The sequence below is a fragment of the Bacillus sp. FSL W8-0848 genome (assembly GCF_038007805.1).
GTDB classification, from domain to species: domain Bacteria; phylum Bacillota; class Bacilli; order Bacillales; family Bacillaceae; genus Bacillus; species Bacillus glycinifermentans.
The window spans coordinates 514441-572111 of the sequence record NZ_JBBOYB010000001.1 but is presented as its reverse complement, the minus strand read 5'-3'; the positions used below and the strand labels follow the sequence as shown (position 1 = coordinate 572111).

At 48.8% G+C, this 57671-nt stretch carries 51 protein-coding genes, 5 pseudogenes and 1 riboswitch (2 of these 57 only partly in view); of the genes and pseudogenes, 17 read left to right on the top strand and 39 right to left on the bottom strand.

The genetic code is table 11. The features are described from left to right. Positions 1–218 carry the 5' end (the start) of a response regulator gene (locus NSQ39_RS02905; protein ID WP_046132215.1) on the bottom strand. 472 nt of this gene lie to the left of the window's left edge, so only the first 218 of its 690 coding nucleotides appear in the window; its start codon is at positions 216–218; its stop codon lies beyond the left edge, outside the window. Between the two features lie 15 nt (positions 219–233). Next, a complete protein-coding gene (locus NSQ39_RS02900) occupies positions 234–1814 on the bottom strand; it encodes an ATP-binding protein (RefSeq protein ID WP_175077599.1) in 1581 nt (526 codons plus the stop codon). A 92-nt stretch (positions 1815–1906) separates the two neighbouring features. Here NSQ39_RS02900 and NSQ39_RS02895 point away from each other — a divergent pair, with 92 nt between their 5' ends. After that, positions 1907–2977, top strand: a complete 1071-nt coding sequence (locus NSQ39_RS02895; protein ID WP_175077598.1) for a TRAP transporter substrate-binding protein — start codon at positions 1907–1909, stop codon at positions 2975–2977. Positions 2978–3005: 28 nt separating this feature from the next. Here NSQ39_RS02895 and NSQ39_RS02890 read toward each other — a convergent pair. The 3 pseudogenes from NSQ39_RS02890 to NSQ39_RS02880 all read right to left on the bottom strand — a co-directional run. Continuing rightward, a pseudogene (locus NSQ39_RS02890) lies at positions 3006–3269 on the bottom strand (KGG domain-containing protein); the annotation flags it as partial. A gap of 106 nt (positions 3270–3375) precedes the next feature. After that, positions 3376–3714, bottom strand: a pseudogene (locus NSQ39_RS02885) (DUF4937 domain-containing protein); the annotation flags it as partial. 21 nt (positions 3715–3735) lie between these two features. Beyond that, positions 3736–4062, bottom strand: a pseudogene (locus tag NSQ39_RS02880) (cupin domain-containing protein); the annotation flags it as partial. A 111-nt stretch (positions 4063–4173) separates the two neighbouring features. Between NSQ39_RS02880 and NSQ39_RS02875 the strand changes: the two are divergent. After that, positions 4174–5466 (top strand): Na+/H+ antiporter NhaC family protein, encoded by a 1293-nt coding sequence (locus NSQ39_RS02875; protein WP_175077604.1) that lies wholly within the window; start codon positions 4174–4176, stop codon positions 5464–5466. A 28-nt stretch (positions 5467–5494) separates the two neighbouring features. Here NSQ39_RS02875 and NSQ39_RS02870 read toward each other — a convergent pair whose 3' ends face one another. The 3 genes from NSQ39_RS02870 to NSQ39_RS02860 form a co-directional block, all read right to left on the bottom strand. Continuing rightward, complete coding sequence (locus tag NSQ39_RS02870; protein ID WP_175077596.1) at positions 5495–6058, bottom strand: hypothetical protein; 564 nt, start codon at positions 6056–6058, stop codon at positions 5495–5497. A gap of 186 nt (positions 6059–6244) precedes the next feature. After that, positions 6245–7749 (bottom strand): IS3 family transposase gene (locus tag NSQ39_RS02865; protein ID WP_341014135.1). Its coding sequence is split into 2 segments (ribosomal slippage): positions 6245–7092 and positions 7092–7749, totalling 1506 coding nucleotides; the frame shifts between segments, so codons are not numbered across the junction. A gap of 102 nt (positions 7750–7851) precedes the next feature. Beyond that, a complete protein-coding gene (locus NSQ39_RS02860) occupies positions 7852–8694 on the bottom strand; it encodes an EcsC family protein (RefSeq protein WP_175076955.1) in 843 nt (280 codons plus the stop codon). Positions 8695–8805: 111 nt separating this feature from the next. Here NSQ39_RS02860 and NSQ39_RS02855 point away from each other — a divergent pair, with 111 nt between their 5' ends. Then, positions 8806–9252 carry a DUF2188 domain-containing protein gene (locus NSQ39_RS02855; protein WP_175076954.1) on the top strand — a complete coding sequence of 149 codons (447 nt, stop codon included), beginning with the start codon at positions 8806–8808 and terminating at the stop codon, positions 9250–9252. Between the two features lie 28 nt (positions 9253–9280). On the opposite strand, the gene NSQ39_RS02850 is transcribed toward NSQ39_RS02855, so the two are convergent. Continuing rightward, positions 9281–10477 (bottom strand): macrolide family glycosyltransferase, encoded by a 1197-nt coding sequence (locus NSQ39_RS02850; RefSeq protein WP_341014132.1) that lies wholly within the window; start codon positions 10475–10477, stop codon positions 9281–9283. Positions 10478–10782: 305 nt separating this feature from the next. Here NSQ39_RS02850 and aspA point away from each other — a divergent pair, with 305 nt between their 5' ends. The 5 genes and pseudogenes from aspA (at position 10783) to NSQ39_RS02825 (ending at position 14948) form a co-directional block, all read left to right on the top strand. Further along, positions 10783–12204 carry an aspartate ammonia-lyase gene (gene aspA, locus NSQ39_RS02845; RefSeq protein WP_175076952.1) on the top strand — a complete coding sequence of 474 codons (1422 nt, stop codon included), beginning with the start codon at positions 10783–10785 and terminating at the stop codon, positions 12202–12204. Positions 12205–12289: 85 nt separating this feature from the next. Continuing rightward, positions 12290–12551: pseudogene (locus NSQ39_RS02840) on the top strand (GlsB/YeaQ/YmgE family stress response membrane protein). Between the two features lie 183 nt (positions 12552–12734). After that, positions 12735–14015, top strand: coding sequence for an Nramp family divalent metal transporter (locus NSQ39_RS02835; RefSeq protein ID WP_175076951.1), 1281 nt, complete (start codon positions 12735–12737; stop codon positions 14013–14015). 57 nt (positions 14016–14072) lie between these two features. Further along, positions 14073–14627, top strand: coding sequence for a GNAT family N-acetyltransferase (locus NSQ39_RS02830; RefSeq protein WP_046130248.1), 555 nt, complete (start codon positions 14073–14075; stop codon positions 14625–14627). A 69-nt stretch (positions 14628–14696) separates the two neighbouring features. Beyond that, positions 14697–14948, top strand: a complete 252-nt coding sequence (locus NSQ39_RS02825) for a hypothetical protein (RefSeq protein ID WP_175076950.1) — start codon at positions 14697–14699, stop codon at positions 14946–14948. Between the two features lie 61 nt (positions 14949–15009). Here the strand turns inward: NSQ39_RS02825 and NSQ39_RS02820 are convergent, their stop codons facing one another. After that, positions 15010–15843: an SDR family NAD(P)-dependent oxidoreductase gene (locus tag NSQ39_RS02820; RefSeq protein ID WP_175076949.1), complete on the bottom strand. Its 834-nt coding sequence runs from the start codon at positions 15841–15843 to the stop codon at positions 15010–15012. Between the two features lie 110 nt (positions 15844–15953). Here NSQ39_RS02820 and NSQ39_RS02815 point away from each other — a divergent pair, with 110 nt between their 5' ends. After that, the gene (locus NSQ39_RS02815) at positions 15954–16922 is read left to right on the top strand and encodes a helix-turn-helix transcriptional regulator (protein ID WP_175076948.1); all 969 of its coding nucleotides are present in this window, start codon (positions 15954–15956) and stop codon (positions 16920–16922) included. Between the two features lie 42 nt (positions 16923–16964). Here NSQ39_RS02815 and NSQ39_RS02810 read toward each other — a convergent pair. The 4 genes and pseudogenes from NSQ39_RS02810 to NSQ39_RS02795 form a co-directional block, all read right to left on the bottom strand. Continuing rightward, positions 16965–18684 (bottom strand): annotated as a pseudogene (locus NSQ39_RS02810) (pyruvate oxidase). A gap of 109 nt (positions 18685–18793) precedes the next feature. After that, a complete protein-coding gene (locus NSQ39_RS02805) occupies positions 18794–20614 on the bottom strand; it encodes an APC family permease (RefSeq protein ID WP_046130244.1) in 1821 nt (606 codons plus the stop codon). 102 nt (positions 20615–20716) lie between these two features. Further along, a riboswitch (cyclic di-AMP (ydaO/yuaA leader) is annotated at positions 20717–20863 on the bottom strand. A gap of 360 nt (positions 20864–21223) precedes the next feature. Then, complete coding sequence (locus NSQ39_RS02800) at positions 21224–23407, bottom strand: DNA topoisomerase III (RefSeq protein ID WP_175076961.1); 2184 nt, start codon at positions 23405–23407, stop codon at positions 21224–21226. Positions 23408–23470: 63 nt separating this feature from the next. Further along, positions 23471–23905: an Lrp/AsnC family transcriptional regulator gene (locus NSQ39_RS02795; protein WP_175076960.1), complete on the bottom strand. Its 435-nt coding sequence runs from the start codon at positions 23903–23905 to the stop codon at positions 23471–23473. 117 nt (positions 23906–24022) lie between these two features. Here NSQ39_RS02795 and NSQ39_RS02790 point away from each other — a divergent pair, with 117 nt between their 5' ends. Both NSQ39_RS02790 and NSQ39_RS02785 read left to right on the top strand, forming a co-directional pair. Further along, on the top strand, positions 24023–24433 hold the full coding sequence (locus tag NSQ39_RS02790; RefSeq protein ID WP_046130242.1) for a carboxymuconolactone decarboxylase family protein: 411 nt from the start codon (positions 24023–24025) through the stop codon (positions 24431–24433). A gap of 73 nt (positions 24434–24506) precedes the next feature. After that, on the top strand, positions 24507–24803 hold the full coding sequence (locus tag NSQ39_RS02785; RefSeq protein ID WP_175076947.1) for a DUF3817 domain-containing protein: 297 nt from the start codon (positions 24507–24509) through the stop codon (positions 24801–24803). A gap of 23 nt (positions 24804–24826) precedes the next feature. On the opposite strand, the gene NSQ39_RS02780 is transcribed toward NSQ39_RS02785, so the two are convergent. The 17 genes from NSQ39_RS02780 to NSQ39_RS02700 form a co-directional block, all read right to left on the bottom strand. Next, positions 24827–25768: an LCP family protein gene (locus tag NSQ39_RS02780; protein ID WP_046130257.1), complete on the bottom strand. Its 942-nt coding sequence runs from the start codon at positions 25766–25768 to the stop codon at positions 24827–24829. Positions 25769–25940: 172 nt separating this feature from the next. Next, positions 25941–26750 carry a lipid II flippase Amj family protein gene (locus NSQ39_RS02775; RefSeq protein ID WP_341014126.1) on the bottom strand — a complete coding sequence of 270 codons (810 nt, stop codon included), beginning with the start codon at positions 26748–26750 and terminating at the stop codon, positions 25941–25943. Positions 26751–27180: 430 nt separating this feature from the next. Beyond that, positions 27181–27603 (bottom strand): pyridoxamine 5'-phosphate oxidase family protein, encoded by a 423-nt coding sequence (locus NSQ39_RS02770; RefSeq protein ID WP_175076945.1) that lies wholly within the window; start codon positions 27601–27603, stop codon positions 27181–27183. A gap of 392 nt (positions 27604–27995) precedes the next feature. Then, a complete protein-coding gene (locus NSQ39_RS02765; protein ID WP_175076944.1) occupies positions 27996–28499 on the bottom strand; it encodes a D-lyxose/D-mannose family sugar isomerase in 504 nt (167 codons plus the stop codon). Between the two features lie 15 nt (positions 28500–28514). Next, positions 28515–29381, bottom strand: a complete 867-nt coding sequence (locus tag NSQ39_RS02760) for an SDR family oxidoreductase (protein ID WP_175076943.1) — start codon at positions 29379–29381, stop codon at positions 28515–28517. Between the two features lie 111 nt (positions 29382–29492). Continuing rightward, positions 29493–31571: a BglG family transcription antiterminator gene (locus tag NSQ39_RS02755; RefSeq protein ID WP_046130236.1), complete on the bottom strand. Its 2079-nt coding sequence runs from the start codon at positions 31569–31571 to the stop codon at positions 29493–29495. A 227-nt stretch (positions 31572–31798) separates the two neighbouring features. Next, entirely contained in the window at positions 31799–32938 is a 1140-nt protein-coding gene (locus NSQ39_RS02750; protein ID WP_175076942.1) for a mannitol-1-phosphate 5-dehydrogenase, read from the bottom strand. After that, positions 32935–33375, bottom strand: a complete 441-nt coding sequence (locus NSQ39_RS02745; protein WP_175076941.1) for a PTS sugar transporter subunit IIA — start codon at positions 33373–33375, stop codon at positions 32935–32937. Before NSQ39_RS02745 ends, NSQ39_RS02750 begins: the two co-directional genes overlap by 4 nt. A 60-nt stretch (positions 33376–33435) precedes the next feature. Then, positions 33436–34866, bottom strand: a complete 1431-nt coding sequence (locus NSQ39_RS02740; protein ID WP_175076940.1) for a PTS mannitol transporter subunit IICB — start codon at positions 34864–34866, stop codon at positions 33436–33438. A gap of 214 nt (positions 34867–35080) precedes the next feature. Then, on the bottom strand, positions 35081–35725 hold the full coding sequence (locus NSQ39_RS02735; protein WP_175076939.1) for a GDSL-type esterase/lipase family protein: 645 nt from the start codon (positions 35723–35725) through the stop codon (positions 35081–35083). An 89-nt stretch (positions 35726–35814) separates the two neighbouring features. Next, positions 35815–36564: an IclR family transcriptional regulator gene (locus NSQ39_RS02730; protein WP_175076938.1), complete on the bottom strand. Its 750-nt coding sequence runs from the start codon at positions 36562–36564 to the stop codon at positions 35815–35817. Between the two features lie 21 nt (positions 36565–36585). Further along, the gene (locus NSQ39_RS02725; protein WP_175076937.1) at positions 36586–37599 is read right to left on the bottom strand and encodes a 5-oxoprolinase subunit C family protein; all 1014 of its coding nucleotides are present in this window, start codon (positions 37597–37599) and stop codon (positions 36586–36588) included. Next, the gene (gene pxpB / locus NSQ39_RS02720; protein WP_175076959.1) at positions 37596–38306 is read right to left on the bottom strand and encodes a 5-oxoprolinase subunit PxpB; all 711 of its coding nucleotides are present in this window, start codon (positions 38304–38306) and stop codon (positions 37596–37598) included. The genes NSQ39_RS02725 and pxpB overlap by 4 nt, the downstream gene beginning before the upstream one ends. A 101-nt stretch (positions 38307–38407) precedes the next feature. Then, positions 38408–39181 carry a putative hydro-lyase gene (locus NSQ39_RS02715; RefSeq protein WP_175076958.1) on the bottom strand — a complete coding sequence of 258 codons (774 nt, stop codon included), beginning with the start codon at positions 39179–39181 and terminating at the stop codon, positions 38408–38410. A 20-nt stretch (positions 39182–39201) separates the two neighbouring features. Next, complete coding sequence (locus tag NSQ39_RS02710; RefSeq protein ID WP_175076936.1) at positions 39202–40413, bottom strand: NRAMP family divalent metal transporter; 1212 nt, start codon at positions 40411–40413, stop codon at positions 39202–39204. 24 nt (positions 40414–40437) lie between these two features. Further along, complete coding sequence (gene pxpA, locus NSQ39_RS02705; protein WP_175076935.1) at positions 40438–41199, bottom strand: 5-oxoprolinase subunit PxpA; 762 nt, start codon at positions 41197–41199, stop codon at positions 40438–40440. Positions 41200–41487: 288 nt separating this feature from the next. Then, a complete protein-coding gene (locus tag NSQ39_RS02700) occupies positions 41488–42243 on the bottom strand; it encodes a Cof-type HAD-IIB family hydrolase (protein WP_175076957.1) in 756 nt (251 codons plus the stop codon). A gap of 314 nt (positions 42244–42557) precedes the next feature. Here NSQ39_RS02700 and NSQ39_RS02695 point away from each other — a divergent pair, with 314 nt between their 5' ends. Continuing rightward, positions 42558–43274 carry a YrpD family protein gene (locus NSQ39_RS02695; RefSeq protein WP_175076934.1) on the top strand — a complete coding sequence of 239 codons (717 nt, stop codon included), beginning with the start codon at positions 42558–42560 and terminating at the stop codon, positions 43272–43274. Positions 43275–43310: 36 nt separating this feature from the next. Here NSQ39_RS02695 and NSQ39_RS02690 read toward each other — a convergent pair whose 3' ends face one another. After that, complete coding sequence (locus tag NSQ39_RS02690; protein ID WP_046131608.1) at positions 43311–43709, bottom strand: 3-hydroxyacyl-ACP dehydratase FabZ family protein; 399 nt, start codon at positions 43707–43709, stop codon at positions 43311–43313. An 88-nt stretch (positions 43710–43797) separates the two neighbouring features. On the opposite strand from NSQ39_RS02690, the gene NSQ39_RS02685 reads away from it, so the two are divergent. Continuing rightward, entirely contained in the window at positions 43798–44196 is a 399-nt protein-coding gene (locus NSQ39_RS02685; RefSeq protein ID WP_046131609.1) for a VOC family protein, read from the top strand. Between the two features lie 39 nt (positions 44197–44235). Here the strand turns inward: NSQ39_RS02685 and NSQ39_RS02680 are convergent, their stop codons facing one another. Further along, a complete protein-coding gene (locus NSQ39_RS02680) occupies positions 44236–44610 on the bottom strand; it encodes a carboxymuconolactone decarboxylase family protein (protein WP_046131610.1) in 375 nt (124 codons plus the stop codon). Between the two features lie 76 nt (positions 44611–44686). Here NSQ39_RS02680 and NSQ39_RS02675 point away from each other — a divergent pair, with 76 nt between their 5' ends. Next, a complete protein-coding gene (locus NSQ39_RS02675; RefSeq protein WP_175076933.1) occupies positions 44687–45085 on the top strand; it encodes a MerR family transcriptional regulator in 399 nt (132 codons plus the stop codon). Between the two features lie 33 nt (positions 45086–45118). Here the strand turns inward: NSQ39_RS02675 and cobA are convergent, their stop codons facing one another. From cobA to nirB (NSQ39_RS02650), 5 genes are all read right to left on the bottom strand, one after another. After that, positions 45119–46573 (bottom strand): uroporphyrinogen-III C-methyltransferase, encoded by a 1455-nt coding sequence (cobA, locus tag NSQ39_RS02670; RefSeq protein WP_175076932.1) that lies wholly within the window; start codon positions 46571–46573, stop codon positions 45119–45121. Positions 46574–46663: 90 nt separating this feature from the next. After that, entirely contained in the window at positions 46664–46984 is a 321-nt protein-coding gene (gene nirD / locus NSQ39_RS02665; RefSeq protein ID WP_046131613.1) for a nitrite reductase small subunit NirD, read from the bottom strand. A gap of 33 nt (positions 46985–47017) precedes the next feature. Then, positions 47018–49438 (bottom strand): nitrite reductase large subunit NirB, encoded by a 2421-nt coding sequence (nirB, locus tag NSQ39_RS02660; RefSeq protein WP_175076931.1) that lies wholly within the window; start codon positions 49436–49438, stop codon positions 47018–47020. A 113-nt stretch (positions 49439–49551) separates the two neighbouring features. Next, positions 49552–51711: an assimilatory nitrate reductase catalytic subunit NasC gene (nasC, locus tag NSQ39_RS02655; RefSeq protein ID WP_175076930.1), complete on the bottom strand. Its 2160-nt coding sequence runs from the start codon at positions 51709–51711 to the stop codon at positions 49552–49554. Position 51712: 1 nt separating this feature from the next. After that, positions 51713–54007: a nitrite reductase large subunit NirB gene (gene nirB / locus NSQ39_RS02650; protein ID WP_175076929.1), complete on the bottom strand. Its 2295-nt coding sequence runs from the start codon at positions 54005–54007 to the stop codon at positions 51713–51715. A gap of 234 nt (positions 54008–54241) precedes the next feature. Between nirB (NSQ39_RS02650) and NSQ39_RS02645 the strand changes: the two genes are divergently transcribed. Genes NSQ39_RS02645 through NSQ39_RS02635 form a run of 3 tightly spaced genes read left to right on the top strand, consistent with a single transcriptional unit; the run spans position 54242 to position 57110 of the window. Continuing rightward, positions 54242–54814 carry a DeoR family transcriptional regulator gene (locus NSQ39_RS02645; RefSeq protein WP_046131617.1) on the top strand — a complete coding sequence of 191 codons (573 nt, stop codon included), beginning with the start codon at positions 54242–54244 and terminating at the stop codon, positions 54812–54814. A 20-nt stretch (positions 54815–54834) separates the two neighbouring features. Continuing rightward, on the top strand, positions 54835–56472 hold the full coding sequence (locus NSQ39_RS02640; protein ID WP_272901870.1) for a copper resistance protein CopC: 1638 nt from the start codon (positions 54835–54837) through the stop codon (positions 56470–56472). Positions 56473–56477: 5 nt separating this feature from the next. Beyond that, on the top strand, positions 56478–57110 hold the full coding sequence (locus tag NSQ39_RS02635; RefSeq protein ID WP_175076927.1) for a YcnI family copper-binding membrane protein: 633 nt from the start codon (positions 56478–56480) through the stop codon (positions 57108–57110). A 332-nt stretch (positions 57111–57442) separates the two neighbouring features. On the opposite strand, the gene NSQ39_RS02630 is transcribed toward NSQ39_RS02635, so the two are convergent. Continuing rightward, positions 57443–57671, bottom strand: partial view of a MerR family transcriptional regulator gene (locus NSQ39_RS02630; RefSeq protein ID WP_175076926.1) — the 3' portion only. 128 nt of this gene lie beyond the right edge of the window; only the last 229 of its 357 coding nucleotides appear in the window; its start codon lies off the right edge, out of view; it ends in the stop codon at positions 57443–57445.

Below are 57671 nucleotides of genomic sequence, written 5' to 3'. Positions count from 1 at the left end.
TCCTGCAGCGTTTTGATTCCGTCCTTTTTCGGCATATATACATCCAAAATCACGAGATCCGGCCGCACCTCTTTGATCAGCCTGATCCCTTCTTCGCCGTTTCCCGCCAGAGCCGCAACTTCAAAACCGCTGACGCCTGAGATAAACTCTTTATTTACCTCCTGAACCATCGGATCATCCTCGATCAGCAAAACACGAATGACATCTTTAGCCGTCATATTGGTCCTCCCCCTTTATTCCATTGGAATCAAAATTGAAAACGATGTTCCCTGCCCCGGGTATGATGCTGCGTCGATCTGTCCCATCCCTTTGTCGACGATTTGCTTCACTAAGTAAAGTCCGTACCCCGTTCCGTCCTCTTTATTCATTGTAAATCCCTTTTCATAAATACGGGGAAGATATGCTTCTTCCATTCCGCAGCCGTTGTCTTCTATTAAAATTGCCAGCACGTCCTCAGACTGTTCAATGCTGATATCGATCCGTTTCTCTTCCCTTGAAACAGATTCAAAGGAAGCGAAGGCATTCTCGATTAAATTTCCGAGCAGTACGACGATATCATGCTGGTCGATTTTCTTTGGAAAGCGGCGGAGGCTGCTGTTGGCATCGATGTTGACGCTGATGCCGAGCTCTTTTCCCCTCGTGATTTTGCTTAACAGCAGGCCTGCCGCCGCGTCGTTTTGAATCGCTTTGTTTAAAAAACGCGATGCATGTTCCTGTTCCGTCGTCGCCTGAAAAGCCAAATCAAGCGCCTGATCCGCTTTTCCCAATTGAATCAGGCCGGCGATAGTGTGAAGCTTGTTCATATGCTCGTGATTTTGCACCCTCAGCGCATCGATAAAGTTTTTCACGCCTGTCAGCTCTTCGGCAAGTTTCGCAGCTTCTGTCCGGTCCTGAAAAATCGCGACGGCACCGATCACCTTTTTCTTCATGACGATCGGAATCCGGCTGCTCATGATCACTTTTCCGCTGACCTGAATTTCCTCATTGTAAACGGGCCGGTTTTGATCAACGATCTCAGGAAGCCGCGTATCTGCTAATACATCGAAGATCAGCCGTCCGACGACGTCTCCGCTCACATTGAAAATCCGTTTTGCCTTTTCGTTAAAAATCGTAATGATGTATTGATTGTCAATCGCGATGACGCCTTCATTGATCGAATGGAAGGTGGCCGTCCGTTCCTCAAGCATTCTGACGATCTCATGGGGCTCCATCTTGAACATTTGCTTTTTGATATGCCTGGCCAATAAAAACGAGCCGACAAGCCCAAAAATCAACGTCAAAAAGACGACGGCCAAAATATCTTTCTTTAAATCTGCTAAGATATCGGCAATGCCCGGCAATGTCCTGCCGACGAGCACGACGCCGATCTGGTTCAGGTTTTCATCCTTGACCGGATAAAACGCGCGAACGGCAGGACCAAGCTCGCCCTCCGCTTCTGAGAAATAAATATGCTCGGCAAACGCCGCTTCCTCATCTTCTCCCAATGATCGCTTCCCGATCGCCCCTGAGACGGGATGCGAATAGCGGATATGGTTCATGTCCATGACAACGATATAATCCGCTTCATTAATGATCCGTATATCTTCAACAACATCGTTGAGAGAACGGGGAACGGAATGCTCCAAAGCACTCTTGACGTCAGAGAGCTCTGCGACCGTTCTCGCCGTGTTCATCAGCCTTTTTTTCAATTCGCGTTCTTCCGTCTGCTGAATGTTTCCGATTAAGACGATGCCGCCGATAATCAAGGAGAAAATCACAACCAAATACGATAAAATCGTAATTTTCCAGCGGATCGATATCCGATTGATTTTCATTTTTCCTCCTTCATGGAAAACCTTCATCTTTACGAGCCGTCACCTGAAACAGTATGCTTATCATAGCGGACTTTAGAAAGAGGAGGTTTTAAATGAAAAGCTTGCTTGCATTTTTAAGTATGCTTGTGTTCGGTATTGCAACCGCTTTATATATAGGCTTTCATGACAATTTCCCCAGCCGCGACCGCATATACGACGATGAGCAGAAGGGGCTGAAAGAGCTGGTTGTGTTCAAGTTCAGCCATGTCGTTGCGGAAAATACGCCGAAAGGGCTCGCCGCAAAAAAGTTCGCCCAATTGGTTAATGAAAAATCAGATGGAAAAATAAAAATTGAGGTTTTTCCAAACGGAAGCCTCTATTCCGATATTGAAGAAATCAAAGCCTTAAAAGAAGGCGATGTTCAGTTTATCGCGCCTTCGACATCAAAGCTCGGCATGCTTTCACCCGATTGGTTCGTTTTGGATCTGCCTTACGCCTTTGCGGATTATGATGCAGTGAGAGAAGGCCTGCACGGGAAAATCGGAGAACAGCTGTTTGCATCGCTGGAAAAAGACCGGATCAAAGGCCTTGCCTATTGGACAAACGGCTTTAAGCAGATTACCTCCAACAAAGGCCCGGTCAAAAACCCGGATGACCTGAAAGGCCAAACTTTGCGCATCATGCAGAGCGATGTCATCGAGGATCAGTTTAAGCTGCTTCAGGCGAAAGGCCGGCAGGATTCCTTCAATTCCACCTTTCAGCTTCTCGAATCGAAAAAAGTCGACGGAGAAGAAAACACGATTTCAAACATCTATTCTAAAAAATTTTATAATGTCCAGAACTATATGACAATAAGCAATCACGGATACCTCGGCTATGCCGTCATGACGGATCAGACATGGTGGAACAGCCTGCCAAAGGAGACGAAGCGGATTTTATCAGAGGCGATGAAGGAGACGACCGAATGGAATGAAAAGCACGCCGCCGAGATGAACAAAGATCAGCTTCAACAAATCAGGAAGCATTCGCCCATCCTCATCCATGAGTTAACGGTTGAGGAGCGAAAAGCATGGATGAAGCGGCTCAATCCCGTCTACGATCAATACAAGCCGATCATCGGGGAACACCTGATTCAACAGGTAAGAGACTTACAGAAAAAACACTTCACGTCAAACGGGCAGTAAAAAAGAGAAGGACTCGAGTCCTTCTCTTTTTCTTGTCAACCGCTTCTTCTTTGGCGTCGCCTTTTTCACCGATCTCCCGGTAAAAATCTTTATCATGGTTTTTGCTTGTCGCTTCCCCGCCTTTTTCACCGATCTCCTGGTAGAATTCTTTATCGTGGTTTTTGCTTGTTGCTTCTCCGCCTTTTTCACCGATCTCCTGGTAGAATTCCTTATCGTGGTTTTTGCTTGTTGCTTCTCCGCCTTTTCGGCCTGCTTCCTCGCGGCTCATTTTGTGATCATTGTTGTTTGCCATTTTGAATTCCTCCTTTTGAAGTGTTTGGTTTATACATTCCACATCTGAAAAAGAGTAAACAAAAATAGCACATTCGGACGGAGAGCCGGAGAATATTCTGGCTCGTTCACGACCTGCCGTCGACCGTCCATCCAGGTTCAGGTACCGTGCAATTGCTTTTCAATGCCTGATTGATCTCTGCGGCGCCTTCGATGAGCGTAACTTCGATTGCATGAAACATGCCCGTCTGATTCGTTTTTGCAAAGATCGCATCATGGTCATGCTCCATAAAATTCAAATAATCGTGTTTCGACTCCCACAGCGCCATGATCACGGCCTCCCATCCGTCTTCAGACTGCCGAAAGCCGCCCCATTGCCTGATGAAGCCTTTTGCGTTTTGAAGCGGGCTCCATTTCGCCTGCGCTTCGCTGAACGGCTGTTTATGCAGTTCATCTGTTTTGCAGCAAATCAGCTTCAGCACATTTCCTTCGTTAAACATCACGGTTTCCGCGCTCGTTTGTTCCATACACAGATTGACGGTCCTTGCGTTTGCGCGGGTCCGATGAATCACGCCTTTCGGAATGAGCAGCGTATCCTTCGGCTGCAGCACCTCTGTGCCGCAGTCCTTAAAGTCGATGAGAAGCTCCCCCTCCAATACGATAAACAGCTCATCTGAATCGGGGTGGAAATGCCACATGTACTCGCCCTCCAAGACCGCAATCCGCAAGCAGTGGTCGTTCACCTCCGAAACGATGGAATTGGCATATTTTTCCTCAATCCCCTTCGTCAAAGAGGAAAAATTCATTTTGTTCATCTGTTTCACCTTTCGAATTTGACATTCTTTTCAACTTATTTTACCATTTGACTTTTGTGCATTCGCCTTTTAAAGTGTTGAATATTGATGAAAAAAGGAGTTTATCGAATGATGCAAACACAAAACGGAAAAGCCTACGGGCTTTTGCCGCTCTTCTTATTTGTCTGTTTATTCGTAGGATCAGGGCTTATCACCGGCGATTTCTACAGCCTGCCGATCGTTTGCGCCGCCCTGATCGCAGCGGTTTTTTCACTCGCGATGAACCGAAAAGAGACGCTGAACCAAAAGATGGAGCGGTTCGCAAAAGGGGCGGGGCACCCCGATATTATGATCATGATTATGATCTTCATTTTAGCCGGGGCTTTTTCTTCGGCGACGAAAGCGATGGGAGCGGTCGATTCGACCGTGCATCTGGCGCTGTCTTTCATTCCTGGGCAGTTCATGGTCGCGGGTCTGTTTGTCATCGCCGCTTTCATTTCGATTTCCCTGGGGACTTCGATGGGAACGATAGCGGCTCTTGCTCCGATCGGCGCAGGGATAAGCGGAGAAATCGGGATTTCCGCCTCGCTCACGGCGGCTGCTGTCGTCGGGGGAGCGATGTTCGGCGATAACTTGTCCTTTATATCTGACACGACAATCGCGGCAGTCCGCACGCAAAAAACGAAAATGACCGACAAGTTCAAAACGAATTTTCTGATCATCCTGCCCGCCGCCGTTATCACGATTATCCTATTTATGATCTTCACTTCGGGAGGCCATCCCGGGGTTCAGTCAGAATCATACAGCTTGGTGAAGGTGCTTCCGTATCTCTGTGTGCTGATTTTTGCGCTTCTCGGGTTTAACGTGATGGCCGTCATCCTCGCCGGAATCGTTTTGGCCGGAATCATCGGAATCGCCGACGGCAGCCTGACCGTACACACCTATTTGACAGCCGTCACCGAAGGAATCAGCGGCATGTCCGAGCTGATTATCTTATCCCTTTTGATCGGCGGAATGGCGGAAATGATGAAGCGAAACGGCGGAATCGCCTTCCTGCTTGGCTTCGTGTCCCGCCGGATTCGGTCGAAAAAAGGCGCGGAAGCCGGAATTGCCGGGATTGTCAGCGCCACAAACCTGGCCACGGCCAACAACACGATCGCAATTATCACATCCGGTCCTCTTGCCAAAGATTTGTCAGATCAATACGGTATTGATCGTCGTAAGTCGGCGAGCATCCTTGATATTTTCTCATGCGCGGTTCAAGGGCTGATTCCGTATGGCGCCCAGCTCTTGTCAGCGGCGCAGATTGCGAAAATATCGCCGATCAGCGTCCTTCCTTATTCCTATTATCCGATTTTGATCGGCGTTTGCGGGATCTGTGCGATAATATTCGGTTTACCAAGATTTACGGAACGGAAAAGCTGACGAGCATAAGCCCTCAAGTATGAGGGCTTCATTTTTTTTCTTTGTATGTACCATCTTGATAGACTTTGTATAATCCAACTGTCCCGCTGCCGCCGTTTTTCCGTAATGACTTTGATGTTAATGCAACTGTATAGAAAGAACCATTACCGTCCGTCTCCAAATCTCCCCCCATATCATCAAATACGATATCATCCTGGTTTTCCATTTTTAATTTACTTTTTAAGTGCTCAATTGCAGAACTTCCGGAAGTAATGTCAGTGCGATTGGATTGTGAGGAGCTCGATTTTTGATCATCTGAGTCCGTATCTCCGTTCTTTTTTGATGATGCCGGCGATTTCTGATCGCCGCTGCCGTTTGCTGATGATGTTGAGGAGCTTTGATCATCGCTGTTTGTTATTGTCTGATGATCCCCCGAATTTGAATCGCCTGTTGAAGCATTCTGTTTTTGATCGGTATTAGAAGAATTTGTTTCAGAAGAATTTGTTTTAGCACCTGTATGTTCTGATGATGTCGAAGTCGCCGAATGACTGCTGCATCCCGCTGCCATGACCAAAAACACAGCCGGCAAAGCGAAAGACACGATTTTTTTCACAAATTTCCCCTCCTTCCCCTTATCATTTTATAACCCGGCTGTCATATAGGGCAATCGGAATAAACATGAATATAAAAAACCCGCGAAGAATGATCTGCACCCTGTCAAGTAGACAGTGGAAATAACTAAAACACACTAGACGGCTTTAGCCCTGTATTCCACTGGGCTGAGGCCGTTTAGTTTTTCTTATAGACGATCGTGGTTGTAAAAGTGGATATATTCATCAATTGCGCTTTGAAGTGCCTCAAATGTCTCGTACGAATTCCGTCTGTATTTCTCGCATTTTAATTTCCCCCAAAACGACTCAATGGGGCCGTTATCAATACAGCGGCCGACGCGGGACATACTCTGTGTCATATTTGCGTTTTCAATCATCCTTCTAAACTGGTGGGACGTGTATTGAAAACCTCTGTCGCTGTGAAGGAGAGGACGTGCGTTTGGGGCTGCCTCAAGCGCTTGGTTCAAGGTTTTAAACACAAGGGCGTTATTATTGGATTTCCCCAGCACATAAGACACGACCATTCCCTCATGAAGATCTAAAATGGCACTGAGGTACGCTTTCCGATGGCCGTATTTTAGCTCTGTCACATCAGTCACCCATTTTTGATTTGGTTTGTCCGCTTTAAACTCTCGATTCAGGATATTTTCGGACACATGTTGAGGCGTCGCTTTGCCGTAACGTTTTTTCTTCCGCCGAATGACACACTCCAGCTTGGCAATTTTCATCAGCCGATAGATGCGCTTATGATTGAGGCGCTCTTTAAAGCGGCGGTTCATGTTTAAGGTCATTCTGCGGTATCCGTAGATACCGCCAATTTGTTCGTGAAGTAGCGCCATTTTGGCGATAATCTTTTCATTCTGTTTTTCTCTCGCTGAAGGTACTCGGCTCCTCCATTTGTAATACCCCTGGCGCGAAACTTCGGCAATCTCACATAACATTTGGACAGAAAAGCCTTCTTTTCGATTCAGCTCTAAAATGGCGAGATATCGATCTTCGTACCGAACCTGACTTAGAACCGCCTCCTTTTGATCTCTTCCAACTTTTTTAAGAACGCATTCTCTGCGCGCAAACGCTCATTTTCCTGTTCCAGCCGTTTGTTTTCCCGTTGAATTTTTTCTTCAGGTGTCAGTTCTTCTTCGGTTTTGCGTTTTCCCCGTGTATCTTTTAAGGCTTCTTCTCCACCTTCTTGATACTTTTTCACCCATTGATACACCTGTTGGTAGGAGACTTGATGAATCTCCATTGATCTGGCGTAGTCCTTTCCATGAGCTAGACAATCCTTCGCAATCTCAATCCGTTCTTCCAATGAAACGTTCTTCCGTTTGGTCATCAAACGATTCCTTCCTCTCCCGCTGTCTTTTAACGTTTTATGACCATTATAAAGCTCAACCCACTTCATGAGTACGGATTTACTGGAAATCTTATATTTTCTCGAGATTTCTCTTTGAGAGTAGCGTCCGGATAAGAAGTCTTTCACGGCATTGTATTTTAATTCTGCGGGATAGAACTTATGGCGCTTTGAACGTTCCAAACTCTCCACACCCGCCATATCATGCGATGTTCTCCATTCACGAATCGTTTCGGCATGAATGCCATATTTTTCTGCGATCTCCTTCACCGAATTATTGCCCTGATCACATTCTGATAGAATATTCAATTTTTCTTCTTTTGAAAACCATTTTCCAGCCATGAAAAAACTCCCCCAAGGCAAACAGATTTTTTTATTTCATCTGTCTACCTTTAGGGGAGCATATCAGAATCACAGGTCTTTTTGGTCAGAACGATGTTGCCGTTATCTCTCATCGGCGGGATCTGATGTCTCCGGATCATTCTTCATATCCTCAAGCCGCTCCAATATTCTCCGCTTCTTATACATCATCATTCCCGCTTCCGCTACTCCGCTTATCATCGAACGGTTTGTGACAGCGCCAAACAAAATGCCGGCCACGGGCACCATTTGAAACAGCTTTTTCCACCCGAAAGAATCGCGGTATGTATAAACGACTTCCCGCCATCCCTGAATCTGCGAAATCATGTTTTGGCGTGCGCCGGGCTGCTTGTGGTATTGGCTGAGCTCCCCGATGATCGCTTTTTTTCCGACGATGTCCGCTGCACTTAGCTGCAGGCATTTGATAATGAACATCCGCTCTGTTTTATCTTTCGGATCGTATCCGTATGATACCGCAATATCCTGCAATGTTTTCAGCGAAAGGCCGAGAATGGCCGGAATATCGATGGCAAGGGTAAACAAACCGCCGACGCCCGTCGTTGCTCCTTGAACGACCGCCGTGTTGGCCCTGTTCTTCCCCAGTTCTTCGCAAATATGGTCCATGACGGAGATCGGAGCTTTTTTAATATCGTCAATCGTTTGAATCGATTCGTCCGGCAGTTCTTTTTGAAACTTTCGAATCAGATGCTTTTCAGATGTTAAATATCGGCCTCCGTTTTGAATAAAGCCTCCGATTTCATCAAGCAAAAGGCCGATTTTATCCTGGATAAACGCCGGCGTAAGCTTGTCCAGCACTTTAAACGGAATCCGGCCGATCCTTTCCCAAAACCACACTTTTTGCTGCTCTTTTTCCCATTTTTCAATGTCTTTCAGCTGGGCCTCTAAATCCGACTGTTCATTATGCATAGGACGTCTGTCCTCCTTACCGTTTTTTATAGTATACAATGAAACGCCGTTTTTTTAACCGCATGAAACGGGTATGACAAAACCAATAGCGAAAAAGGGGGTGTGAAAAGGATGCCTTGGACAATGGAGGACTATCCTGCTTCACTGAAAAATCTGGACAAGCCGGTCAGAAAAAAAGCGATCGAAATAGCAAACGCGATGATTGACGAAGGCTATGACGAAGGCCGCGCGATTCCGATCGCGACGAGCCAAGCGAAAGAGTGGGCCGAAAACAGAAGCGAACGCGAGATCAACGCGTTTTTGGAAAACGGCCGCGAAACAACGCGGGATGAGGGAGATTCAAACCAGCGCCCCCAGCTGGCCGAAAAGCGCGAGCATGTCGTAAAGCATGAAAAAGGCTGGGCCGTAAAGGCAGAGGATGCAAAACGCGCAAGCGATGTAAAGGAGACAAAAGCTGAGGCGGTTAAACGGGCAAAGGAAATCGCCCGGAACAAGGGAAGCTCCGTCATCGTCCATCAAAAGGACGGCAGCGTTCAAAAAAAGATACGGATGAACTAAAAAAATGACGCTCCGGTATTGGAGCGTCTCAGTTTTGGCGGACGAGGCCGAAAATGGCGTCCGCCGCCCGTTTGTAACCGCCGGCGTCCCTTAGTGACCGGCCGATGTCCGCAGCTCTTGCAGCATAGGAACTGTTATTGATGATCTCTTTGATTTTTTGCCGCAATATGCTTGAGGACAGCTCTTTTTTGTCAAGCTTCAGTCCGGCTCCTGCCTTCTCGACCTGCGAGGCGACAAGAAATTGATCTCCCCCCATCGGAATGACGATAAGCGGCGTGTCAAAGTAGAGCCCTTCATTTGTGCTGTTCATTCCTCCGTGCGTGACGAATAAATCGGCGATTTTCAATAGTTCCAGCTGCGGTATATACGGCCTTACGATAAAGTGTCCGGGGATCTGGTCAAGATCGGCCGGGTCCGTATATTTGCCGATTGACATCACCACTTTGCCGTCAAAATCTTTTAAGGCTTCAATGCACATATTGTACACCTCTTGTTGGCGATTAAAAATCGTCCCCATTGAAATGACGATGACCTTTTCGCCTTCCAGTTCGGCGAACGGAAAATCGGCAAACTCCTGCCGGCTGGTAACGGACGGTCCCACAAACAAATAATCGTCTCCAAATTTATCCGCCTGCGGCTGAAATTCTCTTGAAGTGAAGACGACCGTGATATCCCCCGGACAAAGGAAAACATCGAACGGATCGTCAAGGCTGATCGGATACCTTGCGTTTAACTCCGCCATCATCTCTTTGAATTTTTCAAAATAAGGCGAGCTTTCGAAATCACCCTGCCTGTCTTTAAACGACCTGCTCATGTCTTTATTAATCGCAAACGTCGTGCACAATGAAATGCCCGGAAGACCGAGCATCTCCGCAACGATTTTTCCTGCCAAAAAGTGATGGTCAAAAATAACATAGTCGTACGTTTCATGGCGCACTTCTTCATATATAAGGTCAACGATGCCGCTCGCCTTTTTCGCCATGTTGTACATCATTTCGGCGTAGTCCCTGTTTTCATCGCCTGTCATGTTTTTTCCGAAGGATAACGTTTCTCTGAAATCCGGGTACAAACGGACTTCAGCCCCTGTTTTTTTGATTTTTTCCGCGTATTCTTCGACAGCATAATAAACGATCGTCTCTCCCCTGCTTTGAAGCTCCTTTGTCACACCTAAAGAGGGGTTGATGTGGCCTTCGCCCGGGAAGTTGATCATCAGCGCTTTTCCCATCGTGATCTTCCTTTCGTTTGAAAAATTTATAAAGGACTTTACTACAAAAAAGCGGGATCGTAAAGTATTTAATTAAGTTAATAATAAATTAACATAACTATTTTACTATTTATTTTCTCTTTGCATATGTTTCCTTAAAAATCCTGCGGCATGCAAATAAGCGGATATGATTAAGAAAAAAGGGCTTTTTATTTCTTGACAGATGCCGTTTCCAAGCCGATTTTACTTTTTTTCGTTCAAAAACTAAAACCGGGTGAATCGTGACACACTACAGGATAAGAAACACATGACGGAGGGTCTGACACATGGAAGAGAAAACAACCCGGATTGAAAAAGATTTTTTAGGCGAAAAAGAAGTCCCGTCTGACGCTTATTACGGCGTACAGACGATGAGGGCCGTTGAGAACTTTCCGATTACCGGCTACCAAATCGACGAAGAGCTGATTAAAGCATTGGCGATGGTGAAAAAAGCGGCAGCTCTTTCCAATATGGAAATTAAGCGGCTGTACAAAGGCCTTGGCGAGGTGATCGTTCAAGCGGCCGGAGAAATCGTCGACGGCCTCTGGCATGATCATTTCATCGTCGATCCCATTCAGGGCGGGGCCGGAACGTCGATGAATATGAATACAAACGAAGTTATCGCGAACAGGGGATTGGAGCTGTTGGGAAAAGAAAAAGGCGATTATTTCCATTTGAGCCCGAATACGCACGTCAACATGGCTCAATCGACGAATGACGTATTTCCGACCGCCATACACCTGGCAACCTTGAACCATTTGAAAAAACTGCTGGCGACAATGGGGGATATGCTGGATGCCTTCCGAAAAAAAGCGGCCGAATTCGATTCCGTCATCAAAATGGGACGGACTCATCTTCAAGACGCCGTCCCGATCCGTCTCGGACAGGAATTTGAAGCGTATTCGCGCGTGATCGAACGGGACATCGAGCGGATTAAGCAATCCCGGCACCACCTGTATGAAGTCAATATGGGTGCGACGGCGGTGGGAACGGGGCTGAACGCTGACCCGCGATATATTAAAAACGTCGTCAAACATTTGTCTGAGATCAGCGGATACGAGCTGACCGGCGCAGATCATCTTGTCGACGCCACCCAAAATACGGATGCTTACACAGAAGTCTCCGCCGCCTTAAAGGTAGGAATGATGAACATGTCGAAGATCGCCAATGATCTTCGGCTGATGGCATCAGGACCAAGGGCAGGCCTTGCCGAGATCAGGCTCCCTCCCCGCCAGCCCGGATCTTCTATCATGCCCGGCAAAGTCAATCCGGTGATGCCAGAGGTAATGAATCAGATCGCGTTCCAGGTCATCGGCAATGATCATACGATCTGCCTTGCATCAGAAGCCGGCCAGCTCGAGTTAAACGTCATGGAGCCTGTCCTTGTCTTCAATCTGCTGCAATCGATCAAGATCATGAACAACGGCTTCCGCGTATTCACCGACTATTGCGTCAAGGGGATTGAAGCGAATGAGATCAGGCTGAAAGAATTCGTCGAAAAAAGCGTCGGCGTCATTACGGCGGTCAATCCCCATCTCGGCTATGAGGCCGCCGCGCGGATTGCGAAAGAAGCGATCGCCACAGGCAGATCGGTCCGCGAACTCTGCCTGCTGCACGGCGTATTGACAGAAGAAGAGCTTGACTTGATTCTCGATCCTTACGAGATGACCCACCCAGGCATCGCAGGCGCTTCATTGCTCGAAGATTAGCACCCGATGCGCTTTCAAATGTTTATGTAACTCCCAAGGAGGCTAAACACATAATACAAATCATTTGAAAGAGGAGGAAAAGACAATGTTAGGATTTCTCGTTTCTATCGTCGTTGCCATTGTGATCGGACTGATCGGGGGGAGCCATCGGAGGAAACGGCGCTCCTGGAGGCATCATCGGCTCGATGGTCGTCGGTTTTATCGGCGCCTGGATCGGCCACGGGCTGTTTGGCACATGGGGGCCGGATATTGCGGGCTTCGCCATCATTCCGGCTATTATCGGAGCCGCGATTCTCGTCTTTATATTAAGCTTGATCTTCCGCGGAAGAATGGGATCTGAAGCATAAGCGGCCACACGCCAGCATCGTGTCAAAACGATGCTGGTTTTTGTTTGCATGAAACACTTCCTGCATACACTATAAAATCAAACGGTTGACATTTTATGATGGCAGGCATATGATTAAATTACATTTTGCACTAAGGAAACTTTTGTGCACAAGGAAAAACAACAGAGAATCTAGGTGAATCAGATGGTCAGTAATGACATGTCCAGACACACTCAAATATCAAAAGAAGCTCAAGACGCATTAGACGGAAAAAGCAGAGGCTTTAAAAGGCTGCTTCCCTTTTTGGGCCCCGCTTTCATAGCGGCCATCGCCTATATTGATCCCGGGAACTTTGCCACGAATATCGCCGCCGGTTCCAAGTACGGGTATTTGCTTTTATGGGTTATTCTTTTTTCAAATATCATGGCGCTTCTCATCCAATCATTATCCGCCAAGCTCGGGATTGCTACGGGGAAAAACCTGCCTGAAGTCGCAAGAGAAGAGTTTCCAAAACCGGTTTCTGTCGGCCTGTGGATTCAAGGAGAGCTCGTCGTCATCGCGACCGATCTGGCCGAATTCATCGGGGCCGCGCTCGGGCTCAACCTGTTGTTCGGCATTCCGCTTCTTGAAGCTTCCCTCATCGCAGCTGTGGGATCGTTTGCGATTTTGGAGCTGCAAAGACGCGGTTTCCGCCCGCTGGAAGCGGCGATTACGGGAATGCTGTTTATCGTCGTGATCGCTTTTGCGCTTCAGACATTTTTTGCAAAGCCTGATCCGGCGGCGGTGCTTCAAGGTATGCTCATCCCCCGCTTTCACGGGGCAGACAGCATTCTTCTGGCGGCAGGAATCCTGGGAGCGACGGTTATGCCCCATGCGATTTACCTTCACTCCGCTCTCACGCAGCGAAGAGTGGTAGGAAAAACAGAAGCGGAAAAGAAAAAGATTTTTCGCTTTGAATTCATTGATATATTAATCGCAATGCTCATTGCCGGAGCGATCAACGCCAGCATGCTGATCGTCGCCGCTGCCCTGTTCTTCAAAAACGGCATTTTCGTAGAAGACCTGGATGTAGCTTTTCATCATTTCAGCAGCATGGTCAGCCCCCTATCCGCCGTACTGTTCGGCGTCGGGCTTTTGATTGCGGGCTTGTCAAGCTCTTCTGTCGGAACGCTGTCAGGGGATATTATCATGCAGGGCTTTATCAATTTCAGGATTCCGCTTTATGTCAGACGATTCATTACGATTCTGCCGCCTATCGCGATCATCGCATCAGGCGTCAATCCGACGACCGCTCTCGTCCTAAGCCAGGTCGTCCTGTCTTTCGGCATCGCATTTGCCCTCATTCCGCTCATTTTATTTACAAGCAGCGGGCGGATTATGGGAAGCTTGAAAAACGCGAAGTGGGTGACGGCCGTATCCTGGATCATCACGGCGCTTATCGTCTCGCTGAACATCTTCCTTATATTTGATACATTATTTGGTTAAAAAAGCTGACGTATGTCGGCTTTTTTATATTATACTGTTGAAAAAGGAGGATTCTGGATGTTCACACTTACTGTTCATGATGACTTGTATTTAAAATTGCTTGAACCGAAGGATGCCCGCGCTGTCTACATGCTCATCCAGCAATCGAAAAATCATTTAAGAAAATGGCTGTTTTGGGTCGACGGGGCGAAGAAGCTCGAAGACAGCGAAGCCTTTATTGAAGAAAGCATGAAGCAGCAAGCGGCAAACAACGGGTTTCAGGCGGGGATCTGGTATCAAGGCGAGTTTGCCGGCATCATCGGTCTCCACTATATCAACTGGATTAACCGGACGACTTCTATCGGCTACTGGCTCGGGGAACCGTTTCAGGGGAAAGGCATTATGACGGATGCATGCCGCGCGCTGATCGATCAGCTGTTCAACGAGTATGAATTAAACCGGATCGAAATCAGGGCGGCTGTAAAAAATGTCAAAAGCCGGGCCATCCCTGAAAGACTCGGCTTTACGAAAGAAGGCTGCCTCAGACAATGCGAGTGGCTTCACGACCATTTTGCCGACCATATCGTCTACGGGCTTCTGCGTGAAGAATATGCCGCCCAAAGAAAGAGTTAAGGATTTGTCACACGCATTTTCCGCCTCAATCTGGTATGATAGATATCAAAAAATATGGAGTTTTTGGCTATGAAAATTTTTTTATTGTTTTATCTATGGATCATTCCGCTTATTGTCGGATTAATCTTTTTTGTTATCACCCAAAAGACAAGCTTTCAAAAAAGATTTTATCCGGCTTACACGATGATCGGCCTGGCCGCCCTCGTATTTGCCGTCTGCTACTTGATCGGACAGCCTTATCTCGGCAATTTTTTCGGCGGCACGATGCTGTTCGGAACGGTTCTTCCGTTCATGGCCGCGGGGATGAAGAAGAAGAAATGATCCAATCCGTCATAAATATAAGCCTGACTTCCGAGCGTTGCGGAAGCAGGCTTTTTTGATGTTACAGTTCAAACGGCGGGATTCTTCTGCCGTCTATATCCGCAAAATCGTACTCTTCCGCCAAATCGCCGGCTCTCAGCACTTTGCCGCTTTTCTCTAAAATATTCGGGTCGCCGGCCAGACAGACGGCGGCCCGCCCGACATAATAAGGCGTTTCCGTCCGCTTTAATTCCCCGATTTCGTGCCAGTGCGCCTCATCTGTATGAAACTCCCGAAGGACAAGCTCCGTTCTCATAAAACCCGGGGACAGCCCCAAAACGGCGATGCCGTCCCGCTTAAGTTCTGAAGAGAGACCGTACGCCATCCGGTTCAGTGCATTCTTAGCCAAGTCATAGTAAAAATTCCCGATATACTTGTCCCTGTCCCAAAACGTTGTATGAATGATCACGCCCGCACCATTCAGGCGAAACAGCGGAATTGCATAATAATTGGTCATGAGCTGGGCGCGGACACCGGCCGTAAACATATTGTCCCAGTGCCCCGGAGGCTGCTCCCAAAAAGGCTTTGATTCAATTTTCCGCTCATTACCGCCCCATACGTTGTTGACGAGGATATCGAGGCGCCCTTGTTCAGTCCTGATTCTGTCGATGAGATGCTTCGTTTCTTGATCATTCGTATGGTCGCACACCGCCCCAATCGCTTTTCCCCCTGCTGCTTTGATTTGCGACACGGTATCATCGACAGAGCCCGGCCACCCATTTGTCGTGTTTCCTTTCGCGCTTCGTCCAGTGACATATACCGTGGCCCCGGCCTTTCCCAATTCCTCGGCAATCGCCCGGCCCGCTCCCCTGGATGCTCCCGTTACGAGCGCAATTTTTCCTTTTAAACTTTCCATTAATTTCATCCCTTTCTCGATGTTTGATTCCCAGTATATCCGTTTAATCTTGACACCTTTTGTCATGTTTTATTTAATGAAAGAAATAAAACAGGAGAAGGTGATCTGAGTTGAGAGGAGACCGGCTGATGTCGATCGTTTTGCTGTTGCAGTCCTACGGGCGGATATCAGCAAAAGCGCTGGCTAAACAGCTTGAAGTATCGGAACGTACGATTCACAGGGATATGGAGGCGCTGAGCGGTGCTGGAATCCCCGTTTATGCGGAGCGCGGAAAAAACGGCGGATGGCGGCTGATGGAGGACTATCAAACGAAGCTGACCGGTTTAAAAGAACAGGAAATCCGCTCGCTTTTCATTTCTCCTTCTACGCAATTGCTGGAAGATTTGGGACTCGCCAGGCCTTCGCACGAAGCGCGGACGAAATTAATGGCCTCCCTCCCTCCCGCTTACAGGGAACAGGCGAAAGAAGTATGGCGCCGGATTCACATTGATACCAGCACTTGGCGAAACCAAACAGAGAAAATCGCCGCTTTCGCCGTTCTTCAAGAGGCCATCTGGAAGGAAAACAAGCTCCGGATCACCTATGAACGGGCAGACGGAAAAACGAACACCCGGATTGTGTGTCCGCTCGGTTTGGCTGCGAAAGGGCATGTCTGGTATCTCATCGCATCACACGGCGAAAACATCAGAAACTACAGAGCTTCACGCATCCACTCTGCACAATCGCTTGACGAAACGTTTACAAGGCCTGACGATTTCAATCTTGCACAGTATTGGGAAGCGTCGACGAAATCGTTCATCGACAATCTGCCGGCATACGAAGTGCGCGCATTAGCCGCACCGTCCATTTTTCCGAGACTGATGTTTACGGGACGATTCGTAAAAATCGCCCAAAAAGAGGCTGCCGGGGAAGATGGCTGGATTCCGGTTACGTTTTCCTTCAATGCAGAGAAAGAGGCGCTGGAGTATTTGCTCGGGTTTGCCGATCAGATCAAAGTGCTGGAACCCCGCGAAATGCGCCAAGCTCTTTTAAAAGCCGCAAAGGCTGCGGTCGATTTTTACAGACGGGAGTACGATTGAAAAACATCACCCCCTTTTGGAACAGAGGTGATGTTTTCAATGCTAAAACAGCCTTCGCAAGCTTTTCTTTAACGGAGGCAAATCGAGTTCTTGCTTCTCAAAGAATTTTTTCATCATATATTTGCTGAAGTTTGCCGCCTGCGTGTAAGAGATTTTTCCCGGCAGCGGCGGTTCGTCTTCGATGGCCACATCGATGACGGCCGGTTTTTGCGACGCAAATGCGTTTTTCAGCGCAGGAATGAGCTCTTCGTGTTTTTTCACGCTGAAGCCTTTTCCTCCGCACGCTTCCGCAAATGCAGCATAATCGACATTTTCAAGCTTTGTGGCGTATTCAATATGGCCTTTTTCCTGCTGTTCATATTGAATCATGCCCAAGTTTTGATTATTTAAGATAACGACGACAATCGGGAGACCGTATTTGACAGCGGTCGGAAAATCGTGCATAGACATGCTGAAGCCGCCGTCTCCGCACACGGCCACCACCTGGCGTTCGGGATATGACAGCTTGGCGGCAATTGCTCCAGGCAGACCGCAGCCCATCGTACCGAGCCAGCTTGAAATGATAAAATCCTGATTGGTCATGTCAAAATGGCGGGCCATCCATACTGTTACATTTCCGACGTCAACAGACAAAACTGCATCGTCCGCAGCCGCATCCTGAAGCCTTGCGATCACTTGCTGCGGCTTGAGCGGGGAAGTCGCCCGCTGTTCGTCCTTTTCAACATGGTACCGCCACTTTTTCATATGATCCGTACAGCTCTCCAAAAACGAACGGTTTGCTTTCCGTTCAATGGTCTTTGTCAGCTCTGCCAAGCCTGTTTTAGCGTCGCAGACGAGCCCTGCGGTGACCGGATAGCGCTTCCCGATTTTCACAGAATCGTTATCAAGCTGAATCGCAGGCGTATCTTCCGGCAGGTACTCCCGGTAAGGAAACGACGTCGCAAGCATGATCAACAAATCGCATTCTTCATTGCCTCATAAGCGGGCTTTGTGCCGATATGACCGAGATTTCCGAGAACATGAGGATGGCGGTCGGGAACGGCGCCTTTCGCCGGAAGCGTAATAACGATCGGCGCTGCCGCTTTATCGGCAAATTCCAAAAGCTCCTCCTTCGCCGTTTTCATTCCTCTTCCCGCCAAAATCACGGGTTTTTTCGCTTCGTTGATCAGTTGGGCGCACTGCAAAAGCTGGCTTTTTTTCGGATGCAGCCCGCCTTCGATATAAAGCGCCGACGTATAGGCCGGCTTCCGCTTGATTTTTTCCGCAAACAGGTCGTCCGATACGGTGAGGACGGCGACCCCTTTTTGGCTGTAAGCTGCCCGGAGCGCCTGATTTAAAAGGTCGGGGAGCGCCTCGGCCGAATGCACCTGCTGATTAAAAACGGACACATCCTCAAACATTCTTTCGAGACCGATTTCCTGGAACGCATCCCTGCCGATTTGGCTTGAAGCTACCTGTCCCGCAATGGCGAGCACAGGAACGCCGTCGGCTTTTGCATCATACAGCCCGTTGAGCAGATGAACGGCTCCCGGACCTGCAATTGAAAGGCAGACGCCGATTTTGCCCGTCAATTTTGCTTGAGCGGATGCGGCAAGGGCTGCTGTTTCCTCGTGGCGCACCTGAATAAAGCGGAGGCTGTTTCGCTCATGACGCAATTCGTTGATGAATTCGTTGATGCTGTCTCCGGCATGCCGTAAATATGATCGATATTCCATTCTTCCAGCAGTTCTGCTGCTATTTTTCCTGCGGTTTTGTTTGCCATGTCACGTCCCCCTTTTTCTGTCTGGTTACCACCTCCCTTTTCCGTTCAAACGTTCTGCGGCATATTGCAGGCAAAAAAAGCTTGCAGAGACTCAGGCTCTGCAAGCTTTTTACTTTTTAAAATGGTATGGGAGCGTGGCGATGACAATGTCTTTTTTCCACAGCAGCCTCAAGCGCAGCAAAAATGCTGACTGATTGTGAAGAATGTTGTGCCAGCTTTTTTTCGGAATGAACTGCGGAACGAGAACCATGACGGAATAGTTGTAGCTCGCCGCTTTCGCTTCCACGGTTTCCAGGAATTTTTCCAAAGGATGAATTAAGCTTCGGTATGAGGAGTATAGAGTAACGAGTCTGACGCCGTTTTGCAGCTCCTCCCATTTTTTCTCAATCTTTTTCTCTTCTTCTTTATCAAACGATACGTGAACCGCGATGACCTGGTCTGACAACGTTTTGGCGTATTGGATCGACTTTTCGACGACGTGGGTCACGCCGGCGACAGGCACGATGACGACGTTCCCTTCGATCGGCTCCAAAGGCTTGCCTGTCATTCTAAGCTGTTCGCCGACGGCATCATAGTGCCTTTTGACCGCATAGAATATCCAGATGACGATCGGCATGAAGACAACGATCGGCCATACAACCTGAAACTTCGTGATAAACAGAATGAGCAAAACAACTGCAGAGATCGCCGTACCTGTTGCATTAATGATCATTTTCAATACCCAGCCTTCCGGCTTTTGTCTGATCCATTTCAAGCACATACCCGTTTGAGAAAGCGTAAACGGGATGAACACGCCGACCGCGTATAACGGAATTAAATGTTCTGTCTGTCCGTTAAACAAAAGAATCAGCAAAATCGAAGCAAAGCCGAGAAAGATGATTCCGTTTGAATAGCCTAAGCGGTCTCCTCTAACCGTAAACATTCTCGGCATGTATTTATCCCGGGCCAGGTTAAACGCAAGCTGCGGGAAGGCTGAAAATCCGGTGTTGGCAGCCAATACTAAAATCATCGATGTCGTTCCCTGAATGAAATAGTATAGGAATGAACGCCCGAACGTTTCCGATGCGATCTGGGATACGACCGTTTCTTCGCTTTTCGGCATGATGCCGTAGCCGAAGGCGAGCACCGTAATTCCCGAAAACAGAACGGCAAGCAGGATTCCCATCATCAAAAGCGTGTTCGCGGCATTTTTCGGCGCCGGATCCCTGAAAGCCGGGATCGCGTTTGAGATCGCCTCAACCCCGGTCAAAGCTGAACAGCCTGATGAAAAAGCCTTGAGCAGCAAAAACAGGGACAGTCCGGCGACAGGCGTCCCGATTGCCGCATGCTCCGCCGGTTCAATTTGTCCGGTCATCAATTTAAAAATGCCCGCTCCGATAAGAATCAAGAGAGCCGCGACAAACAAGTAAACCGGATAGGCCAAAATCGAGGCCGATTCCGTTAATCCGCGCAAATTTAATATCATGATGAATAGAACAAGGACGACCGCAATGATCAGGTGGTACGGATGCAAAGACGGAATCGCCGATGTGATGGCATCTGTTCCCGCCGACACGCTGACTGCTACCGTCAGAATGTAATCGACGAGCAGTGACCCGCCTGCGACAAGCCCCGGATTTACTCCAAGGTTTTCCCTTGAAACGACATACGCCCCTCCACCATGCGGATAAGAAAATATGATCTGCCGGTAGGAAAGGATCAAAGCCGTCAAAAGAATCAAGACGCCCACCGCTATCGGCAATGAATACCATAATGCAGCAGTGCTGACGGCAGCCAAAACGATCAAAATTTGCTCTGTACCGTAAGCGACAGAAGACAAGGCATCAGATGACAATAAAGCAAGAGCCTTCGTCTTTGTGATCTTTTGTCCTGTCAGTTCTTTTGATTTCAATGGTTTACCGATTAAAAAGCGCTTTATTGTACTGTACATGATTTTGACTTCTCCTTTTTGCTGTTAATTTCCATATTTTTTCCGCACAAAAAAGCACAGAGGCAAACAGCCCCTGCGGAATCGGATTTTATTCCCAGGTGATTTCCCTCTCTCCTAACGCTTACGAGGTTAGCTGACGGATTCGGGCTCATGAGAGTTTGCCCTACCTTAAAAGGATTCACCCCACAAGGCAATAATATGCCTCAAAATGGTTCCCCCGCTCTGATTCAGATTAAGCGATTTTAATTATTCGTTTTATAGAGAGATCATACTCCCGTTTATGTCTGTTGTAAATACTTTTTTAGCATAAAAAAGCGTTTCTTTTGACCGGATTTTACGACATGGTTTCAAGCTTTGATTGATCGTCCTCTTTTTTCAAACTCGGGCTCGGTCTTCGCCGCCCGCTACTTGATAGGTCCAGCATCAATGTCGATCTTTTAAAGGGTTGCCGCAAAACTCAAGTAAGACCGCAAGCCCGGGGATAAAAGTCTCCTGCAGCATATCGACTATTTTTTAACCGTTCTTTGTTTTTTGGTTGTCAGCGTATATTTTTTGATCATCATTCTTGACTAGTATAATAAAAACCTGCCGATTGGCAGGTTTTTGAAGTTATTGGTCAAGTTTCAGCTTCTTGAGCTGTTCGGCGAGCGCGTTGTTGATCGGTTCATCTTTGTTTTGTTTTTTCATGTAGGCATGTACGTCGCGTTTTGACGCTTTTGAGTTTTTGTCGTTTGCTCTGCGTTTTTCAAAAACGGACAGCTTCTCGCGGTGGCCGCAGACGCAGGCGAAGGTTTGGCCCTCCCCGTGGCCGCGCAGCTCCATGCGCTTGTGGCAGACTGGGCAGCGGGCGTTCGTCTGTTTGGCGACCGTTTTCCGGTGGCCGCATTCCCTGTCCTGGCAGACAAGCATCGTACCGCGCTTTCCGTTGACTTTCAGCATCAGCTTGCCGCAGTCCGGACAGTGTGTGCCCGTGATATTGTCGTGCTTGAATGTTTGATTGCTGCTTTTGATTTCCTTGATCGTCTGCTTTGTGTATTCTTTCATTTCCTTGATGAAAGCGGAAGACTTTAGCTTGCCTTTTGCGATTCCTGACAGCTTCTGCTCCCATTCGGCGGTCAGCGCCGGAGATTTTAAGTCTGACGGGACAAGCTCAAGAAGCTGTTTGCCTTTTGAGGTAATGAAAATCTCTTTTCCCTTTTTCTCGATCAAAAACGTATTGAACAGCTTTTCAATAATGTCGGCGCGGGTTGCGACCGTTCCGAGGCCGCCCGTCTCACCAAGGGTTTTGACGAGGTTTTTTTCCTCACCCTGCATAAATGCAGCAGGGTTTTCCATCGCGGACAATAGCGTTCCTTCATTGAAGCGGGCCGGCGGTTTCGTTTCCCCCTTTGTCTCCGTCAATGAGCGGACGGAGAGCGCATCGCCCTTTGCGAGCTTTGGAAGGGTCTGGTCCTTTTCTTCCTCATCATCGTCTTCATCAAAATAGTCATAGACGGCTTTCCAGCCTTGGGACTGAACGGTTTTCCCTTTTGCGGTAAACGTTTCGCCTCCGATTTCGGCAATGACCTTTGTTTCTTCATATTCAAACGGCGGCATCAGTACCGCGAGAAAACGCTTCGCGATCAGGTCGTACAGCTTTCTCTCTTTATCGCTTAAAGCGCCGAGCGCAAGCGGCTCTTCCGTCGGAATGATCGCGTGGTGATCCGATACCTTTGCATCGTTGACAAAGCTTTTGTTCGCTTTTATGCCGCGCTGCAAAATCCGGGTGACATGCTGGGCGTACGGCTTGACCTGCATCCCTTCCAGGCGGTCTTTTAACGTCGGGACGATGTCTTGCGAAAGAAATCTTGAATCCGTCCGCGGATACGTGACCAGCTTGTGCTGTTCGTAAAGCTTTTGCAGGACGGACAGCGTTTCCTTCGCGGAAAAGCCGAAGCGTTTGTGGGCATCCCTTTGCAGCTCTGTTAAATCATAAAGGCCCGGTGCAAAGCTCTTTTTCGCCGTTTTTTTCAGATCGGCGATCACGGCTTGTTTGCCTCGGAGAGCTCGTGCAAGCTGCGATGTAACAGATGCGTTGAATGTCCGGCTCTGCTTCGTTTTTTTGTCCTGCCAAGACAGCGTCATGCCGTCAACAGCGGCGCGCAGGCCGTAGTAAGGAACCGGCTTAAAGTTTTTGATGTCTTCCTCTCGTTTGGCGATCATCGCCAATGTCGGCGTCTGCACGCGGCCGCAGGAAAGCTGTGCGTTGAATTTCGTCGTCAGCGCCCTTGTCGCGTTAATGCCGACGATCCAGTCCGCTTCCGCGCGCGCCACCGCAGAATGGTAGAGGTTTTCAAATTCTTTGCCGTTCTTTAAGTTTTTAAATCCGTCTTTAATCGCTTTATCTGTGACGGATGAAATCCATAAGCGTTTCAAAGGTTTCGTGACCTTTGCCTTGTCGATGATCCAGCGGGCGACAAGCTCGCCTTCACGTCCGGCGTCTGTAGCAATCACGATATCTTTGACATCTTTTCTGACAAGCTGCGATTTGACCGCCTGGAATTGCTTTCCCGTCTTTTTAATGACGACGAGCTTTAAAGGCTCAGGGATGATCGGCAGGTCTTCAAGGCGCCATGATTGATACTCTTTTCCATAGCCTTCCGGATCCGCCAATGTGACCAAATGGCCGAGCGCCCATGTCACGATATAGCGGTCTCCTTCAAGGTATCCGTTTCCTTTTTTATGACACTTCAGGACGCGGGCCAAATCCCGGCCGACTGAAGGTTTTTCTGCTAAAACGACTGTTTTTGCCAAGTCCATCACTTCACTTTCTTATTCATCCATCCTTTTATTATAACAGATGACAAGGGTTCGTCTCTAACGTTCGAAATCCTTCGTTTTGATTTCTGAAAAAATGACATGCGTTACAGTCTGGGCATAAGGCGATGTTCGATTGATAAACGCTTCAACCTCTTCAAGATTTTCGGCGTTTATTTTCAGCATATAGCATGCCGCCCCTGCGATCCGGTAGCAAAATTCGATATTCGGAAGGCGTTCAATATACGCTTTAAACCTTTCGTATTCCCCGTTTTTTACTGTCGCCTCAATGATGCAGGAGACGGGGAGGCCGATTTTCTGATAATCGATGTCCAATGTGTATTGCTTAATGACGCCGAACGCTTCAAGCCGCCTCACCCTCTCGGTCACAGACGGAGCGGAGAGATTGATCTTGCGGCCGAGTTCTCTCATCGACAAACGGCTGTCTTTCTTTAATTCTTCTATGATTTTAAAATCGAGCTCATCTAAATTCATTTGCAACGAACTGCTCCTTTTTTCGTTTCGTTTTTTAAATATTTATAGATCTATCTTTACAAATGAAATTCCTATTTTCGCATCATTTAGATACTATTATGGAGAGGTGATCAGAATATGACAAGAATTAACCCTTCTGCAAAAGGAGAGACTCCGTTTCAGCGGCTGCTCGGGCATTCCGATTCCATTCTGTCAGCATGGACGGCTTTGGCAGACGAGCTTGCCGGGGACGGTTTGTTATCAAAAGAGCTGAAGGAGCAGGTGCGCAGAGTGCTTGCCCAGGGGAACGGCTGCGAATATTGCAAAGCGAAAGGAAAACCCGAGGCTTCAAATCTTGAAAAAACAAGTCTTGCGATGGGCTTTGCAGAAGTATTTCTATCAGAGAGGGACCGGGTCGGAGACAGCCAGTTTAAGGTGTTGAAAGAGATGTTTTCCGACGAAGAGATCTCAGAGCTTATAGCATTTATCTGCTTTACGACGGCACAGCAATATTTCGGGGCCTTAATGAAAATTCCGGCCGAAAAATAAACGTCTGCCTGTTCTATTTGTCCTTTTTTGGTCTATATTATAGAGGTAAAGATTGGACAAAAGGAGGTATTTCATGCTGCAAACGCCGATTGGCCGCCTTCGAGCGATGGGGTTTATCGAGGGCATGTCACTGCTTTTCCTGCTTTTTGTCGCTATGCCTCTGAAATATTGGGCGGGCTACCCGATGGCCGTCACGATTGCAGGCTCGCTTCACGGCGGATTTTTCATCCTTTATCTCATGGTCCTGTTGTATGCGACATTTGCCGTGAAGTGGTCGCTGAAATGGCCTGCCGCTGGTCTTGTCGCCGCATTTGTTCCGTTCGGGAACTTTCTGTACGACCGGGGCCTAAAAACGTATGATCAAAAATAAGATCCGCCGTATTATTCGGCGGATCACTCGTCAAGAAATTGCTGCAGGGCTTCTTTATTTTTTTCAAGATCCAAATCCAATACCGCGCCGTATGTCGGGACCGTTTTATTCGTAAACGACCCGTCAACAGGCAGCCTAAAGCTTTTCGTTTCCTTTGTGTCTCCCAACAAGAAATCTTTACCGACTGAAAAGATGACGCCGTTTGGAAGGTTTGTTTCAACATACGGGTCGACAAGGCCCAAGATCTTCGGTAGCCGCGCGATATTTCCGATATTCACCGCTTCTTTTTCCAGTTTTCCAAAGACTTCCTGCTGTCTTCTCACCCGTCCAAAATCGCTCTCCCTGTCATGCCTGAAACGGACATATCCGAGCAGTTTGTCGCCGTGCAGAACCTGCTTGCCGGGCTCCAGTGTCATGCCGATTCCGTATGACATCTTTTTCGGTACATTGACTTCAATGCCGTCAGGGGCCACCGCATCGACAATTTTGGCAAACCCTTTAAAATCGAGGACGGCGTAGTAGTTGATATTCAACCCGAAGTTTTCCTTAAGTGTTTTGCGGACAAGCTCAGGGCCGCCGAATGCATATGCTGCATTGATCTTTTGCTTGGGATGCCCCGGTATATCGACATAGCTGTCCCTCATGATCGAGATCAATTTAGGCTGTTTTTGTTTTTTATCATAATGAATGACCATCATCGAATCCGATCTTGAATGCTCTTCCCCTCTGGAATCGATTCCGAGCACGAGAACGTTCACTTCGTCCAAATCCGAGCCTTCACCGTTGAACTCGAACTGACCGTCATTTTTAAAGCTTCCGTCAGACTCTGCTAAACCTTGTTGGTATTCGTAGATGCTGTATCCCGTAACAGCAATGATAAGCAGCACAATGAACAGCAGCAGCCGTTTGATGATTTTCCGCCGTTTTTTCTTCTTCTTTTTTACCCTTACTCTTACTCTTTTCACATTATCCACTTTTATCACCGCCACAAATAGACTACCACAGGATGATCCAGCCGACAATTAATAAAAGAAAGCTGAAAGAGCATATTACATCCGAAATATTATTCTCTATACTTATTCATCTTACAAAACGAAATATTATGATGTGTTTTTCAATCATTTCGTTACATAACACCTACATCCATTTGGTCATCCATGCGATATAGTAAGATGCAGGTATAAACAAAAGCTGTGCGAGAACCGTTCCGGTTACCCTGGATACCGCCATTGTGACAGAGGCCCATTTCAAATAAACATAGCTCCGTTTCCCTTTGGCCACATCATCGGCCAGCACCGAAACCTTCGGATCGACAAACAGCGCAAGGAGTATCGTCGCCACTCCGTTGACAAGACCTGATGCCATCACAGCCGTTGTATGCCTTTCAGGAACGAGAACCCCGGCATAAAGAGCAGCGAGGACTCCGATCGTATAAATCGCAGTAATGACCATATTTAACACAAACAGCCGTTTCGGAATATAGCGGAGCTGAAAGCCTTTCATATAATGGACGGACGGTTTTTTCACGTATTGCCTGATGTTTTTCAGGCTCCTTTTCGTCAGACCTTTCCGAAACATGTGCAGAACGGAGCCGTTTTCCCCTGCCAAATGAACGATCGCCCTCGAAAAAACGGCGACGAATGTCGGCAAGAGCAGCATGCCGCAGATGGTTCCGACCGTCGAGCCGAAGATTAAAAAACGAAACTGCTGCCCCACGAGCGAAAGCGCATGAGCGCCTGCAACATCGACGAGCTTTCCTGTGACAGGCTGCTGAACCATGTTGGACATTCTCGAAACGATCACCATTACGTTAAACAGGGACAGAGCCGAGGCGATAAACCCGACCCTTGCCCCGGACAGCCGTGCCGCATAGGCCAATGTCTCGATCGAGTGAATCAGCAGCAAAAAAAAGAAAATCAAAAGCACTTTAGAAGTCAAAAAATCCATGTACGATTCCTCCAGTCTACAAGTAAGACTGTCTATCGGAGAAAAATGTTTCGCCAATTTAAAAACCGCTTCAGCAAAAGCCGAAGCGGTTCCCATTCGTTTTATTTTTTGAGCAAATAATATATCTATCATCATAAGATGACATTAGCATCTATCGTTCCGTTTGAAAGTAAACACCATGGAATTTCTGAAACCAAGACAACGAAAGCCCTACCTCTCAATCGTCCTTGCGGCTCCGAAGCCGCGCCAGTGTGAATTGTGAAACAAAAAGTCTTTTTTCCCTCTATCCTGTTAGGGGCGGTCAGAGGAAGAAAAACAAGCATCTTCTAAGAAAGAAAAAAGAAGTTTACTTTCCTTTTATTTGCTCCTTAGGCGCTGTCCTGTATTATACTACAGTTCCTCTCATTTGACAAACTGTTCGATACAGAGATTACAGATCAAGCGTTACGGGCGTGCTTTCCCCTTCATTCATGAGCCTGATTTCTGAAGGATGAATTTCGAGAACGGATAAGTTCGGATCGTCTTTTCCTTCAAACCAGCGGCTGAGCCGTTCATTCCACATTTGACCTTTCAATTCTTTCGAGCCGTTCAGCTTCGCCGTCCCTTCGATTTCAAGATAGGCATCGCCAAAGCCTTCTCCGTCATAGCCGAGCAGCACGTGGACATTCGGATTGTTTTCGATTTCCTCGGCTTTATGCGTCTCAACGCTTGTCGGGGTATAAAGCGTCGGCCCGTCGTGGAAAAAGGTCATATAGCGGGAATGGGGCTTGCCGCCTTCTACCGTTGCCAGCGATCCGACTTTGTGATGGTCGAGAATATCCAGCACCTTTTGTTTGATTTGTTCCTGATCCATGTCAGGATCCCTCCTTTTTATCATATCCATTGTTACTTTTCCACATCGTCTTGTATATTAAACAATCGACTGAGCCTGATGGACGGGACATCCCGATTACATAATACGGGCTATATATTTATCGCAGAGTGTTCCGAAACCGTTGATACCGGAGAAACGCTCTTTCGGGTAAAGGCACCCGAATGTACGGCGAAGCGGCCCCGAAGTTTGCGCGACTCGGACGTGTCACCGGAAAAACACGAAAGCTTGAACGGTTTTTTTCAGACGGAAAGTGCATCCAGCGATTCATTATAAAATCACGGAAAATAAATATTCCTTCGGCTTTATTTTGCCGACGGCACCTGCCGTATTCAGCCGTGAAGAAAAAAGCGAATGAGAGCATCTCCCATTCGCTAAATTCTTGGATCTGTAAAAACATCGTGTTCGTCTGTGCTCGTTGATGAAAACTCAGCAATAACCGCGCCATCCTTTCCGGCTTTGAACCAATGCTTTGTATTCGGCAGAATGGTATATTGCTCTCCGGGCGAGAGCCGGATTTCATGCCAGACGGTGAAATATTCGATATCTTCGCGGGGCGGAAGAACGGAGGGAGCGCGTGTTGTTTCTCCTTCAACATATAGATAGACGCTCCCGTATCTGCATCTGAACGTTTCTTCTTTTCCCTTTTCCCCGTTTACGGGAGGATGGCGGTGTTCAGGGCACGTTTGTTCAGGAAACAAAACGAGCTCCTTGGCACAGTAGCGGTCCGTATTGACGTAGACGAAGAGCTGAAGCCCAAGCTCATTCAGCCTGTCTAAGCCGTAGTCCATGATCTGGATTCGCTCCTTCTCGTCCTCCGTCAGTACGATACCCGCTTTTTGATAATATTGATTGACCGCTTCCTTTGTTACCTTCAATCTCGCTTCCCCCTCTTATGTCGAAATGAAGTCTCCTCCGTTTACATGCAGGGTTTGCCCCGTCATATAAGAGGAATCGTCCGAAGCGAGGAGCACGTAGCAGCCGACATGATCGGCAGGCTGTCCCGGACGCCCCATCGGTGTATCCGTTCCGAATGATGCGACTTTCTCCGCTGAAAAGGTCGACGGGATAAGCGGCGTCCAAATCGGCCCCGGAGCCACCGCATTGACGCGGATGCCGTCTTTTACAAGCGCCATCGCCATTGACCGTGTAAAGGCATTGATCGCTCCTTTGGTCGCCGTATAGTCGATCAGCTGCGGGTTTCCGCGGTACGGATTGATCGATGTCGTATTGATGATCGCGCTCCCCGGCTCTAAGTAGTCAATTGCTTTTTTCGTAAAATGGAAATACGAATAGAAATTGGTTCGAAACGTCCGTTCGAGCTGCTCGGCGGAATCTTTAATGCTGTTTTTCGGATGCTGTTCAGCCGCATTGTTGACGAGGATGTCGAGCCTTCCCAATTCGTTCACCGTCCGTTCGACCGCATCGACGCAGAATGCCTCATCCCCGACATCACCGGGAAGAAGCAGGCATTTGACGCCTTCTTTTTCAACTCTTGCTTTCGTCTCCTGGGCATCCTCATGCTCATTCAAGTACACGATCGCAATGTCTGCTCCTTCTTTCGCATAAGCGACTGCGACAGCTCTTCCGATTCCGCTGTCGCCGCCCGTGATGAGCGCGACTTTCCCCTTAAGTTTATCCGTTCCGATATGGTTTTCATTTTCGTAGACAGGACGCGGATCCATCGCGCTTTCGATGCCGGGCTGGCGGTCCTGCGTTTGCGCCGGCTGCCCTTCTGTCTGCCGATTGCGTAAATCCATGATACATTCCTCCTTTTTGATGGTGCTACTACACAATTAACCGCGCGATGCTGTGAATAAACATGCGTATATGCCAAACAAAAAAACCCGGATCACTTGGTCCGGGCGTCTTCACCATTTTTTATCCTGAAGGAATGTGTGAAACAGAATGTTCAGCCTTCTGTAGAGCAGGTCGGCGTCACCTGTTTCATATGCGGCGAGGCTGTCGTCGCTCTCAATGATTGAGGAGCTGATCGAGCTTAAAAGCTCGGCTCCTTCAGGCGAAATATCAGCGGGTGCAAGCATGATGAGCATCCTTGTCATCTTGACGGTACTGCCGTCCATGCCCTTGATGTCATACGGCGCAGTTAAGTCGACGGCTTTGAAAACAGGAACGATTGCCGCCTCCGTTTTTAAATGAAACAAGGCGAACGATGTGCCGGGTATACCGAGGCCCCCCAGTGCTTCGCGCTTCAGAAGCCCCTCCGCCAAATCGCCGGCATCGGTGATCAAACCTTGATCTTTCAGGCGCGCGCACAGCCGTTTAACCGTCTGTTCATGGCTCTCCGCCGTCTCCAGCACGTCGACGGAAAAATGGCTTAGGATATGCTGGATCGCCGTCGCGTACTGATTGATTTTAGCGGCGGTTCGGAGCATATCCGGGAATGGCGCGGGCTCTTTTTGTTCGGCACGTTTTTTTTGAAGAATGAGCGGAATTTTCCGGGTGAGCTGGTGCTTGACGTGTTTGACGTCTTCTTCGTCAAGGAGCGGGCTGACGATGACGTAGTCGATCCCCTCGTACGGAATCGGCACGGTCGACACGATGATGTCATAAGCGCCGGCATCCTTCGTTTTCAGTTCCATCACCGAAGAGATGTCAAAGGATGCGATTTCAGGAAGCTCTTTTTTCAGCCTTGACGCAAGCATCTTTGATGAACCGATTCCGCTTGAACAAATGACGAGCGCATTGATGTGTATTTTTTCTTTGTTCATTTCAAGCGCAGAGCCGAAGTGGAGGACGATAAACGCAATCTCTTCATCCGGAAAATGCATTTCCGGAAAGAATCGTTCGACGCCTTCTTCGATGGCCATGAATAAAAGAAAATAGTCTTTTTTTATCTGCTCTTGTAAAGGGTTGTGAATCGTCATTTTTTCTTTGATCCGGACGATGGCCGGCTCAAGATGGGCGATCAGCCCTTCATAGAGCGATTGATTGTCATTTAGATTCAGACCTGTTTTTTGCGAGATGAAATCGATCAGCTTTTTCGTGCGCAAGGCGGTGTCAAGCTCAATGTCTTCCGCCCTGTAGTCTTTTTTATAGCTTCGGTTGGCGCTTCTGAGGTGCATCGTAATATAGCCGGCCTCTGCATCTGGTATCTTGACATGGAACGCTTCTTCGAGCGCTTCGGCAATCGCGAGGGCGAGCTCGAATTCTTTCGTGCTTTTCAGCTCCGCCAGTTCCTCTTCGTTCATATTGATGACTTCGCCAAGCTCGATTCGCTCGATTGCAAACGTCAAGTGAACGACGAGGGCGATGTACGCGCTGTCAGAAAGCGAGAGGCCGTGCTGTTCTTTTGCCCGGGACAGCACTTTTTCAGCCTTGAGCAATTTCCCCCTGCTGACGACTCCGAATATTTTTTCCGGCGTCTGGTTCTTGCCCTTAATATTCATTTCAACCGTCTCTAAAAATTGCTGTACATCGAGCTTGTCCGCTATTAAATTGCCGACGATTTTTCGCTTGGCATCTTCAGGTCCCCTCAGTTCAATCCCGTAGCCTCTCTTTCTGATCAAGGAAAGGCCGAACGGGGCAATCCATTTTTCCAGCTCATCGAGATCGTGGCTGATGGTCGCGGCGGTCACCTGCAAATCGCTGGCGATCGTATACAGCTTGATCGGCTCTCCTGCTTCAAGCATCGCGCACAAAATCAGGAGCTTTCGTTCATCAGAGCTGTATTCCACAAGGCTGTCATGTGAGAGGGCATTTAACAGCCTCTGTTTATCGCGGGAAGAGCCGACGAGCTTCAGGCCTTTGCCCGGCTGTTTATCAAGCTTGAGCCGATATTCTTCAATGACTGATTTAACCGCTTTCAGCTCGCGGTGGACGGTTCGTGTGCTGACCTCAATATAATCGGCGATGTCGCCGACCTTTACATAACGGTTTTGGTGTAACAGATATTTAATGAGTTTTTGTTCCCTTGCTGTCATGTACATAAAGCGCCGCCTCCGGTGATTATCGTTTTCGAAGTGCAAGTGGATCACGGGAATGCTGCCGGGGAGAATGACTACCTTATCATAAATTGCTTACATAAAATCTTCAATTCAAACTAATTAAATTTTTGATAACGGTAAATGGAAGCATCGGCGATGACGATGCTTCCAGATTAGGCTGTGTATTTTTCCATCTCTTGATGCAGGCCCGGCGTGTTCGCAACCCGTCACTATTTCTCCACATGCTTCAAGATCAGCGGCACCAATGGATCTTCCGCTGCAAGCCCGCACACTTCGCCGAGAACGCCCCTATAGCCTTTCTCACGAATCATGCTTTGGAGCCGGACTGCTTCCGGATCATCCGCGAAATCAAATTGCAGCGCCCGGGCGATTCCTTCGGCTAAATGAACCGGCTTCACATTCAGGCTGCTGAGCTTTCGGGCGGGGCGGATCAGACGGTCGTGTTCGCCGAGCTTGCGGAGCGGCGATCTTGCCACACGGGTGATGTCGTCTGATATAAACTCATTTTCAAAGCGGCCGATGATTTTTTTGATATAGCTCTGATGCTCTTCTTCCGAAAAGCCGTATGTTTGGATCAGATACTGCCCTGTTTCTTCGAGCGCCCTGGCCAGCGTCTCGCGGACTTCAGGATCGCAGACGGCGTCTCTGATCGTTTGAAAGCCTTTTTGATAACCGGCATATGCTGCGATGGCATGCCCGGTATTTACGGTAAACAGTTTTCTTTCAATGTAAGGAGCAAGGTCTGATACATACGTCACTCCTTCTATATCTGGCACTTCTCCGGCAAAAGCGGTTTTATCGACCACCCATTCAAAGAAAGGCTCGACAGACACTTTCAGCGGATCGTCGTGCTGCTGAACCGGCACGATCCGGTCTACCGCGGAGTTTGGAAATCCGACAAGCGTACTGAGCACCTTCTTCTCTTCTTCAGTTAAATAAGAGAAAACGGCTTCTTTTAAATGGTCGCTTCCGCCGATCATATTTTCACAGGCTACGATATTTAAAGGTTTTTTGTTTTTGCTGAGACGTCTTTTCAGCCCTTCTGCCACAGACCCGGCAATCAGTTTCAGCACTGAAGGCCCAACGGCTGTCGTCACAAGGTCGGCCTTGGCGATCCATTCGTATAATTCTTCAGGCTGTTTGCCGCTGTTGATTGCCTGTACTGGGCCGATCGTTTCCGTTTGCCTTGATAGATCGGCGAGCTCGACAGAATAGCGGCGTTTTTCGTTCAGTTCATTGATCACCGCTTCGTTCACATCTGCAAAAACGACGTCATACCCCGATTTTGTAAGCAGGGCCCCGATAAAGCCGCGGCCGATGTTACCTGCACCGAAATGCAAGGCGATCATAGCTGGTCACCTTCTTCAAAAACCGCTATCAGTTCAGCTTCGTCTTTCGCATTGATCAGTCGTTCGACGTTGTCGGCGTCAGAGCAGACGATCGCAATCTTTGAGAGAATGTCAAGGTGTTCATCGTTTTTCCCGGCAATGCCGAATACGACTTTCGCAATGTTTCCTTCACCGTATTCGACGCCATCAGGAATTTGAATGACCGAAATTCCGGAGTGGAGCACTTCCTGCTTCCCATCCTCCGTTCCGTGCGGAATGGCAATCGCGTTGCCCATATAAGTGGAGGATACTTCCTCTCTCGCAAACATTTTTTCTATATAATCAGCCGTGACATAGCCGTTTTCGACGAGAGCCTCCCCGGCAAGACGGATCGCGTCCTTTTGGGAAGCGGCAGATTGGTTTAAGCGAATGTTTTCTTTTGCAAGTACTGGTTTCATTAGGACATCACTCTCTTTCGTACATGTTGTGTGAGCCTGGTGAACAGGCTCACGAATTTATTAGCTAAGTTGATCGATTAATTCGTCGTATTTTGGACTATTGAGAAAATTTTCCACCGAGATATGTTTTGCGTTTGGAAGCTTGGCCTTCGCACGATCTGTCAAATCCTTATGGGTGATGACGATGTCTGCATCATCCGGAAGATTGTTGATCGACGTATTGGTCACTTCTATATCCAGTCCGGCTTTTTTCACTTTATTTCGCAAAATGGATGCGCCCATTGCGCTTGAGCCCATTCCTGCATCGCACGCAAAGATGACTTTGCTGACGTTTTCCACATTGATTTGCTGCTCTTCAGCTTGCTCTTCTTCGGCATTTGTCAAGGCGGAAACGGCTTGGCTCTTCTTCCCTTTCATCTGCTGCATCTTTTCTGCTGCCGCTGTTAAATCTTCTTCTTCGGCAGCTTTGGACGTCTTTAAAATGAGTGATGCGACGATAAATGAGACAGCTGTTGCCACAAGCACGCCCAGGATGATGCCGATGTGATTTCCTTTCGGCGTCATCGCCAGAACCGCGATAATGCTTCCCGGAGAAGGAACGGCGGCAAGTCCGGCGTTAAAAATAGAGAATGTCAGAACGCCGCTGGCGCCCCCTGCAATCGCTGCCAAAATCAAAAGCGGTTTCATCAAAATATAAGGGAAGTAGATTTCGTGAATCCCCCCGAGAAAATGGATGATCGCAGCGCCTGGGGCCGTTTGTTTTGATGCGCCCCTGCCGAAAATCATGTATGCCAAGAGAATACCAAGCCCGGGTCCCGGATTGGCTTCAAGCAGGAACAGAATCGATTTCCCCGTTTTTGCAGCTTCTTCAATTCCAATCGGGCTTAAAATGCCGTGGTTGATCGCGTTATTTAAAAACAGAACCTTTGCCGGTTCGACAAATATGCTCGCCAGCGGCAGCAAATTCGCATGTACGATCACTTCAACCCCTGCGGCCAATGTTTTATTCAAACCGAGCACGACCGGACCGATCGCCATAAATGCGAGTGCCGTCAGAATAAATCCGACGATTCCGGCCGTAAAGTTGTTAATGAGCATCTCAAAGCCGGAACGAACTTTATCTTTAAAGAGCTTGTCTGTCTGTTTGATCAAATAACCGCCGAGCGGCCCCATGATCATGGCGCCGAGAAACATCGGAATATCAGCTCCGACGATGACCCCGATCGCAGCCGTCGCCCCGACGACGCCCCCGCGGTGGTCGTACACCATCTTACCGCCGGTGTATGCGATCAGAAGCGGCAGCAAATACTTGATCATCGGGTCTACCAATGTAGCAAGCGCTTCATTTGGTATCCAGCCTGACGGGATAAATAGAGCGGTAATAATCCCCCATGCGATAAATGCGCCGATATTCGGCATGATCATGCCGCTCAAATGGCTCCCGAACCGCTGAATTTTCACCTTTACACCTGATTGCTGTTTGTCTTGCATTGCATAACCCTCCTTTATTGTCCTTTCATGGCGTTAAAAAAATAATGTCGAATAATGTCGGCCTTGCTTTTATGTTAAAACGCTTACACCCCTTGGCTCAATTGAAAGAAAGCGCTACTTTGGCATGGGCGGTGTGACAAAATTTAAGAAGCTTTTAAATCAAGCTCCCGTCGAACGCATAAAAAAAAGACCTTCTTTGTATAGAAGGCCTTTCTTAACATTCTTCAATTTTCAACGGTTTATAACCGGCTTCTCTCAGCTTTTCCGCAATCGCTTCGTATCCCGCGCTGTTCGGGTGAACCTTGTCAAACGATAAGTATTCCGACTCATGTCCTTTAAAAACCGAATGTATGTCGACAACCTTGACATAAGGCGCTGCTTGCAGCTGTTGTAAATGAGCGTTAAAACCGGAAATCCATTTTTCCGCTAATTCGATTTCCGGAAACGGATTGTATAAGTTGAGCAGCCGGATAAAGTACCTCTCATTTTTCTCTTTTAATTCCCTGATCTTTTTCAGCATTGCTGAATAGTTTTTCTGACAGTGTGAGGAAGCTTCCAAAAAAACGTGCTGATCCTTTTCTCTTTTATAAGCTTCGAGAGATTGGATCAGATCGTTTCCGCAGCCTGTTATCGTGATGGCATCCGCTTTGTCGATGTGGTTCCTGATGAAAGGGCGGTCAAGCATGCTGAGAATTTCGGCTGTTGTAAGACCCGATTTAGCGAAGACCGCTAACGTAACGTTCTGCTTCAAATCTTCTTCCATTTTCTTTTTGTAGCGCGGAACGAATCCCGGTTGAAAAAAGCCGGCACCGACTCCGACGGTTAAGGAATCGCCGAGAGCGGTATATACAATTGCCATATCCTTTTCCCCCTCTGATTTTGCCGCATCTGCCGCGGCAGCTACGATATATGTACTCATAGGCGGGTGAAAAGGATACTGCTTTTTCTTTAAAAACCCAATTTCCTTGAAATCTCAAGCGCAGCCTGTCTGACTCTTTCCGTCAAATACGGAAGCCGGTCGTTTTGAAAGCGGGCTTCAAATCCGGCAATGCTGATGCCTGCTACGATCTGGCGTTTATTGTTAAAAATCGGCGCAGCGATGGCGGAAGTGTAGTCTTCAAGCTCTGAATGACTGACGGTATAACCGCTCCGGTACGATTCATCCAGGACGCGTGCAAGCTCGTCCTTATCGCGGATCGTTCCCGAGGCGATCGGCACCAAATCGGTTTTCCTGATATACTCGTCCCGCTCCTCCCGCGGAAGAAACGTCAGGATGCTCCTTGCACAGGCTCCTGCATACAGCGGTGACCGCCTTCCGATTGCCGTGTAAAGGCGGACCGTATGCGTTCCTTCTATTTTTTCTATGTACATCGCTTCATCGCCCTCTCTGACGATTAAATGGACGGCTTCATCGACTTCATCGCGCAGTTTTTCCATGACGGGCAAAGCGATTTTCCGGATATCAAGCCTGTCGGAGACGAGCTGGCCGTACTGCAGAAACAGCAGCCCCAACGCATACATCCCGTCTTCATCTCTGTCAAGAAACCCCATATCTTCAAGCGAACGGACCATGCGGTAAACAGACGTTTTCGGCATGCCTGTAAGCTCAATCATGTCATTGAGCGAGAGCTTTTCCCTCGTCAAAAATAGATTGAGCAGAGTCATGGCTTTGACAACCGTTTTATTCTTGCTTTCCATCCCTTCCCCTCCTGAGATACATCATACCATGTATTCAAGCTTTATTCTGGCAGCAAGTTCAACGATTTTTGTCTCTCTTTCAATGAACAGGCGCTCCGCTTCCTCAAGCGCAACCGGCTGAAATTGCAGCTGCTCTCCCGGCATCAGCTGTGTAACGGCTGAACGGTCGGCAGAAATCACATGGGCGATTCGCGGATAGCCGCCGGCCGTCTGCCTGTCTGCAAGCAGAACAATCGGATTGCCGTCAGGGGGTACCTGAACCGTTCCGAAAGATACGGCTTCAGAAATCATTTCAAGGGGGCTTTTCAACTCAAGCGGATCCCCTTCAAGACGATATCCCATCCGGTCTGATTTTGCCGTCACGCGGAATGTGCCTGACATCAATCGCTCCTGTGAAGCATCTGTAAACTGATCGAACTGTTCGCCTTTGATGACGCGGATTACCGGGTTCTTCTTCAGCGGGAGAAAATAGCGGTGATCGACGGACCAGTTCGGTGCGGCAAATCCGCGGGTTTGGCGGTTAGATGCAAGCTGTTCTCTGATGTTTTCCGCTAAAGGCGTGGTCTCCCCGGCCGTTAAGCAGTCGCCTTTTTGCAGCGCTCTTCCTTCAAATCCGCCGATTCCGGCCCTCACGTACGTGCTTTTGCTGTCCATGACGGACGGGACGTCGATTCCTCCGGCAACCGCCATATAAGCGCGGCTGCCCCGCTTCGTCATTCCGAAGTTCAGAACGCTTCCCTCCCCGACAAGGACCGGTCGCCACAGAGGCACTTCCTCATCATTCACCATCAGCGAAAAATCAGCTCCCGCCACCGCTATCAACGTCGTTTCGGCAAAGCGGAGAGACGGCCCCGGCCCCATCAGCGTCACTTCAAGCGCCGCTTCATTCCCGCCGTTTCCGGCCAGGAGATTGGCGATGCGCAGCGAGTCCGCATCCATCGCTCCGCCGACGATGACACCGTATTTTTGAAATCCGGTGCGCCCGAGGTCCTGAACCGTCGTCATAAGACCGGGCTTCAACACTTCTATGCTCACGATTCTCCCTCCTTTAATCTGTCGTACTCTTCTTCCGTCACGCGGACAAATTTGACAATATCCCCGGCTCTCAAAAGGGTCGGCGGCTGTTCGTGAGGTCTGAACAGATCAAGAGGCGTATTGCCGATAAGCTGCCAGCCGCCCGGTGTTGACAGCGGATAAACGCCGGTCTGCATGCCTGCTATTCCCACAGAACCGGCCGGAATAGCCGTCCGCGGGGAAGAACGCCGCGGAGCCGCTATTTTTTCAGACATTCCGCCTAAATAAGGGAAACCCGGCGCAAAACCGAGCATATACACGAGGTATTCCCCCGCTGTATGGATGTCGATGACTTCTTCGGGAGTCAGTCCGTTGATCCGGGCCACTTCCTCCAAATCCGGGCCGAAGCGGCCTCCGTAGCATACGGGGATTTCGACCGTCCGGCTTTCGGTTTCTTCCTCGGCGGTCATCTCTTCGAGGCATTTTTGAATGAAGGCTTTTACTTTTTCATACGGAGAATCGAATGCGGGGCCGCCTTTCATCTGCTGATAGACTTCAAACGGATGATAAAAAACAGTCACGCTCGTAAAGGCCGGTACACATTCAATAAAGCCCGGAAACGGATGATGTTCAATATGTTTTGTTAATGCGCTTACCAGTTGGTGTGTCCGTTCATTAATTTCCGTTCCAAGCTGGATGAGGACCGCCGCATCCCCGAGCGGTGCCATTTTAACGTCAGATCGATTGTTCAATTTTACATCACCTTGCCTTTCCTCCCCAAAATCAAAAATCAATACAGAAGCATCGTCCTGTATTGATTGCAAACATGTTATAAAACGCCAAGCTGCTCATCCCGAATATCCGTAATCAGCATATGCCCGGGCGCATGCGTGATCACAAGCTCCGGCTTGACATGCATTGCTACAGCCTGAGGCGTGACACCGCATGCCCAAAACACCGGAACTTCCCCTTCTTTGATCGTCACCGCATCGCCGAAGTCAGGATGTGCAATGTTTTTGATGCCTATGGCTTCAGGGTTTCCGATATGGACCGGACCGCCGTGGACGGCGGGAAACCTTGATGTGACCTGAACGGCCCGCACCGTCTGTTCTTCCGGAACCGGTCTCATGCTGACGACCATCGGTCCTTGAAACCGCCCGGCTTTGACACAAGGAATATTCGTTTGATACATCGGAACATTTCGGTTTTCTTCAATGTGTCTGACAGGAATTCCGTTATTGAGCAAAGCTTGTTCAAACGTAAAGCTGCAGCCGATCAAAAAACCGACCATGTCATCCTCCCATAAGGACGTGATATCTGTCACCTCATCCGTCAGTTCGCCCCGCCTGTAGACGCGGTATCTTGGAAAATCGGTCCGGATATCGGCGCCGGGCGCAACGATGGACGGAACGGGAGAACCCGGTTCGGTCACATCGAGTATCGGGCACGGCTTTTGATTCCGCTGGCAAAACAGAAGAAATTCAAACGCCAGCTCCTTTTTTAAAATAACCAAATTGGCCTGGGCGTAGCCTCCGGCCATGCCGGCCGTCGGTTCTGAAAGCTTGCCTGTACGGATCAAGCCGCGGATTTCTTCAGGCTGCATCATTTGTAAGTTTCAATTGATCATCCCCATAATTTTGGAATTTCAGTGACCAGCGTAATGCCGCCCATAACCGCCATGATGATCACGACGATAATCCCGGGAACCGTAAGCCAAATCGGATGTCTGTAATCTCCGACGATGTCTTTTTTATAAGCGCCGATTAAAAGGGCGCCGAGTGCGATCGGCAAAATCAAACCGTTCAAAGCTCCGGCAAGCACCAGCAGGTTGACGGGTTTTCCGATCGTTACAAAACAAAGCGTGGAAATGACAATAAACCCGATGATAATGGTGCGCGAATTTTTTTCAATTTTAGGCGAAAATGTTTTAAAAAAGGATACAGAGGTATAAGCTGCCCCGACAACTGATGTAACGGCGGCCGCCCACATGACGATCCCGAACATTTTATAGCCGATATTTCCCGCAGCAAGCTGAAAAACTGAAGCAGGCGGATTGTCAGGGTTGATTTGCAGTCCCTTTGATACGACGCCGAGAACGGCCAAAAAGAGTGCAATCCTCATAACCGTAGTAATTAAAATACCGGAAATAGAGCTTTTCGTTACTTGAGGAATCGAATCCTTTCCTTTGACGCCTGCATCAAGGAGACGGTGTCCTCCGGCAAATGTGATATAGCCTCCGACAGTTCCGCCGACAAGCGTCACAATCGAAAGGATGTCGATATGATCCGGAACCACCGTTTTCACAAGCGCCTCTCCGACCGGCGGGTTTGTCGTAACGGCTACATAGACGGTCAGCAGGATCATCACGGCACCAGCGATTAAAGTAAACCGGTCCATCGCTTTTCCGGCTTCTTTAATCACAAAAATTAAAATCGCGATGACAGCGCTGATGAGCGCTCCTGTCTGCGGAGAAACACCGAATAAAACCTGCAGCCCGAGTCCGGCGCCGCCGATGTTCCCGATATTGAAGGCCAGTCCGCCCAAAACGACGAGGACTGCTACAAAATAGCCGAGGCCCGGAAAGACGAGGTTGGCGATTTCCTGTCCCCTTTTTTCAGAAGCTGCGATAATTCTCCATACATTCGTTTGTGCGATAATATCTAAAATAACGGAAATTAAAATGACAAAACCGAAGCTTGCGGCCAAGCTTTGCGTAAATACCGTCGTTTGCGTCAAAAATCCGGGTCCGATTGCAGATGTGGCCATCAAAAAGGCCGCACCTAATAATAATGTCCAGTTGCTTGAAGCTGATTTTGTTTTTTTATTTTGCTCCAATTCGCATTCCTCCTTCTGCCAGCATCATGTTGAAAAAGCTTTAATTGTAATGTCCGCCTGTTCGAGCTCTTTGCGGATCTTTTTCGCAAATTGCAGGGCGTGTTCCCCGTCGCCGTGGATGCATACCGTATCGGCTTTGAGACTGACATCGGTTCCCTGGCGGCTGCGGACTTTCCCTTCCCTAACCATCCGGATCACCTGGCTGACGGCTTCATCATCATCTTGAATCAGCGCATCACCCTGCGTACGCGGAGTCAGCGTCCCGTCTTCCTGGTATGTACGGTCGGCGAACACTTCATGAGCGGTTTTCAGGCCGGCTCTTTCCCCGGCTCGGACGAGCTCGCTCCCCGCCAGGCCGAACAGGATCAGCTCAGAATCTGTATTGTATACCGCTTGAGCAATAGCATCCGCTAATTCTCTGCTTTTTGCCGCCATATTGTATAGCGCTCCGTGAGGTTTTACATGCTGCATTTTGACGCCTTCCGCTTTTAAAAATCCAAAGAGCGCGCCAATTTGATAAACGACGAGATCATAAGCTTCCTGAGGCGTGATCGCCATATTACGCCGGCCGAATCCGGCTAAATCCGGAAGTCCGGGGTGCGCGCCGATTTGAACGCCTTTTTCCGCCGCCATTGCGACGGTTTTCCTCATCACGCTTGGATCTCCGGCATGAAATCCGCAAGCGATGTTAGCCGATGTGACAAACGCCAGAATATCTTTGTCCAAACCGATTTGATAGGCGCCGAAGCTTTCTCCCAAATCGCAGTTCAGATCAACATGATTCATCAAATCCCCCCCTATTGATTCGCACAATTCGTCGAAATGTTGTTTTTCCCCTTTTTTGTTCCGATTTTCGGAACTTTAATTCCGAATAATCAAACATAATTTGATTATAACAGGGATTAGCTTTCTTGGCATCACATTGTCAGAAAAGCTCACATAAAATAAATCGTTTTTACTACGCATCATTCCGTCCGAAGAACCGTTTCTTCCGGCGTGTTTGCTTATTTTATACGGAATTCGTTTTTTTAACATGCTCAATAAAAAAAGAGCCGTTTCAGCTCTTTTTTATTGTTATCTCAGCACCCAATGCCTGATCGCTTTCGCGACGCCATGGTCTGTATTTGTATCCGTAATCCAGTCCGCCGTCTCTTTGACGATATCCTGGGCATTGCCCATTGCTACACCCAGCCCTGCCTCTTTAATCATGGCGATGTCATTTAAGCTGTCGCCGACCGCCATCACATTCTCCATTGTAAAGCCGAGGCGCTCGGACACTTTTGCCAAAGCCGCCGCTTTATTGATGCCGATCGCATTGACTTCGATGTTCGTCGGGCTGGAATTGGTGACTTCGAGCTCTTTGTTCTTTTTCAGCTCCTCCAATACCCGGTTCCTCACCTCGGCATCCGGAATGTCAAACCCGAATTTCAGCCATTCATATGAATGGATATCTTCGGGAAATTCGCCTCTCCATACTTTATCAACGCTCGCCGCCCAAAAATCGGTATTATGCAGATTCCTTAACTCCCACATCATTTTCACATGATCAGGATGAAGCAGCTGTCGTTCGACCAGCTGAAAGGAGGAATCCCAGATTTCGCTTCCGTTTGCCGTGATCAGGAAAGAAGACAGCTTCAGCGATTCCGCGAATTCACGGCACGTCATCAGCGTGCGTCCGGTGCTGAGCACGACATAAACCCCTTTTGCCTCGGCTTCTTTTATCGCTTTCCGATTTTCTTCCGAAATGGTCTGTTCATCATTCAACAGCGTCCCGTCCATATCCAATGCAACAAGCTTTACATCTATTCGATCTTTTTGACTGACTGCCACGATATAAAATACCTCCACTTTTTTTAGGCTCCTTATATTCTAATATAAAAATCGCCCGGGACAAAGAAATCGCGACAAAAGCCTCTCTCATAATATATGATCGCATTCTTTTTGCACGATTGTCAGGCTGCCATTTTAAGAAGAAACCGAGCAATAGCGGCAGTTCAGATCACCAACATGAAGATTAAAACATTATTTCATACTTGAAAATGCCATTTTGTAAATATTTTGTCATTTCATCTTTATCCTCCCATTCCAAAAATCGGTATAATTATTGTCGAGAGTATAATGATTCCATATGAAAAGAGGGATTTTTGTTGAAAAAATGGTTGATGGCAAGTGCGGCAAGTGCAGCAGTTCTTTTTGGTACATTTTCATCGGGCATTCCGGGTCTTCCCGGTGCAGGCGCTCAAGTGGCAGAAGCGGCTTCAAAGCTGCCTAAGGGGATCGGCGGGCGCGCTTATTTGAACAGTACAGGCTCTATTTTCACGGCTAAGATCCAGCTTCCGAGCAATATTGAAGTTGCAAACGCGACTGCTTATATTTATTCAGGCTTCAGCGCGAAAAACGGAACCGAGTCGGATATCGGCCTTCAATACAGCACCACCTACAAGGTCTGGAAGCCGCTCATGAAAGTCGGTTCAAAAAATGAGGAAACGTATATCGAAGGAAAAGAGCAATTCACATATACGAAAGGCTTTCGCCCCGGAAGCACGGTGCAAATGACGATTTATAAAAATTTGAACGGCAATACGCGTGCAACTTTCTGGGGAACGAACAATGACGGTTATACCGGCCGCATCATTATGGAAATTCAAGGAACGAACATCAGCACTCTTTTAAGATGGAAAACGCTTGCCACTGCCGCGGTATCGTCTGAAAGTCAGCGCGATGCCATCAGAGCCAACTTTTCAGCCGCTTTTAACGGCATAACAATCGACAATAAAGCGGTCACGCCTGTCGTGGATACGCAGGACTTTGCAACGGTTGTCCCTTCCGGAAACAACGTCACGATCTCTGTCAAAAAATAAAAAAAGCCGCCGGCAATACCCGGCGGCCTTTCCTTGTTATTTTCCGCTCTCCATATAAATCCCCAGCTCGGCTTCTGCAACCTTTTGGCCGTTCACAGATGCCAGCCCTTTCCCGAATAAAAATCCGCGCTTATAGCGGAGCACTTCAAAATCAAGGTCAAGCTTGTCGCCCGGAACCGCCCGGCCGAAGCATTCCGCCTTTTTTACAGAAGAAAGAAAGCCGATTTCCGCGCCTTCCGTCAAGGCTGTGAAAGCGGCGGTCTGGGCCAGTGCTTCAATGACGATCGAAAACGGCATCTCCTTTTGCGTTTCCGTGATGTACCAGTCATTTTCCGATATTAGTTTATATCCTTTCGCCGATTTCCCCGGCTGATTTTCAACGATGCGGTCTACGAATAAAAAGGGGTACCGGTGCGGAAGCGCAGTCATATTCACAGTCATCATCCTTTTTATCTCATTATACTGTATATTCTCTCATTCTCCCACGATTTCGGGTATACTAAGTCAAAAGGAGGAGACTACATTGAAAAGTGCAAACCCCTATCTCTTTATAGACGGCTGTGAAGAAGCCATCGCATTTTATCAGGACGCCCTCGGCGGAGAAGTTCAAAACGTTCAGCTGGCCGACGGAATCGAGTCGTTCAAAGGACACGAAGGAAAATATCTGCACGCCGAACTTCATCTCGGGGACAGCGTCATCCATTTTTCTGACGTTTTTGGAAAAGTGACAAAAGGTGACCATGTCAGTGTCACGTTAGAGTGTGAAAGCGAGGAAGAAATCCGCCGGGCATACGAAGCGCTGAAAAGCGGAGGACAAGCATCCCTCGAACTGCAAAAAACGTTTTGGGGCGCGCTTCACGCCAATGTAACGGACAAATATGGCGTAAAATGGCTGCTGAACTACCAAATGCCGAAAAGCTGACGTTCTGTTTTCAAAAACAGAACGTCAGCTCTCTATCCGTCAATGCTGCTCCTGAAACACCCGTTTTGCAACGTTCACCGCGTTCAATACACGCGGAAATCCTGTATAAGGAACGCACTGCAGCATCGTCTCCGTTATTTGCAGAGGCGTCAGCCCGACATTCAGCCCCGCATTGATATGGACATGAAGCTGCGCTTCACAGCCCCCTTGAGCGGTCAAAGCAGAAATCGTGATCAGCTCGCGTTCTTTCAGAGTCAAGCCCTCCCTCGAATAAATATCTCCGAATGCGAATTCGACAATATATCGTCCAAGATCAGGCGCTATGTCCTTCAACGAATCGATTACCTTCCTTCCGCCTTCTCCATCAATGGCGCGTAAATTTTCAAATCCGCGCGTGTATCTTTCTTGATCCATATTGATCCCTCCCTGAAATGAATCCTACACGTTAGAGCGCGCTCTAAGGCAAGCTTTTTTTAGTATAATAGGGAATATGGATAACACATTTACTATTCAACAGACCGCACAATTGACAAAGCTTTCGGCCCACACGCTGCGATATTATGAAAAAATCGGCCTTCTTCCAGATATTCGGCGCGACCAAAACGGGTACCGCGAATATACAGAGTCCGATATTTCCTGGATTCATTTTTTGCTTCGCCTGCGGGAAACGGGAATGTCGATCGAAAACATGAAGACATTTTCATCCCTGCGCAGCCAAGGAAATGAAACAGCCGAAAAACGGAGGGACATGCTGAAAACCCACCGCCGTAAAATCGCGGAGGATATCGGCAAACTGCAAGCCAATTTAGAAAAGATCGATGACAAAATCGATTATTACGAATCTCTTGTGAAAGCAGCAGATTCAGGATCAGGAAATCCAAACAGATGAAAAAAGCAGGGGGCATGCCCCTGCTTTTTCTGCTCATCGGCTCTGTAAAACTTCATCATATTCAAATTCTTTTAAAGAGGCTTCAAGCGGCATATTCTTTCCCGAAGTATGAACATGCCGGAATCCGCTGTCTTTTGCCGCTTTTTCCGCCTCTTTGCTGAGGCAGACGGCGCGAATGCGATGTGCTGCCGCTTCGGGAGACATGCCGATGCTTCCAGCCTCTTTCATAAACAGTTCGACACACTCTCTCGCAGAAAACAAGATCGTATCGATGGGAAACTCTTGGATTTCGCGTTTTATGATCGCTGTAAAACGGGTATCGATCGTTTGGTCGTGCGTCGTAAATATCTCGCATTGCGGATGCGGTTTGTTTTGTACCGCCCGGCGGCAGCCGACGATCAGGCACGAACCTGAAAGCGGCGCGTCTTGCTGCAAAAAGGCCGCAAATCCCCGCTCCTCAAGCGCTTCTTTTACAGAAGGATCGGAAGCATAGAGCCTGCCCCGTACATCTCTAATGTCAACCTTCAGGAATGCGAGACGGCTGAAAAACTCATCCGCCGATCTCCTCGACGTGAACAGCACGCTGTCAAAGGTTTCGATCCGCTTTAACAGCGCATCATCCGGAATCGATTTTAGCGGTTTCCACTTTGGCCATTCAATGACTTCAGCGCCTTTTTCCCTCAGCTCGTCTGCCGGCAGGCTTTTTTCCCCGCTTTGAACGGCAAGGATGTTCCGCCCGATCAGTGGCTTATCCTCAAACCAGCTGCGGCGCCGGAAAGACACGATATTCCCGATGACGATGATCGCGGGATTTTTGATATGATGCTCCGCTACTTTTTGCCGGATATCCTGAAGCGTCCCTTTTACGCTCCGCTGCCTGCCCCATGTGCCCCATTGGATGACCATAACGGGGACGAGGGGAGATTTGCCGTGTTTGATCAGCTGCTCTGATATATAGGCGAGATTTTTGATGCCCATATAAAATACGAGGGTTTGAACGCTTCTGGCAAGCCCCTCCCAGTCCATATCAGGTTTGCCTGATTTATCGTGGGCTGTGATCACGGCAAAAGATGAAGCAAAATCGCGGTGGGTCACCGGCAGCCCGGCGTAAAGGGGCGCCGCGATTCCGGAAGTAATGCCGGGCACCATTTCATACGGGATGCCGTATTCGCTGATGGCGGCGGCTTCTTCCCCGACTCTGCCGAATACGCTCGGATCTCCCCCTTTGAGCCGGACGACAGTGAGGCCTTTTAAGCCTTTCTCGATCAGAAATGCATTGATTTCATCCTGTTTCATGTAATGCCGGTTTGGCAGCTTCCCGCAATAGATGAATTCGCACGAATCTTTCGCATGTTCAAGCAGCCGGGCATTGACCAGCCTGTCATACAAAATGACATCCGCTTTCTCAATCAATGCTTTCCCTTTCAGCGTAATGAGTCCCGAGTCTCCCGGTCCGGCCCCTACAAAAAATACTTTTCCATTCCCCATCAACTGTCATCCTTCCATCTGCCGATTCTGTGAATGCCTTAGCGGTTTATAAAATGAAGAGGATCACGCGAAAGTGATCCCATGAAGCTCTCAATAAACGATAAACAGGTCTTCCCCGTCAACCACCGTTTCATAGGTTTTGATGCAGCCTGTATCAGGCTCTTGTACTTTTCCGTCTACAAGGCTGATTTTCCAATCGTGCATCGGGCAAAATACGAATTCGCCGCTTACCATTCCTTCGGCAAGCACGCCCCCTTTGTGGGGGCAGCGGTTTTCAACCGCGCGGACCCCGCCGTTCGAAAGCTTGAATACCGCAATTTCCTTATCGTCGACCATCACTGTCTTTCCCAGCCGATCCGGCAGATCGCCGATTTTCGCGACGAAGACCTTTGTCAAATCTTTGTTCACCATGTGAATTCCTCCTCAAAATGGTTTCCGCTTGCCTTAAGATGTAACAACACTTTCAAACAATTGCTTTGTTGTCTTTTCATCTTCCAAGAAGTTCCTCCACGGATCTTTGTGGACAGACAGCGCTTCATCCATGCGTTCATTCAATTCTTTGCGCTTCGCTTCATCGTTCAATACGGATTGGACGTGGGACAAGCCGACCCGTTCAAGCCATGCGGAAGTGCGTTCTAAATAGTTGGCCGTTTCCCTGTAATATTGAAGGTAGGCTCCCGTCACTTCGAAAACTTCTTCCTTCGTTTTTACTTTCATCAAAAGATCTCCGGCGCGCAGATGCGTACCGCCGTTTCCGCCGACATAGATTTCCCAGCCTCCGTCAATGCCGACGATGCCGACGTCTTTAATGCCTGATTCAGCGCAGTTTCTCGGACATGCAGAAACTGCCATTTTGATTTTATGAGGTGCGTAAAGCCCTTCGAATTTTTTCTCAAGCTCGATTCCGAGAGCCATCGAATCCTGTGTACCGAAGCGGCAGAATTGTTCGCCAACGCACGTTTTGACAGTTCTGAGCGTTTTGCCGTAAGCAAAGCCGGACGGCATGTCGAGGTCTTCCCAAACTTTCGGAAGGTCTTCTTTTTTGACGCCGATCAGGTCGATCCGCTGACCTCCCGTCATTTTCACAAGAGGAATCTCGTATTTGTCGACGACATCGGCAATGCGGCGCAGATCGTTTGCATTGGTGACGCCTCCGTACATCCGCGGTACGACGGAATATGTGCCGTCTTTTTGAATGTTGGCATGCATCCGTTCGTTTACAAAGCGCGATTCCCTTTCATCATGGTATTCTTTCGGGTTGATCATGCCGAGATAGTAGTTGAGAGCCGGACGGCATTTTGAACAGCCTTCCTCCGTTTTCCAGCCGAGCACATTCATGACTTCTCTCGTATGCGTGAGGCCTTTTTCCCTGATTTCGGCGACCACTTCATCTCTTGAAAGGTCGGTGCAGCCGCAGATTGCTTCTTTTTGCGCTGATGCGTCAAATTCGGATCCGAGCGTATGCTGGAGGATTTCCGCAACGAGCGGTTTACAGCCTCCGCAAGAACGGGAAGCTCCCGTACACGCCTTGATTTCATCGGTTGAGGTACAGCCCTGCTCTTTGATCGCCTGAATGATCATGCCTTTTGAGACGCCGTTGCATCCGCACACGATCTCATCGTCGCTCATCGCGGCCGTAATGCTCATGCCTTCCTCCTGATTCAAAGGCTGCAGGATTGACACTTTCGACGTTTCCGTGATGTCCGCCCCTTTTTGTATCATAGAGAACAATCTGTTGCCGTCGCTGCTGTCGCCGAACAATACGGCGCCGATCACCTGGTTGCCGCGAAGAACGACCTTTTTATAGATCCCGTCCTGATCATCAAACACTTTGATCGCTTTTTTGCCTTCGTCGTCATCTTCGTTAAAGTCGCCTGCAGAAAAGACCTCAACGCCCGAAACTTTTAATTGGGTCGATAAAACAGAGCCTTCATACGGCTTCGTCTCTATGCCGCAAATTTTCTTCGCAAGCACCTTCGCCTGTTCATAAAGAGGCGCGACAAGCCCGTATGCGATTCCCCTGTGCTCGGCGCATTCGCCGACAGCGTAAATGTGAGGATCTTCCGTCTGCATGTAATCATCAACGATGATGCCCCTGTTCACCGGAAGGCCGCAGTCTTTGCCAAGCTGAACGTTCGGCTTGATTCCGACGGCCATGACGACCAGATCGGCGTCCAGCGTTGTGCCGTCTTTGAATTTTAAACCTTCTACACGTTCGTTTCCGAAAATTTCTTCCGTCTGCTTTTCAAGAAAGAATTTCATGCCCTGCTTTTCGAGCTCTTTTTGCAGAAGACGGCCAGCCGTCGCGTCAAGCTGGCGCTCCATCAAGTACGGAGCGAGGTGGATGACGCTGACGTCCATCCCGAGGTTGAGAAGTCCGCGCGCGGCTTCCAGCCCGAGCAGTCCGCCGCCGATGACGGCCGCTTTTTTATACGTTTTGGAAGCTTCGAGCATCACATCCGTATCCTTGATGTCGCGAAAACCTGTGACGCCTTCTTTGTCAGCGCCGGGCAGCGGCAGAATAAAAGGGAGAGAACCTGTCGCCAAAATCAGCTCATCATACGGCTGAATCCTTCCTGAGTCCGTCGTCACCGTTTTGTTTTCCGGGTCGACTTTGACGACTTCTTCACCCGTATAAAGCTGAATGCCGTTTTCTTCATACCAGCTCCAATCGTTCAATGTAATGTCTTGAATGTCCGTATCACCTTGCAGCACTTTGGAAAGAAGAATCCGGTTGTAATTCGGATGCGGTTCTTTTCCGAAAATCGTGATCTGGAACTGTTCGTCCGACACTTTAAGTATTTCTTCAATGGCCCTTACCCCGGCCATTCCGTTCCCTACAAGGACTAGCTGCTTTTTTTCCACTATGATCCTCCCCTTTTCAAAGAGATTTACAAACTCGCTCAAAAGATGTATTTATTTTACATGTTTCAAGTTATCACAAAATATATTTAATTTTGTAAACTTTTTATGACACTTTATGACAATTTATTCACAATTTTGTCATCAAAGGGGCTTATGCGGACTGCACACACCTTAAAACCCGGCATTTTGCAGGAGGGATCCAAGTCTTCGGCAATGAGGCTGTTCACACTTTGCGAATCCGCCCAATGCATCGGAACGAAAACGGTGTCCGGCCTGATCGACTCGGACCATTTGCTTCTGACGATGATGCTCCCCCTTTTCGATTCGATTTTGACCAGGACGCGGTCTGCAATCTGATATTTTGCCGCCGTATCCGGATGGATTTCCACAAATGATTCAAAATGACGCGCCGCAAGTGAAGCGCTCCTCCTTGTCTGGACGCCTGTTAAATAGTGCGGCATCACTCTCCCCGTCGTTAAATACAGCGGATATTCTTCTGTCGGGCGGTCTTTTTTGACAGCCGGCTCATTGGGGACGACGCACATTTTCGCTTTTTGATCCGGGTGGGCGAATTCCGTTTCAAACAAACGCTCTGTTCCCGGATGCTCCGTTTCGGGGCACGGCCATAAAATGCCGCCTTCCTTTCTGAGGCGCTCATACGTAATTCCGGAATAATCGGCGATTCCCCCGCGGCTTGCTTTCCTCAGCTCTTGAAAAATCTCCTCTGCAGATTCGTATCGGAAAAAACGGCCTTTGCCGAGCACGTCTGCAATATCGCAGATGATTTTCCAGTCGTGCCGCGCTTCACCCGGGCACGGTCTTGACGCTTCCCTTAGAGTAACCCTGCCTTCCACGTTCGTCATCGTACCTTCATCTTCAAGGTAGGATGACGCCGGCAAAATGACGTCGGCATGCCTTGCCGTTTCTGATATAAACAAATCGATCACTGCAAAAAATTTCAATTTTTTCAAAGCCGCTTTGACAAAATCGGCGTTCGGGTTGGATACGGCAGGGTTTGAGCACATCAGAAACATCCCGGCAATCTCCCCTTCATGAACCTTCTTGATCATTTCATAGGCGGAAACGCCTTTTTTCGGAAGCTCCTCTTCCGCAATTCCCCAGACATCCGCGATATAGGCGCGATCCCTTTCGTTTTCGATCGACCGGTACCCCGGAAGCTGATCGCTTTTCTGGCCGTGCTCTCTTGCTCCCTGTCCGTTTCCCTGGCCTGTGATCGCCCCGTACCCGCAGGCGAACTTTCCGATTTTCCCAACTGATATTAGAATATTCAGTAAATTCCTGACAGCTGCTGTCCCGTCCGTCTGCTGCTCGACGCCTCTCGCAGTAAACAGCATCCCCGTTTCTTCCTTGGCGAATTTGACGGCGGCTTTTCGCATCTGTTCAATCGGCACGCCTGTCTGCCCGGAAATTTCTTCAAGGCTAAGTGAAGCGACATGGCGCTTGACGTCTTCAAAGCCCTCAGCCCGCTGTTTGATGAAAGCTTCATCTGTCAGCCGCTCTTCGATGATGATTTTCAGCATGCCGTTTGCAAGGGCGGCATCTGTTCCGGGCTTTAGCTTCAAGTGGAGATCGGCGATGTTCGCCGTCGCCGTTTCACGCGGGTCAATCACGATGATGTAGGCGCCGTTTTCCTTAGCCTTTTCAAAGTACGGCATCATCGTCGGCTGGCATTCGGCGATGTTTGTTCCCGCAAGCATGATCACCCTTGTATACGGAATCTCTGTAAGCGAGTTTGTAAACCCGCGGTCCATCCCAAAGGTTTGGTTGGCCGCTGCGGCTGCAGCCGACATGCAAAGCCGTCCGTTGTAGTCAATGTGCTTCGTTTTCAGAGCGACGCGGGCGAATTTCCCGAGCAGATAGGCTTCCTCGTTTGTGATCGACGCGCTCCCGTAAACCGCCACTGCGTCATGGCCGTTTTCACCCTGGATGCTCATCACCCGTTCTCTGATGAACCGAAGCGCCTCATCCCAGGATACGCGGACAAATTGACCGTTTTTTTTCAAGAGCGGATGCGTGATTCGCTCTGAATGAAGCGCATGCTGATGGGCACTCATCCCTTTCATGCACAAGCGGCCTTTTGTCGTCGGATTATCTTTTCCGACAGCCGTATACTTCTTTCTCGTGACAATCGTTTGTTCGATCAGCTGCATTTTGCATTGCATGCTGCAAAATGGACATTGCGTGTCATATGTTTTCTCGGATTGTACTTCTTTTTGCTTTGTTCGAAAGTATTTCAGCAGCAGTTCTGTCACATTACATCAGCCCTTTTATCGTTTCTTGCACAAGCAGCCTCCGCTCTTTTTCAAGCCGTTCCAACAGCTGCCCGCGGAGATCGTTGTCAAATAAAACCTCCCTGATATGAATGATTCCGGCGCGTTCGATCCACTGCCCGACCTTTTCAAGGTAATTTGCTGTCTCGCGGTAGTATTGAAGAAAGCCTTTGATATATTCTCCGGCTTCCTTAAGCGTCTCAGCCACGGAAAACAACTCTCCCGCCCGGGCGTTTTGCCCGCCGCGTCCGCCGGCGTAAAGCTCCCAGCCCCTGCCCGCCTTTAAGACTCCGATATCGTGCACAGTACAATAGACGCAGTCATCCGTGCAGGCAGAAATAGCGATAGAGGTCTTGGCCGGCATGATGAGGGCTTCCGTTTCTTTCTCCAGCTCGACTGCGATGGCCTGAACGTAATCAGGGTTTGTGCACGCGCACGTTTTGACCGGACCGACCGTATGCTTGTGAACGGCGCAGATCGGCATTTGCAGCTCTTCGCTGACGCTTTGCCCAATTCCCGGGATCTTCAACCGCTGGCCATGCGTCAAAACGGCGTGCGGTATGCCGTATTTTTCAATCGCATCGGCAACTGTCCTCAGCTCATCAGCTTTTATCAGCCCTCCGTACGTTTGCGGAACGATTGTGCAGCCGCCGTCTTCATGCAACAACGGTTCGTCCGCTGTCACACCCGGTTTGATCATCCTTAAATAGTAATGAATCGCCGGCATGCATACGGAGCACCCGCTTCCGGTCTTCCACCCCAATTGCGACATGACGTCTTGAACGGAAGAAAGCTGTCTCATCTGGATTTGTTCGACGACTTCGTCTTCCGTTAATGAAGTGCATGAGCACATCGCTTGTGCGCCCGCGGGCTCTTCATATTCGTGTTCAGCGGCATGGATCAGCAGCTCTTCGATGAGCGGCCTGCATCCCCCGCAGGAGCCGGAGGCTTTTGTACAGCGTTTCACATCGCCAGCCGTTTTTAAATCGTGCGATTTGACGGCTTCGATGATCGCCCCTTTTGACACCGCATGGCACTGGCAGACCGTTTCGCCAAGCGGCATCGAACTGACGGTGCTTTCTCCGCCCGATTGAAAGAAGTTTTTTTTCACAACCGTGATATCCCTTTTCTTGATGATGCTGTCCAAAAGCTTCTGCTTGTTTCTTGTATCCCCGTATAAAATCACGCCGGCCATCTGATCATCCTGAAAGACCGCTTTTTTATAAATTCCCGCCGATTCGTCAACAAGCCGAATCGTCGTTGTTGTATCATCGTCTTTGATTTGTCCCGCTGAAAACAAATCGATTCCCGCTATTTTCAGCGTTGCCGACTGAACCGATCCACGGTACGGTTCGCATTCCAGGCCGCAAATGTGCCTGGCCAGCACCTGTCCCTGCTCATATAACGGCTTGATCAGCCCGTACACGACTCCGTTATGTTCGGCGCATTCCCCGACGGCATACACATCCGGGACGTTTGTCTCCATATAGCCGTTGACAATGATCGCGCGGTTCACATCAAGCCCGCCCGCTTTTGCAAGCCCGATGTTCGGCCTGACGCCGGCGGCCATGACAATCAGATCTGCCTCAAGCTCCGCCCCGTCTTTGAACCGCAGCCCCGTAGCCCGTGATGTCCCCAAAACGGCTTCTGTGTCTTTTGCCAAAAAAAAGTGAATGCCCTGCCGTTCAAGGTCGCGCTGCAGCATGGAGGAAGCCGTCCGATCAAGCTGGTTCTGCATAATACAGGAAGAATGATGGATCACGGAAACCTCCATTCCGAGATTCACCAGGCCTTTTGCCGCCTCCAGACCGAGGATTCCCCCGCCGATGACCGCAGCTTTGCGAAAACGCCCGGCGGCATCTATGAACGCCCGGCAATCTTCTATCGTACGAAAACCGTATACCCCTTCTTTGTCCGCCCCTGGAACCGGAGGGATAAACGGCGAGGACCCCGTTGCGATAATCAGCTTGTCATAAGCGACTTCACGTTTTTTGTCCGTTGACACCGTCCGTCTATCCGTATCGATCTTGACAGCCGTTTCCCCCGCATAAAGAGCGATCCCGTGCTCTTCATACCATGTGCGGCTGTTAAGCGTAATATCTTTTAAACTTGCGTCACCCTGCAGGACGGAAGATAACAACATACGATTGTAATTCGGATGGGGTTCGCTGCCGATGACGGCGATTTGAAACGCATCTCCCGCATGCTTTACAATCTCTTCTATCGTACGGACTCCAGCCATGCCGTTTCCTATTAAAATCAGCTTTTGTTTCCCCATATTCTCCCCTCCCCTTTGCAGCAGCTACGCTATCATTATTTCACATTGCTCCGCTAAAGCATTCAAACCTGTTACATTTCCTGACATACGATTTCAGAAATGGTCCTGTTTTCCTATAAAATATGAAGTTGTTAAAGTTCAACACATTTTCACATTTTTTATCACTTTAATGCTTGTTTCTTTTCTTTCAATCTAATAGGCTATTCATAGAGGAATAACGAATGGAGGGGGAGAATGTTACCGATCAAACGGAGAGAGCAGATTCTCTCATGGATCAAAGAAGAGGAAACGCTGCGCATTTCAGAGATTTCAAAAAGGCTGGATGTCTCGGAAATGACGGTATACCGCGATATTAAACCGCTCATCGAAAACGGCCAGGTCATCAAAACGGCCGGCGGCATCGCCTTAAACCGCCCGAAGCAGCAGCCTGGGCAAATGTGTTCAGTCTGCGGAAGAGGGCTGAATCCGAGGCTTTCCGTGCAAATCGTGAAAAACGACGGTCTGATTGAGCAATTTTGCTGCGCCCACTGTGCGATGCTCCGCTACGAAAAAATCAAAGAAGATATATCACAAATCATCTGCCGCGATTTTTTAGTGGACACGACGATCAGCGCAAAAATGGCCGTCTTTCTGCTCGATGCTGACCTTCATTTGAATTGCTGCCAGCCGCAGGCAATCCCTTTCGCTTCGGCGGCCGATGCCGGGAAATTTAAAACGGGGTTCGGCGGAAAGCTGCTTTCTTTTGAAGATGCGGCGCGCGAAATTCAAAAGACCATGAAAGAAAACTGCTGCAGCCTGAAAACATGAAATTATTGATGAAAGATTGGATGAATGTTATGAAAAGAGCAACTCTCTTTGCGGCGCTGGCCGTTCTTTGTCTCATCCTGCTGCCGAAAGCCGCTTTTGCGCACGCATATATCGTCAATTCAAACCCTTCTCAAAACGAGGAGCTGAAAAAAGCGCCGCCTGAAATCAAAATTGAGTTTAACGAACCGATTCAGAAAGGGTTCCACTCGATAACGGTAAGAAACTCTTCAGGCGAGCGGGTCGATTCGGGGCAGACGAAGATTGATCCGCAAAATCGAAAAATCCTCACGGTAAAGCTGAACAAAAACGTCAAGAATGATATTTACTCTGCTGAATGGAGAGTGGTGTCTGCAGACGGGCATCCCGTTTCAGGAACGATCCCTTTCAGCGTCGGAAACATTCAAGGCGGATTGCCCAAGGACCAACAAAACGCTTCTTCTAACCTTCCGAATGCGGATACTGTGATCGAACGCGTCTTGTTATATACGGGTTTTTCCCTTTTCATGGGATCTTTGCTTTTTCAGCTTGTTTGGCACCGGCCGAAAAACGGATGGTCTTCCGCGATGCGCCGCCGCGTTCAGCGAATAGCGCAGATCGCCCTTCTCCTGATCGGTGCGGCCGTCATCATTCAGCCCTTGCTCCTGACAAAAGCATACGCAGGTGTTTCATGGACTGAAGCTTTTCAGCCACACCTTTTAAAAGAAACGCTTCTTCAGACGTCAGGCGGGACGCTATGGATTGTCAGCATCGTCTTGGTTGCATTGCTTGCCGTTTTCTCAAGCAGATCCGGGGTCGTATTGAAACTCGTCTTCTTTACCGGCCTTCTGCTTGCCAAAGCATTCTCAGGCCATGCCGCATCGACGGATTACAGCTATATGACGGCCGCCATGGATTTCATCCACTTAATAGCGGCTTCTGTGTGGACGGGAGGGCTGGCTGCGCTTGCGCTGTTTTTCGGGAAGGATTGGTTCAAACCCGATAAAGAGCAGATTTGGGAGACGGTACAGCGCTTTTCCCCCTGGGCTTTCGGTTCAGCCGGACTGCTCGTATTTTCCGGGATGTTCAACAGCTTTTTCATCGTCCACACGCTGGATAACCTGTTTCAGTCCAATTACGGAAAAGGGCTTCTCGTCAAATTGGCGCTCGTCCTGCTGATGGCCGGATTTGGCGCGTTCCACTATTTCCGCTCCAGAAAAAAACCGGAACGCTCGCGCGGGAGATCGATCAAGGCCGAATGGGCGATCGGACTTCTCATTCTCGTGACAACCGCCGTCTTCACGAATATTCCGAGTCCTCCGGCGCCTCTCCCGCAGCCGTTTAACGAAACAAAACATCTGACTGACGGAGAAACGCTGTCATTGAGAATCAGTCCGAACATGCCCGGCTCCAATACATTTGAAGTCGTTGTCAGGGACCGGAACGGAGACGTGATCAAAGATATCCAAAAAATCGACATAACGGTTTCCAAAACCGGGCTTTTCAGTGACAGCAAGGAAAGCACCTTCACCCTTGCCAAAAAAGAAAAAGGCGTGTTCCAGTCGAAAAATTTAAATCTGAACGAAGATGGCATCTGGAAAATCCGGGTGCACGGGTTAACGGCATCATTTGACGAAATCAGAACGGTATTTAATGCAAAAATCAATAAAAAGGAGTATTGATCAATATGTTGAAACGAAGCATGTTTTTAAGCGCTGTATTTGCAGCTATGCTGCTCTTCGCCGCACCGGTCAGCGCCCACGTGTCGGTAAAGCCTGACGAATCAGCGGCAGGGTCATGGGAAACCTATACAATGAAAGTGCCGGTTGAAAAAGATATCGCTACGACAAAAATCGTGCTCAGCATGCCAGACGGCGTCGAATTCCAGCAGTACGAAGCGGTTCCCGGCTGGAAAACAAGTACAAAAGCCGGAAAAGACGGCAAGGTCATCAGGGTGACATGGGAAGCCAAGGACGGAGGCATTCAGCCGGGCCAATTCCAGCAGTTTACCTTCACGGCCAAAAACCCTGATAAAGAACAGAAAGCGGCATGGAACGCCTACCAGTATTATAAAGACGGGAGCATCGTCGAATGGACCGGTGACGAAAACGCCGATACCCCGCACGCGATTACCAACATCGTCGATGCTTCCAAGCTCGGAAAAGCCACGGTTGACGGGCACGGCGCGACAACAAAAGAGAGCCCGGCTGAAGCACAAGGCAGCTCAGGCATTCAAACCGCCACTCTCATTTTGTCAATTCTCGCCGTCGTGCTTGGAGGAACAGGCCTGCTTATGGCAGTACGCAGAAAAAAATCATAAACATTTTCAAAAGAGGCTACCTGCCTCTTTTTTTACTGCCGGCATTTCAAAGCGCGCATTAAGAGGATGGCGGTCAGGCTTTAGATCGGCGTAGTCGAAACGGCAGCGGCATTCCTGTTGAATACGGCAGGGCTCGAAAAAGCGCCCGCTTCGACGGCGGTCACACTGTCCTTAACCGAACCTCTCACTTCGCTCCTTCGAGGCCGTACTCGTCAAGGAATCGCCGCCCTTGCTTCAAGGTCAGGCATCGTGCCATATCGCCGGGGATTTTTTATGTCTCTTACAACACTAAAAAGAAACGGGGAATCTCCGCATAAAAAAACAGGGATTTTTCACTTCAATCCCCGCCTCATCTTGTTATATATATCAATTTTACGATAAATCATCGCTTGATACGCCACCAGCTGATCTATTTGCGCTTTTACGTTTTCCTGCTGTTTCTCAAGCATTCCAATCCGTTCGTCAATCGTTGTGGTGTCCTTTACAAATTCCTTTATATCGGAAATTTTCATCCCCGTCGCCCGTAGGCACGTGATAAATTCAAGTGCTTCAATATCCTTG

What these genes read in the sequence shown, in the direction of transcription:
- NSQ39_RS02900 (WP_175077599.1), bottom strand. Translation starts at nt 1,814, where the DNA reads ATGAAAATCAATCGGATATCGATCCGCTGGAAAATTACGATTTTATCG.
- NSQ39_RS02895 (WP_175077598.1), top strand. Translation starts at nt 1,907, where the DNA reads ATGAAAAGCTTGCTTGCATTTTTAAGTATGCTTGTGTTCGGTATTGCA.
- NSQ39_RS02875 (WP_175077604.1), top strand. Translation starts at nt 4,174, where the DNA reads ATGCAAACACAAAACGGAAAAGCCTACGGGCTTTTGCCGCTCTTCTTA.
- NSQ39_RS02860 (WP_175076955.1), bottom strand. Translation starts at nt 8,694, where the DNA reads ATGCATAATGAACAGTCGGATTTAGAGGCCCAGCTGAAAGACATTGAA.
- NSQ39_RS02855 (WP_175076954.1), top strand. Translation starts at nt 8,806, where the DNA reads ATGCCTTGGACAATGGAGGACTATCCTGCTTCACTGAAAAATCTGGAC.
- NSQ39_RS02850 (WP_341014132.1), bottom strand. Translation starts at nt 10,477, where the DNA reads ATGGGAAAAGCGCTGATGATCAACTTCCCGGGCGAAGGCCACATCAAC.
- aspA (WP_175076952.1), top strand. Translation starts at nt 10,783, where the DNA reads ATGGAAGAGAAAACAACCCGGATTGAAAAAGATTTTTTAGGCGAAAAA.
- NSQ39_RS02835 (WP_175076951.1), top strand. Translation starts at nt 12,735, where the DNA reads ATGGTCAGTAATGACATGTCCAGACACACTCAAATATCAAAAGAAGCT.
- NSQ39_RS02830 (WP_046130248.1), top strand. Translation starts at nt 14,073, where the DNA reads ATGTTCACACTTACTGTTCATGATGACTTGTATTTAAAATTGCTTGAA.
- NSQ39_RS02825 (WP_175076950.1), top strand. Translation starts at nt 14,697, where the DNA reads ATGAAAATTTTTTTATTGTTTTATCTATGGATCATTCCGCTTATTGTC.
- NSQ39_RS02820 (WP_175076949.1), bottom strand. Translation starts at nt 15,843, where the DNA reads ATGGAAAGTTTAAAAGGAAAAATTGCGCTCGTAACGGGAGCATCCAGG.
- NSQ39_RS02805 (WP_046130244.1), bottom strand. Translation starts at nt 20,614, where the DNA reads ATGTACAGTACAATAAAGCGCTTTTTAATCGGTAAACCATTGAAATCA.
- NSQ39_RS02795 (WP_175076960.1), bottom strand. Translation starts at nt 23,905, where the DNA reads ATGAATTTAGATGAGCTCGATTTTAAAATCATAGAAGAATTAAAGAAA.
- NSQ39_RS02790 (WP_046130242.1), top strand. Translation starts at nt 24,023, where the DNA reads ATGACAAGAATTAACCCTTCTGCAAAAGGAGAGACTCCGTTTCAGCGG.
- NSQ39_RS02785 (WP_175076947.1), top strand. Translation starts at nt 24,507, where the DNA reads ATGCTGCAAACGCCGATTGGCCGCCTTCGAGCGATGGGGTTTATCGAG.
- NSQ39_RS02775 (WP_341014126.1), bottom strand. Translation starts at nt 26,750, where the DNA reads ATGGATTTTTTGACTTCTAAAGTGCTTTTGATTTTCTTTTTTTTGCTG.
- NSQ39_RS02770 (WP_175076945.1), bottom strand. Translation starts at nt 27,603, where the DNA reads ATGGATCAGGAACAAATCAAACAAAAGGTGCTGGATATTCTCGACCAT.
- NSQ39_RS02760 (WP_175076943.1), bottom strand. Translation starts at nt 29,381, where the DNA reads ATGGATTTACGCAATCGGCAGACAGAAGGGCAGCCGGCGCAAACGCAG.
- NSQ39_RS02755 (WP_046130236.1), bottom strand. Translation starts at nt 31,571, where the DNA reads ATGTACATGACAGCAAGGGAACAAAAACTCATTAAATATCTGTTACAC.
- NSQ39_RS02750 (WP_175076942.1), bottom strand. Translation starts at nt 32,938, where the DNA reads ATGATCGCCTTGCATTTCGGTGCAGGTAACATCGGCCGCGGCTTTATC.
- NSQ39_RS02745 (WP_175076941.1), bottom strand. Translation starts at nt 33,375, where the DNA reads ATGAAACCAGTACTTGCAAAAGAAAACATTCGCTTAAACCAATCTGCC.
- NSQ39_RS02740 (WP_175076940.1), bottom strand. Translation starts at nt 34,866, where the DNA reads ATGCAAGACAAACAGCAATCAGGTGTAAAGGTGAAAATTCAGCGGTTC.
- NSQ39_RS02735 (WP_175076939.1), bottom strand. Translation starts at nt 35,725, where the DNA reads ATGGCAATTGTATATACCGCTCTCGGCGATTCCTTAACCGTCGGAGTC.
- NSQ39_RS02730 (WP_175076938.1), bottom strand. Translation starts at nt 36,564, where the DNA reads ATGGAAAGCAAGAATAAAACGGTTGTCAAAGCCATGACTCTGCTCAAT.
- pxpB (WP_175076959.1), bottom strand. Translation starts at nt 38,306, where the DNA reads ATGGCACCGCTCGGGGATGCGGCGGTCCTCATCCAGCTTGGAACGGAA.
- NSQ39_RS02715 (WP_175076958.1), bottom strand. Translation starts at nt 39,181, where the DNA reads ATGCAGCCTGAAGAAATCCGCGGCTTGATCCGTACAGGCAAGCTTTCA.
- pxpA (WP_175076935.1), bottom strand. Translation starts at nt 41,199, where the DNA reads ATGAATCATGTTGATCTGAACTGCGATTTGGGAGAAAGCTTCGGCGCC.
- NSQ39_RS02680 (WP_046131610.1), bottom strand. Translation starts at nt 44,610, where the DNA reads ATGGATCAAGAAAGATACACGCGCGGATTTGAAAATTTACGCGCCATT.
- NSQ39_RS02675 (WP_175076933.1), top strand. Translation starts at nt 44,687, where the DNA reads ATGGATAACACATTTACTATTCAACAGACCGCACAATTGACAAAGCTT.
- cobA (WP_175076932.1), bottom strand. Translation starts at nt 46,573, where the DNA reads ATGGGGAATGGAAAAGTATTTTTTGTAGGGGCCGGACCGGGAGACTCG.
- nirD (WP_046131613.1), bottom strand. Translation starts at nt 46,984, where the DNA reads ATGGTGAACAAAGATTTGACAAAGGTCTTCGTCGCGAAAATCGGCGAT.
- nirB (WP_175076929.1), bottom strand. Translation starts at nt 54,007, where the DNA reads ATGGGGAAACAAAAGCTGATTTTAATAGGAAACGGCATGGCTGGAGTC.
- NSQ39_RS02645 (WP_046131617.1), top strand. Translation starts at nt 54,242, where the DNA reads ATGTTACCGATCAAACGGAGAGAGCAGATTCTCTCATGGATCAAAGAA.
- NSQ39_RS02640 (WP_272901870.1), top strand. Translation starts at nt 54,835, where the DNA reads ATGAATGTTATGAAAAGAGCAACTCTCTTTGCGGCGCTGGCCGTTCTT.
- NSQ39_RS02635 (WP_175076927.1), top strand. Translation starts at nt 56,478, where the DNA reads ATGTTGAAACGAAGCATGTTTTTAAGCGCTGTATTTGCAGCTATGCTG.